Genomic DNA, 53,102 nt, shown 5'->3' with positions numbered 1-53,102 from the left:
CTCCCTGAGGGAGGGGGTAGGGGGGGGGGTTTACGGTGTCGGCCGCGTAAACCCTCTCCCTCCCACCGCTGCGCGGCGGGTCCCTCCCTCTCCCTCAGGGAGAGGGTTAGGAGCCAGGCCGCCTTCATCGATCGTCCGCCACCCCGAAAAAACACCCACCCACGGCCCACCGCCGGGCGCCCGAAGTCTCCCCCCAGGCTCACCCACGGGCCACCCGATGCCCACCGGCGGGCCACCGACGTTCCCCAACAAGCCGTTGATTTCCTTCAGAAGCCGCCGCCACGGGCGGCTTTCTCGCATTTTGCGCCCATCGCACGCGGCTCAACCCGTCCTTAAGCCCGCCACTATAGCTTGCGCTCTCGGAGGGGACCTGATGACCGACGCAGAAGACTGTCGGCGCGACGCCGCCTATCGCGCCATCGCCGCAATCCGGGGCAAGGACCTGATTCCCCGGGTGGCCTTTGGCGCCTTTATTGGGCTGATCGGCTGGATGCTGGCGCCGGGGTTCACCGCCCCGGCCTGGTTCGCCGCCGTCATGCTGTTCCAGGGGCTGGACCACCTGATCTCCGCGCCCTGGCGCCAGTCGGACCGCCGGCTCAGCCGCGTCCGCCGCTGGGCCTACCTGATCAGCATGACCTTCAACGCCTTCCTCTATTCGGCCCTGGCGGTGATCCTCTGGTTCCAGGGCACGGCGGTGGGCATGGCGTTCGCCCTGCTGGCCCTGTGCGGCTCGATCATCAACAATGCCCTGCAGATGGCCCAGACGCCGCGCGCCCTGCCCGCCGTGCTCGGCCCGCCGGCCCTCTACATCGTCAGCCTGCCGCTGATCACCGGCGTGATCAGCCCCGAGCCCGACATGCTGAAGATGGCCCTGATCAGCTGCGGCGGGGCGGTCTATGTCCTGCACGCCCTGATGGCGGTGAAGCGGATCTGGACCACCAACCGCCAGATGGAGGCGGCCGTCGCCGACGCCCAGCGGGCTAACGCCGCCAAGAGCGACTTCCTGGCCACCATCAGCCACGAGATCCGCACCCCGATGAACGCCGTGGTCGCCGCCGGCGGCCTGCTGCGCCGCACAGAGCTGACCGCCGAGCAGGCGGGCCATGTCGACATGCTGGGCAACGCCTCGGAGGTGCTGCTGGGCCTGCTCAACGACGTGCTCGACCTCTCCCGCATCGAGAGCGGCAAGCTGGAGGTCGACAGCGCCCCCTTCGAACTGGTCGAGAAGCTGTCGGCGGCCGCCCGGCTGTGGAGCGCCAAGGCGGCGGACGGGGTGGTGCTGCGGTTTGAGCCGGTCGGCCTGCCCGGCCTGATCGTCACCGATCCCCTGCGCTTCCAGCAGGTGATCTCCAACCTGCTGTCCAACGCTACCAAGTTCACCCGCCAGGGCCAGATCGTGCTGCGCGGCGGGCGGGCGTCCGGCCCGGACGGCGAGCGGCTGTGGATCGAGGTCGCCGACACCGGCTGCGGCATGGACCCGGCCACGGCCGAGCGGGTGTTCGGCAGCTTCGAACAGGCCAGCAGCGGCGTCACCCGCCTGCACGGCGGCACGGGCCTGGGCCTGGCGATCAGCCGGCGGCTGGCGCGGCTGATGGGCGGCGACCTGACGGTGGTCAGCCGGCCGGGCCAGGGCTCGGTGTTCAGCTTCGTCATCCCCCTGCGCATGGCCCAGGCCGCGCCAGGGCTGGACCACCAGGCCGAGGCCGCCGACTGGGACGGCGCGGTGCGGGTGCTGCTGGCCGAGGACCATCCGGTCAACCAGCAGATCGTCCGCCTGATGCTGGAGCCGCTCGGCGCCGAGGTCACCGTGGCCAAGGACGGCGCCGAGGCGGTGGCCCTGGCCGGGGAACGGGCCTTCGACGTCATCCTGATGGACATGCAGATGCCGGTGATGGGCGGGGTCGAGGCCACCGCCTACATCCGCGCCGGCGCCGGCCCCAACGCCGACACCCCCATCCTGGCCCTGACCGCCAACGCCCTGTCCGAGCACCGCGCCCAATGGGCCGCCGTCGGGGTCGACACCTTCATCACCAAGCCCGTGGAGGTCCACGTCCTGCTGGCCCACATCGCCGCGGCTGTGGCGCCCGCGCCGCAGGCCGAGCGGATCAGCGCCTGATGGTCAGCGCAGCAGCCGTTCCACCCGCGCCGTCAGGTCGCGGATCGCGAACGGCTTGGTCAGCACCTCCATGCCCCGCTCGATATGGCCGTGGTTCAGCACCGCGTTCTCGGCGTATCCGGTGATGAACAGCGTCTTCAGCTCCGGCCGCAGGGCCCGCGCAGCGTCCGCCACCTGGCGGCCGTTCAGGCCCCCCGGCAGGCCGACGTCGGTGATCAACAGGTCGATCCGCCCCTGGGCCTGCAGCACCGCCAGGGCGCTCGGCCCGTCGGAGGCCTCGGCGCAGGCGTATCCCAGCTCGCTGAGCGCATCGACGATCAGCATCCGCACGGTCGGCTCGTCGTCGACCACCAGCACCACCTCGCCGGCCGACTGGCTCTCGTCGATCGGCGCCGCCGTTTCCTCCAGCCCGACTTCTTCCTCGCCCAGGTGCCGGGGCAGGTAGAGGCAGACCATCGTTCCCTGCCCCACCTCGCTGTAGATCCGCACATGGCCGTGGCTCTGCCGCGCGAAGCCGTAGACCATGGACAGACCCAGGCCGGTGCCCTGCCCGATCGGCTTGGTGGTGAAGAAGGGGTCGAAGACGCGGTCCAGGATGGCCTTGTCGATCCCCGTCCCGGTGTCGCTGACACAGACGGTCACATACTGCCCCGGCTCCAGCCCGTGCTCCTTGGCGGTGCGCCGGTCCAGCCACTTGTTGCCGGTCTCGATGGTGATCCGCCCGCCGTCCGGCATGGCGTCGCGGGCGTTGATGCAAAGGTTGAGGATGGCGTTCTCGAGCTGGTTGTCGTCCACCAGGGTCGGCCATAGCCCGCTGGCGGCGATGGTCTCGACCTCGATGGACGGCCCCACCGTCCGCCGGATCAGCTCCGACAGCTCGCCCATCAGCCGGTTGATCACCAGCGGCTTGGGCGTCAGCGTCTGGCGCCGCGAGAAGGCCAGCAGCCGGTGGGTCAGGGCCGCGGCCCGGCGGGCGGCGCCCTGTCCGGCCTGGAGGTACCGCTCGACGTCGCTGGTCCGCCCCTGGCTGAGCCGGGAGCCGATCATCTCGAACGCCCCGCTGATCCCGGCCAGCAGGTTGTTGAAGTCGTGGGCCAGGCCGCCGGTCAGCTGGCCGACCGCCTCCATCTTCTGGGCCTGGCGCAGCGCCTCCTCGGCGGCGGCCAGCCGGGCCTGTTCCTCCAGCCGCTCGGTGACGTCGAACACGAACTGGTAGGCGGCCGCTACCTTGCCGTCCGCGTCCCGCAGGACGTTGAACCGCATCTCGTAGCTGCGCCGCTCGCGGTCGGGATCGCCGAACGTGTCGACCTCGATGAAGGCCTCGCCGGCCAGGGCGCGGTCCCAGACCGCCTTTACCACCGCCTGGCTCTCCGGCTGGTCGGCCAGGACCTCGAGCATGCTGTCGCCCACCTTGGGCCGCACGCCGAACAGGCGCTCGAACTCGTCGGCCGCGGCGCTGTTGATGGCCAGCCAGCGGTAGTCCTGGTCGGCCACCTGCACGAAGGCGGTGGCCCCCTCGACGATCTCGGCGAACAGCCGCCGCTCGGCCAGGGCCTCGGCGACCCGCCGTTCCAGGGTGGCGTTCAGCTCCTGCAGCGCCTTTTCCGCCCGCCGCCGCTCGGTGATGTCCTGGAACAGCACCGCCACATGCTTCTTTTCCGGCGGCTCCAGCCGGAAGCTGGACAGCGACAGGTAGCGGCCGGTGGCGACCAACTCCTGCTCGAAACGGATCGGCTCGCCGGTGCGCAGCACATGCCCATAGCGGGCGGCCCAGGCATCGGCCTCGTCCCCAACCATCTCGCGCAGCTTTTGGCCGACCACGTTGGGAATACCGGCGTGCCGCTCGTAGGCGGCATTGGCCGAGATATGGACATAGTCGCTGTCGGGACCGTGCGGCCCGTCGAAGAACTCGATGACGCAGAAGCCCTCGTCCATGGTGTCGAACAGGGCGCGATAGCGTTCCTCGTCCTGCTTGTGACGAGCCAGCGAGCGGCGCAGCTCCAGCTGGTTCATCACCTGCCGCGACAGCACCTTCAGGGACTGTTCCTGCAAGGGGGTCAGGGTGCGGGGCTTGGTGTCGAGGACGCAGAGGGTGCCGATCGGCGAGCCGTCCTCGGTCTTCAGTAGCGCCCCAGCGTAGAACCGCAGGCCCGTTTCACCGTGGACCAGCGGGTTGCCGTCGAACCGGGGGTCCCGGCTGGCGTCGCCGATCTGCAGGAAGTCGTCCTCCAGGATGGCGTGGGCGCAGAAGCTGGTCTCCAGCGGCGTCTCCCGCACGCCAAGGCCGACCTCCGCCTTGAAGAACTGCCGCCCATCGCCGACCAGGTTGACCACCGCGATCGGCGTCTCGCAGATCGCCGAGGCCAATTGCGCCACCTCGTCGAACTCCGGCTCCGCGGGGGTGTCGAGCACCTCGAAGCTGTAGAGCGCCGCCAGTCTGCGCTGCTCGCGTTCGGTGCTCTCACTCATGCCTGGACCGCCCGCCTCAAAACCACTTCCACCGGTCATAGCCTTGGTGGGAAGGCTTGGCTAACGGCCAATGTCGGAAAGGGTTCATATGGCGGCCCGGGCAAAGCTGTGGCTAGTCTGTCCTTCATGCGCAAAGCCCATTCACGCCCCTTCGCCGCCCTGCTGGCCCCGTTGTTGGCCGCCGCCCTGTTCTCCGGCCACGCCCTGGCCCAGACCGCGCCCGCCGTGCGCGAGCAGGGCGCCCTGGTCTTCGATGGCGTCCCAGAGACCCCAGCCGCCCTGCGCGAGGCGGTCGCCCCCTACTACAACGCCCGCTCGGCGACCTTTCAGGACTGGCTGCCCGACGGCTCAATGCTGATCACCACCCGGTTCGGCGACACCTACCAGGTGCACCGCGTCGCCGCCCCCGGCGCCGACCGCACCCAGCTGACCTTCTTCAGCGAGCCGGTGAACAGCGCGCAGGGCATCCCCGACGGCCGCTTCCTCTATCCCCGCGACGTCGGCGGAGCGGAGTACTACCAGGCCTTTCTGCGCCGCCTGACCGGCGAGGAAACCCAGCTGACCGCGCCTGGCACCCGCAACCAGAGCTTCGTGGTCAGCAAGGACGGCAAACTGGTCGCCTGGGCTCAAGTCACGCCGGGCAAGGCAGACTACGACATCATGCTGGCCGACCCCGCCCGGCCGGAAGGTCGGAGGCTGGTCTACAAGGGGACCGGCGCGATAGCGCCCATCGACATCAGCCCGGATGGCGGCCGGATCCTGCTGGCGAAATACATCAGCATCGCCGAAAGCCGGCTCTACGTCCTCGACATGGCCAGTGGCCGAGTGGACCCGATCGGTGTGCATGACCGCCCGGTGTCCTACGGCGGCGGCAAGTTCACGGCGGACGGCGCGGGCGTTGTGGTGATCTCGGACGACGGAGATGATCTGGCAGCGCTCGTCGTGATTGATCTGACGACCGGCAAGGAGCGCCCGCTGTCCTATCGGTTCGTCGTCGCGGACTGGGAACGGTCGGGGCAGTATCAGGAAAACGCGTGCCAAGGCGCCATTCTGAAAGACCCTCGGGCCCGCTTCGGACCCGAGTGCGCGCCACGCCCGCCCTATCAGTGGGGGGTTGAGTCCTTCACCCTCAGCCCGGACCGCAAGCAGGCTGCTTTCGTGACCAACACGGAAGGCTGGTCGAAGGTCGCTTTACAGGTGGTTGATCCGGCCGGTCTCAACGGTCCGCCCATGCCCGTTGAAATTGCCCTTCCCAAGGGTGTGGTCACCGCCATGGGTTTCTCGCCCGACGGTGGGCGGTTGGCGATTAGCTTCTCAACCTACGCCGGCGCGGGAGACGTCTGGGACTACGACATCGCCTCCAAGCGGCTGACCCGCTGGACCACCAGCGAGCTGGGCGGCCTCAACCCGGCCGGTCTGGTCGAGCCGGAACTGGTCCGATATCGCAGCTTCGATGAGCGGGCGATCCCAGCCTTCGTCTACCGTCCAGCACGCAAGGCCAAAGGCAAACTGCCGGTCATCATCCAGATCCACGGCGGCCCAGAGGCCCAGGAACTGCCCAGCTTCAGCGCCCGCCGTCAAAGCTGGGTCAAGGAGCTGAACGCCGTGGTGATCGTGCCGAACGTCCGCGGCTCCAGCGGCTACGGCAAGTCATACCTATCGCTCGACAACGGGGCCAAGCGCGAGGACAGCGTCAAGGACATCGGCGCCCTGCTCGACTGGATCGCCGCCCAGCCGGACCTCGACGCCGACCGCGTGGCCGTCGTCGGCCAGTCCTACGGCGGCTACATGGCCTTGGCTGTGGCCGGCCGCTACAACGACCGCATTGCCGGGGCCATCGACCTCTACGGTATCTCCAACTGGGTGACCTTCCTGGAAAATACGGAAGGGTATCGCCGCGACCTGCGCCGGGCCGAGTACGGCGACGAGCGTGACCCGGCCATGCGCAAGGTCTTCGACCAGATCAGCCCCACGTCTTACGTCTCGGCGATGAAGAAGCCGATGATGATCTACCAGGGCGCCAACGACCCCCGTGTCCCTCGCAGTGAAAGCGAGGCCATCGTGGCCCGCCTGCGCGCCCAGGGCACGCCCGTCTGGTACGTCCTGGCCAAGGACGAGGGCCACGGCATCGCCCGCAAGGGCAACCAGGAGGCGGTGCGGGCGACCGAGATCCTGTTCCTGAAACAGGTGCTGGGAGTGGAATGACGGGCTTGGCGATCTGTGCGGGCGGGCGCATAGCCATGGGCGCTCCACATTTCGTCGGCGCGCGCGAAAAGGAGCCCGGCCATGGCCAAGGGCCAGAAGAAATCCAACAAGGAAGTCCGGAAACCCAAGCAGGCCAAGGCCCCGCCGCCCGCCGGCCCGTCGCCCTTCCTGACCCCGCCCGGCAAGAAATAGAGTGGCCTCCGAGACCGTCCACCTGGTCCAGGCCTACGTCGCCGGCAAGGGTCGCTCGAAGTTCCGCGCCGAACAGGCCGTCGGCTGCAAGACCGCCGAGGAGGCCCGCCGCAAGGCCGAACGCCTCGGCCCCCTGCGCCTGGGCGTGGTCGCCTACAGCATCACCGCCGACACCGAGATGGGGGACTATGACGAAAACCCCGTCCTGCTGTTCAAGTCCGGAGAACTGCCGCCGCCCTTCGACGAGCTCTGAGATTCTTCCTTCGGGCTGTCGGAACCGGCGGGCGTTGTTCGTCCTATGATCGCAACATCCATGAAGGAGACAGCCATGGCCTATGTCGACGGATTCGTGCTCGCGGTGCCCAAGGACAAGATGGACGAGTACCGCAAGATCACCGAGCTGGCCGGCTCGGTATGGATGGAACACGGCGCCCTGACCTATGTCGAGGCGGTGGCCGATGACGTCCCCTACGGCGAGCTGACCAGCTTCCCCCGCGCCGTCCAGGCCAAGGACGACGAGGTCGTCATCTTCTCCTGGATCACCTACGAGAGCCGCGAGAAGCGCGACGAGGTCAACGCCAAGGTCATGGCCGACCCGCGCATGGCCCAACCGGACTGTCCCTTCGATCCCAAACGGATGATCGTCGGCGGCTTTAAGCCCTTCACCCAGTTGCCCTAGTAGTCCCGTCGCCAGCGGACGGAGAGCTTGCTCTCGCCGCCCCCGGCGATCCGCGAGACGATGGAGAGGTTGCGGCGCACCCGCCACTCCACCTGCACTGCTCCGCCCTCACGGCCGCCGCCGATGAGCTCGAGGTAGACGTCGTTGGTCAGGTACTTGCCGCCCGCCACGGTGACGCCGGTCAGTTCGGTGCCGCCGATGGTCAGGCGGTCGAGGCCCGCCAGCTGGCGAATGTTGCCGATGACGTCGAAGCCCCCGCCGCCGGCCAGGGCCGCCAGGGCTGAGGCCAACTGCGCCGCCTCGAACGGCGACAGCTGGGCGGCGGAGGAACCGAACAGAACCCGGCTCAACACCTCGTCCTGAGGCAGTTGGGGGGTGGAGGTCAGGGTGATTTCCGGCTTGGCCGCCGTGCCCTGGACCCGGACAACAGCGGTCAGGCTGGGATCCTCGCGGGTGGCGGTCAGGTTGAGGCGGATGCGGCTGGGGTCGGTGGAGAGGATGATCTCGCCCCGCTCGTCAAACTCGAACCGCTTGCCGGCGAAGTCGTAGTCGCCCCGCACCACCCGCGCCGTGCCGGCCAGCACCGGCCGATTGGTGGTTCCGGTGACCCGGGCGTCCAGGCTGAGCTCAACGTTCAGGCCCCGGCCCTCGACGAAGATCGCGCGCGGCGCCTTCAGGTCGATGGCCAGGTCGACGGTCAGCCCCTTGGCCTGGGCGGCTTCTGCCGCCTCGGCCCGGCGGACGGCGGCGGTGCGGGGCTTGTTGATCTCGATGACGTCCATCGGGGTCACGCCGCTGGGGCTGAGGGGTTCTGCCGCGATCTCGGCGCGGTCGATCCGCAGGGATCCCTCCACGCGCGGATTGCCGGCGGAGGTGCGGTTGATGGTGACCTGGCCCGAGGCTGTGGCGGTGGCCAAGTCGTTGTCGATCACCTGGAAGCGGGTGAGGTCGAGCCGGAAACTGCTGGTCCCGTCCCGCAACAGGCTGATCCGGCCCGAGCCGGAGGCGCGGCCGCCGTTGGGGTCGCTGGCGCTGGCCTGGGTGACGTCGATGGCGTTGTCGGCGAACGCGGCCGACAGGGCGAGATTGCGGAGGCGAAGGCCGGTCGGCCCGTCCTCGTAAGCGCCGCCGGACAGCTGTGCCTCGCCAAGCAGCCGGGGGTCGGCCAGGGTCCCGCCCAGGCTGCCGGCCAGGCGGACCTGGCCGCTCAGCGAGCGGTCGCCGCCCATCAACAGGTCCCAAAGGGGCTTGATCTCGCCGTTGGCGGTGAACTTGCCCTGGACCTGACGCCGCCGGTCGATGGCCAGCCGCAGCGGGGCGGCCGAGGCCTCGGCGGGGAGGACGAAGTTGGCATCGGCGTAGAGGCCCTGGGCGCTGTTGGCCTTGCCGGTGATGGTGATCCAGCGGTCGGCCAGCTTGGCCTCGACCGTCCCGTCCAGGGTGAAGGCGCGGCCGGAGCCACGGGCGCGGACGTTCTTGACCTCGGCGTTCAGCTGGCCCTCCAACCGCTCGCCCTGGCCCCGCAGGTTCAGGCGGGCGTCGAGCCGGCCGGCGAGGTCCTCATTGGCGATGGCCAGCGGCATGCCGGCCAGGGTGGCCTGGATGTCGGCGGAGCCCTTGGCGATGCGGGCGTCGATCACGGCCGTCCCGGCGGCGGCGCCCTCCTGGCGTCCGACCGTCACCAGCTTCAGATGGGCCTCGGTCGTCGGACCGCCGAACACCAGCCGGGCGGTCTCCGTAGTGCGCAGCTGGGCCCGGCCCGACTTGCCGGTCCCATCGAAGGTCAGCTGCCAGGCGTTCGCCTCGCCCTGACGCACCTCGGTGAGCAGGCCGGCGACATCGACGCCATAGGCGCCGTTGGGGGCCGCGCCGCTGGCCTGGATCCGCACCGGCAGGCGGTCCAGCGGGCCGTCGGCCGTGATGGTGGCGGCGTCGAGGCTCAGGCCGGCGGCGTCGCGCAGCACCGCGTCCTTGGCGGTGAGGTTCAGGGTTGCCCGTGCTCCGCCAACGGTGTCGACGATCCGAGCCTGGCCCTCGATAGCGCCTTCCGTCAGCAGGATGCCGGGGCCGATGGCCAGGGTCAGGTCGGCGGAGGATGGCCGGCCGCGACGCAGGGCCACCGCGCCCTGGGCTTTGATCCCACCGGCATCGGCGTCGAGGCCGGAGAGGTCCACCCCGCCGTTGGCGAAGCCGAAGTCGGTGCGCAGGCGGGCCGGGCCGTAGGGACTCTCGGCGGTCAAGGCGAAGGCGCCGTCCCCGCCGCCCGCACGCTGCATGAAGGTCAGGGTCAGGTTGGCGTTGCGCAGCGGCAGGCGCGGAAGGTCGATCTGGTCCACCTGGGCGGTCAGGTCGGCGCGCGGGGCGGACAGGCTGCCGGCGATCTTGCCGTCGCCCTTGGCCTTGCCGGCGATTTCCACCGGACCGGCGCGGAACGGCCCCTCGGCGTTCCAGTCGAGGTTGAAGGCCAGATCGCCCTTGGCGCCGATACGGCCTTGGCCCTTGGCGGCAGCCCTTTCACCGTCGAGGCGCAGCTCGGCGACGTCCACCGCGCCGTTCAGCAGGCTGGCCTTGCCGCGCAGCCGGGGCGCGGGGCCAAGCAGGCGGTCGAGTTCGCTCATGCCGAGCGCGAAGCCCGTGCCCCGGGCATCGACGGTGAAAACCCAGGGCTTGTTCTCGCCCGACTGGTCGGCCGACCAGCTGCCGGCGAGCCGCCCCTTGCCGCCCAGCTTGGCGGCGCCGAAGTTCCACAGTTCCGCCTTGCCCTTGAAGGAGAGACCGCCCAGCAGGCCGCGAGAGCCTTCCGCCTCGGCCTTGAGGCCCGCGCCGGTCGCCCGGACGCGGCGCATCAGCAGGCGGCCGTCCTTGAGGATAGCCATATCCACGTCGGCGACCGGCGAGGGACCCAGCAGGGCCGGCAGGTAGCCCTGCCCTCGCCCGCCCCGGCCGGTCAGGGCGGAAATCAGAACCAATTCGCCCTTGGCGCGGCCCAACGTGGTCCGGCCGCCGACCGACGCCAGCGTATAGCCGGCCGTGCTGACGCCAGAGCCGCGCAGGTCGCCGCTGAGGGTGAAGTTCTCGGCGTCGCCCTTGAACAGGCCCTGAAAGGTCGCGGCCCCGGTAACCGCGTTCCAGGTCAGCCGGCCGAGCGAACCGGTAGAGGCGGTGACCGCAAGGCCCGAGGGGGCGGCGGTGCGCTTGCCGAGGTCGGCCAAGCCGGCGGCGGTGGCGGTGAGCCCCTCGGAGTCGAGGCGGGCGCGGACGTCGTAGAAGGCGCCGACCTTGCGGCCGGTGACGTCGAACTTCACCTGCGGGCCGAACATCTTTGCGTAGAGGCCGGTCAGGTCGGAGGCGTCCAGGCGGACGTAGCCGTTGGCCGAGCCGCCAGCGGCGTTCCAGCTGCCCTCGGCCTTGGCCGGCTGGGTCTCGCCGGACTCGACCAGGAGGTTGAAACGGCCCTCCTTGATCGTGCCCCGCGCTTGGGCGTCGAGGGAGAAGTGGCGGGTGGCGTCGAGGCCCAGCGCCCCGGCCAGGGCGCCGCCCTGTGCTTCCGAAGCCTTGGCGTTGACCAGCAGGGCGTCGGAGCGGCCGAGGTCGAATCCGATGTCGGCGAAGTCGCCCTGGTGCATCAGGCTCTTGGCCACGAGCCGGCCGCTGGTCCCGCCCCGGCGCTGCAACGCCAGGCGGCCTTCCAGGTCGAAGCGGCCCTCGACCTGGCTGAAGGCCGGGCGGCTGTCGACCCGGGTCTTCAGGCTGTCGATCAGGATGGTGACCGGCAGGGCGCCGGACTTCTCCTTCGGCGTCAGGGTCGGGCGGCGGCTGAGCGTGATCTGCTCGGCAACAATGGCGTCGGCATGGAAGCGGCGCACGAACAGCTCGTGGTAGCGCCACTGCATGTTGAGGTTCCGGCCCTCGAGCCAGATCCCCTTCTCGTCGTAGATGATCAGCCTGCGAATCGAGACGTTGCGCCAGATGTCGCCGCTGACCCCCTCGATCTTCAGCCGACCGTAGCGCCCTATCTTCAGGCCATTGGCGCGGGCCTCGATGAAAGCCAGGCCCGGCACGGTGTTGACCCCGTAGCGCACCCCGACCGCCGCGGCGGCGACCAGCATCACGACGACCACGGAGATCAGGATCAGCCAGCCGGGCGCGCTGCTGGGCAACCAGCGCCGGCGGTGGTCCCGAGGCCGCACCGACGGCGTCTCTGTCGCGGGCTCGTCGGTGGCGCTCAAAAGGCCTGGCCTATGCTGATGTAGATCTGGAAGGCCGCGTCGCCGTCGCGCGGGTCGAGCGGGAAGGCGATGTCGGCGCGGATCGGACCGAAGCCCAGATTATACCGCACGCCGAAGCCGACACCGGCGCTGAAATCCTTGCCTTCGGGGAAGCTGTTCTCGCCTACCGCCCCGCCGTCGATGAAGGCCACCACGCCCCACTGGCGGGTAAGCTCGTAGCGGGCCTCGATCGAGGCCTCGGCCAGGCTGATGCCACCCAGGGGCGTCGAGCTGATCCGGGGACCGATGGCCTGGTAGCCGTAGCCGCGCACCGAACCCCCGCCGCCGGAATAGAATCGGCGGGCGGCTGGCACGTCGAAGGTCTCGGCCCCGTTGATCATGCCGGCTTTCAGACGGCCGGCCAGCACGAGCTTCCGCTCCTCGCCAAAGGGCAGGTAGAGGCTGCCTTGGGCGGTGGTCTTCAGATAGGTCAGCTGCGCATCGCCGAAGGTGACGATGGGTTCGGCCCGGATCTCGGCCCGCCAGCCGCTCTTGGGGTTGAGCGGGTCGTCGGAATTGTCGACCGCGAAGGCGCCCAGCAGGGAGACGTTGAACAGATCCCGGTCGACGCCCCGGATCACCACACTGCCGACGGTGAGAATCTCGGCCACCCGACCGCCGTCGATCGAGGCGCCGTAGGTGGTGTAGGCGTTGATCCCGGTGCGCCGGGTGACGTCGGCGGTCAGGGAGGCGCCGGTCTGGTCGTAGGCGTCGGTCACCTCGTTATAGACGCTGGCGGTGATGGCCAGGGTCTGGCGCGGCTCGCGCCAGTGAGGCAACGACACCCGGTAGTCGAGCCGCTGCTGCAGTTCGGCCAGGCGCAGGGCGATGATCCGGGTGTCGGCGCGGCGCCAGCCGTTGTAGCGGGTGGTGGTGATGTCGAGGCCGGCGCCCTCGCTGGTCGAATAGCCGGCGCCGACCTCCAGCGACCGGCGGGGCCGGTCCTTCAGGGTCAGGATCACCGGGCGGTAGCCCTCCGCCGTCACCTGGTCGGCCGGGGCCAGGCTGACCGAGACGGTTTCGTAGGCGCCGGTCTCGCGCAGGCGTCGCTCCAACTCGCCCAGGCGGTCGGGGGCATAGACCACCCCGGGCTTCCATGGGGTGAGGTCGGTGATCCAGTCGCGCCGGGTGCGGCCCCCGTATTCGAGGATCAGACCATCGAGCTTTACCAGCGGTCCGGCGTCGATGCGGAAGGTGGGGCGGACGGTGTTGTCGGCATGGTCGACGATCACCTCGCGCGGGTCGGCCTGAGCGTCGGCATGACCCTGCTGGACGATGGCCGACAGGATGCGGCCCTCGGCGGCCAGCACATCCTGAGCCCGCCCGGGCTGGCCCCGCCGCAGGGCCATGGCCAGGGTCCCGGCGCTCTGCACCTCCGGCGAGGGCGCCGTCTCCTGCCATTCGATGGTCGGGCGGGCGATGCGGAACTGCGGGCCTGTAGTGACGGTGATCACCGCGCGGGGAACGGCCTCACCGTCCTCATCGTCGCGGTCCCCCAGGTCGGAGGCGGCCTCGCCGGCATAGTAGCCCTCTGATCGAAGCACGGCGATGGCCGACTCGGCGGCCTCCTGCCCCCGTCGGCGGGCCTCGAAGCGGGAAGCAGGGGCGGTGTCGGCCGTGCCGACGGCCTGGCGAATCTGGTTGCCGAGATCCTCGTCCGCGACCCCACGGACCGCCGCCTTGGGTTCCTCGGCGCGCGCGGCGAGCGCCGGGGCCAGGAGGCCCACGCTCAGAACGGCCGTGAAAAACAGGCGCTGGGTCGCCAATCCGTACATCCCTGCCGAAGCGCCCCCTCCGAAGCTCTAGAGCGCGTTGGGCGGGATGTCACCAGACCTTGGCCGGAAAGGGGCTAAGGGCGCCTCGGGCCGGGAAGGCGAGCGACCGGCGCCTGGCAAAATCCACGGCCGACCCTTGCCCCCTCCCCCCTGGGCGGCCAAAGTCCCGCCATGGCCGGCAGCATCCTTCCGCAGCAGACCCGCGAGTTTACGCGCGAGGTGCGCGACATCGGCGACGTCAAGCTGTGGACCTTCGGCAAGTCGCATCTGACGGTCGGGGGCGTGGTCAGCGGCGTGTTGATCATCGTGCTGTTCTGGCTGGCCTCGCGGATGCTTCAGCGATTGCTTCGCCGGGCCCGCGAGAGCCGGCCGATGGCTGCCCCGCCCATCTATATCGTCGAGAAGGTGGCCACCTATGGCCTCACCGCTGTCGGCGTTTTCATGGGCTTCTCGGCCTTCGGGCTGGACCTTTCCAGCCTCTCCCTGTTCGCCGGAGCCCTGGGCGTCGGTCTGGGCTTCGGGATGCAGGGGGTGGTCAAGGAGTTCATCTCCGGCCTGGTGCTGATCTTCGACCGGCTCATCCGCATCGGCGATTATCTGGAGCTGCAGACCGGCGAGCGGGGGGTGGTGGCCGAGATCGGGGCGCGGGCCACGCGGTTGCGCAACAATGACGACATGGACGTGCTGGTCCCCAACAGCCGGCTGATCGAGGCGCCGATCACCAACTGGACCCACCAGAACAGCGCCCGGCGGATGCATGTGCCGTTCAGAGTCGCCTACGGGACCAGCAAGGAAGCCGTGCGTGACGCGGTGCTGAAGGCCGCCCATGAGGTGCCGTTTACCCTGGAGGATACGGCGCGCCGCAAGACTCAAGTCTGGCTGGTCGGGTTCGGGGATGTGGGGCTGATGTTCGAGCTGGTGGTCTGGCCGACGCTGGAGGCGGTGAAGCGGCCCAACGCGGCCCACGCCGCCTACACCTGGGCGATCGAGGACGCGTTGCGCAAGGGTGGGTTCGAGATCCCCCTGCCGCAGCAGGAAGTGCGCGTGCGGGGTCTGTTTGGCCAGGAGGGCGACGCGGCGCGGGATGCCCTGCGCCTCAAGCCACCGTCCCGAAAGGCGGCCAAGGCCGAGGAGGACGCGGGCGGCGCCACCCACAACGACGCGGCCGAGGATCTGGTCCGCGGAGCCGAGGAAGATGCGCTGAACCCGGTGCCGGGCAGCGACCCGGCCGCGCCGACTAAGGCGACCTAAAGCACCCAGCCGCCGCTGTCGGCCCTGACGTCGCCGTTGATCTTCATCAGGTAATCGGCGAGTCCGTCCCCGTCGGTGTCGAGCCGGAGGGTGGTGGTTCCGCTGGCGAAGCTCAAGGTCATCTGGCCGGCATTGCCGTTGAAGGCCCCGACCAGGAGGAAGGCGTCGTCTCCGCCGGTCGAGGCGATCGCGTCGATGGCCGAGAAATCGATGAAATCGCCCTGCGCCGTGGAGAAGTCGCTGATCGTATCGATCTCGAGCACCCGGCCGCCCGGGACCCGGCTGAAGTAGACGGACTCCTGGCGGACCGCAAAGCTGTCGGCGCCGGCGCCGCCCACCAGGATATCATTGCCCGTCCCGCCGATCAGGGTGTCGATCCCGTCCCCGCCCTTAAGGAGATCACTGCCTCCCAAGCCGTCGAGGACATTGGCGCCGCTGTTGCCGTTGAGCGTGTTGGCCAGGCCGTTGCCGGTCCCGTTGAGGTTGCCCGCGCCCTCGAGGATCAGGGTCTCGATGTTGTCGCCCAGGGTTACGCTGATGCTTGCGCGGACCTGATCGACACCCTGGGCGGCCAATTCCACGGTGGTGTCCCCGGCGTCGTCGACAAGAAAGACGTCGTCCCCGACTCCGCCGGTCATGGCGTCGGCGCCCAGGCCCCCATTCAGAGTGTCGTTTCCGTCCCCCCCGTTCAGGGTGTCCGTTCCGGCGCCGCCGAGCAGCTGGTCAGCGCCAAGTCCGCCCGTGAGCGTATCGTTGTCCGCCCCGCCGTCGAGGATGTCCACGCCGGCGCCGCCCAGGATGGTGTCGTTGCCGTCCCCGCCCTCCAGCCGGTCATTGTCGTCCGCGCCGTCGAGGTCGTCCGCGCCGATACCGCCCAGAAGCTGGTCAATGCCGGTCCCGCCGTTGAGGACATCGTCACCCGCACCGCCCTTGATCAGGTCGTTGCCGCCCCCGCCGTTCAAGCTGTTGGCGCCGCTGTTGCCGTCGAGGACATTGTTCAGTCCATTGCCGGTCCCGCCGATGTCGCCGGCGCCTTGCAGGGTCAGGTTCTCGATTTCCGCTCCCAGCGTGATGGTCACGCTGGCCCGCACCCGGTCGGAACCTTCGCCGCCCAGTTCTGTCGTCACGTCAAGGGCGTCGTCGACGATGTAGGTGTCGTCACCCGTCCCGCCGGCCATGGAATCCGCCCCGGTTCCGCCGTCCAGAAGGTCGCCGCCCAGCCCGCCGATCAAGTCGTCCGCCCCCGACCCGCCATACAGAGCATCGGCTCCATCACCGCCATCCAGGAGGTCGGAGCCGATCAGGCCGTACAGCACATCCTTGCCGCCAAGGCCCGAGAGGCTGTCGTCGCCCCCGCCGCCCTCGAGGCTGTCGGCGCCGCCGGCGCCGGACTGGGTCTCGGCGTCATCGCGCTGGCCGAAGATGACGAAGGCGGCGCCGGCGAAGTCGGCGCCGTACTGGGCCCCAAGGATCATGTCCTCGACCCCATCTCCGTTCACGTCGCCGCCCGATGACACGGACAGCCCGAATATCTTGTTGGTGACCCCGGCGATCAGGAAGCCGTCGCCGGCCGAAAGGTCGGCGTAGCGCAGGTCGTCGCCTAGCGGCAGCTTCGAGCCGAACACCACATAGACGCCGCCAGTGTAGACGTTCTCGGAGTCAGGCGAGGGCATGGTGGCGATGAGGTCGTCCAGCCCGTCGCCGTTGAGGTCGCCCGCGGCCAGCAGCTGGCCGACCTTGCTGCGCTCGCCGACCCCGCCGATCCGGAAGCCCACCTGGCCCTGGATTTCGGAGACGTCCAGGCTGGCCGCGAAGCCGCCGGCCCGACCGAACACCAGATAGACCGCACCGCTGTCCTCGGCGTCCTCGTCGTCGCTGATGTCGGAGATGATCAGGTCGTCGAAACCGTCGCCGTTGAAGTCACCGGCCGAGCCGACCTCGCCGCCGAAGGCGTTGTCCTGGTTGCTGCTGGTGAGGACGAAGCCGTTGGTCCCGTCCAGGTCGGCCAGCGAAACCTCGGCGGCGAAACCGGTGTCGCTGCCGAAAATGACATAGGCCTTGTCCATCGTGGTCGGGGCATAGCCGCCGTAGCCGCCGTCGAAGGCGCCGCCGTAGACGTCGACGCTGACCACGATGTCGGCGAAGCCGTCGCCATTGATGTCCCCGGCCGACGAGACGTTGTAGCCGAGGCCCTGATACTCCGACCCGTAGATCGTGAAGCCGTTCGATCCGTCCAGCGCGCTGAGGTCGAGGTCGGCGTCAAACCCCTGGTCCGTGCCGAACACCACATGCAGGGCGCCGGCGCCATAGCCCCCCGTGTCGTTTTGGGGCTCGCCGATCAGCAGGTCATCGATGCCGTCCCCGTTGACGTCGCCGGCCGAGGCGAACCGCACGTCGGCGTCGTAGACCTGGCTCGCCGGGCGGACCGTGAAGCCGTTCGAGCCGTCCAGGGTCGAGACGTCGAGGGTCGCGCCGAAGTCGCTGCGGCCGAAGACGACATAGCCGACGTAGTCACCGCCGCCCAGTTGATGCTGGCTGGCCGTGACGATGAAGTCAGCCAGGCCGTCGCCGTTGAGGTCGCCCGCCGCGGCGACCCGTCCGCCCAGGCGATCGTCCTGGCCGATACCGTCGATCCTGAAGCCCTGCTGCGCCGTCAGGTCGGCCAGATCGGTGAACCGCGCATGCCCGTCGCGGGTCCCGTAGACCAAATAGGCGGCGCCGGCGTAGGGCTGGTTGACCCCCACCCCGGTGGCGCCGACCAGGAAGTCGGCGATGCCGTCCCCATTGACGTCGCCGATGATGGCCACCGCTTCGACGTTGTCGCCGCCTCCCGTGCCGAGGAGCACGTAGCCGTTTGTGCCGTCCACGTCGGAGGGGGACGAAAGAAAGGGCATTGGCATGACGGCTCACCAGAATGGGGCCACGCGAAATGAGTAGCCACTGTTCGCCGTCCCATGGTTACCGGCGACCGGCAACGCAAACGGCTGAAAACTGGAGCGGCCATTTTTCTCGGCGCCGGTCCGGGCTGTGGGGTTGGCCCATCGGCGCCGCTTCCCCCCGGCCCGAGAAACCTGCACAAATGTCGAGCAGCCGTTGTTCGCGGTCGCCGACTCGTTCGATCCACGCGCGGCTTGGCGACCAACCGGCTAGAAAAACGTTGAAGGACGCGCCGTGGGCGGCCGGTTTGGGGAACTGAAGTTCAAGTGACGGACACACGGACAACCGACCCGAACCATAGCCTGCCCATGGCCCAGCCCTTCTATACGCCGGGGGCCGCCTTTGATGAGATGTATGGCCACGACGGGGGCGTGCGCGACCATTACGGGGTGATGCACGAGCGGCTGACCAGCCTGTCGGGCGAGGACCTGAGCGCGCGGCAGACCACGCTGGAGCGATCCTTCCTGCTGCAGGGGATCACCTTCACCGTCTATGGCGCGGAGGCGGCGACCGAGCGGATCATTCCGACCGACCTGATCCCGCGCATCATTCCGTCGGCGGAGTGGGATCGGATCGAGGCCGGGCTGACCCAGCGGCTGCGGGCGCTGAACATGTTCCTGGCCGACATCTATGGCGAGCAGCAGATCCTGATGGACGGAATCCTGCCGAGGGAACTGGTGCTGGGCGCCCCGTCCTACCGGCGCGAGATGCAGCACCTGTATGTGCCGCACAAGGCCTATGCGAACGTCTGCGGCAGCGACCTGATCCGGGGGCAGGACGGCGACTTCTATGTGCTGGAGGACAACCTGCGGGTTCCCAGCGGCGTCTCCTACATGCTGGCCAACCGCGATGCGGCGCGGCGCACCTTCCCCGGCGCCTTCCGGGCTGCCAGCGTGCGGCCGGTGGAGCGGTATCCCGACCTGCTGCTGGCCACGCTGAAGAGCATGGCCCAGGAGTGGAAGGCCGATCCACAGGTCGTGGTGCTGACCCCCGGGGTCTACAACAGCGCCTATTACGAACATGCCTACCTGGCCCGGCTGATGGGCGTGCCGCTGGTCGAGGGCCGCGACCTCGTGATCCACGAGAACATGGTCTACATGCGCACCACCACCGGCCTGCAGCGGGTGGACGTGATCTATCGCCGGGTGGACGATGATTACATCGACCCCCTCACCTTCCGTCGGGACTCCAGCCTTGGCGTCGGCGGCCTGTTCAACGCCTACCGGGCCGGCAATGTGATGATCTGCAACGCGCCGGGCACCGGCGTGGCGGACGACAAGGCGGTCTATGCCTATGTGCCCGAGATCATCCGCTACTACCTCGGCGAGGACGCCATCCTGCCCAACATCGAGACCTTCCTCTGCCGTGAGCCGGCGCAGCTGAGCCATGTGCTGGCCAATCTCGACAAGCTGGTGGTCAAGGCGGTGGGCGCCTCAGGCGGCTACGGCATGCTCGTCGGGCCGCACGCCAGCCAGGCGGAGCGCGACGAGTTCGCCGCCGCCCTGAAGGCCGATCCGGACAACTACATCGCCCAGCCAACCATCCAGCTGTCGACCGCGCCCTGCCTGATCGACGGGCGGGTGGATAATCGGCATGTGGACCTGCGCCCCTTTATCCTGTCGGGCGAGAAGATCGTGGTCACCCCCGGCGCCCTGACGCGGGTGGCCCTGCGCAAGGGCAGCCTGGTGGTCAATTCCAGCCAGGGGGGCGGGTCCAAGGACACCTGGGTGCTGGGCCCCAATGTCCAGGCCAAGGGAGACATCGCGCCATGATGCTCGCCCGCGTCGCCGACAGCCTCTACTGGGTGGGCCGCTATGTGGAGCGGGCCGAGCACGTCTGCCGCCTGGCGGATGTCACCCTCAACGCCACCCTCGACCGTTCCATGGCCGCGAATGAAACCGCGCGCATCGCCCTCTCGGCCCTGGGCGACGACCTCACGGCCGCCGACAGCAACCTGTTCGAGACCGCCAAGGAACTGACCCTGGGCAATGACGATGCGAACTCGGTCCGCATGTCGCTGGCCCGCGCCCGGGAGAACGCCCGGCAGGTGCGTGACCAGATCACCACCGAGATGTGGGAGCGGCTGAACCTGCTGTACCTGCGGGTCAACGAGAAGGGCGCCGAACGCATCTTCGAGCGCGAGCACACCAGCTTCCTGCACGACGTGATCGCCGACCTGCACCTGTTCAAGGGCGCCGCGGACGCCACCATGAGCCACGGCGAAGGCTGGCGGTTCCTGATGCTGGGCGTCCATATCGAGCGGGCCCAGTTGATCGCCAGGCTGCTGCGGGCGGCGTTCGGGGATGGGGCGGTGCCGACCGGCGACCACGTCACCCTGATGAACGTGCTGCGGATGGGCTGCGCACTGGAACCCTATCTGCGCACCTACACCGCCGAGATCGAGCCCAAGCACATCCTCGACTTTTTGCTGTTCGACGAGGACTTCCCCCGCTCGATCCGCTTCGCCACCGCGCGGATCGAGGAAAGCATGGCCGATATCGCCAGCCATGCCGCCTTCGGCGGGCGGGGGCGGCCCGAGCGCCTGGCCGGACGCCTTCGGTCCCGGCTCGAGTTCACCGACCTTGAGGAGCTGGAGGCTAACGGGGCGGCGACCCTGCTGGCCAGCGTGGTGGCCGATTGCAGCCGCATCCACGAGGCCCTCTACCAGACCTTCGTCGCCTATCCCCTCGAGATGAGGTTGCCGGCCTGATGCTGCTCGATATCCGTCACGTCACCCGGTACCACTATGAGCACCCCGTGCGCGAAAGCGTCATGGAGCTGCGGATGCAGCCGCAGAAGTCGGTCCGCCAGAGGCTGATCAGCTTCGACCTGGACCTGGAGCCCCGCGCCCAGCTGTTCAGCTACATCGACCCGTTCGGCAACGCCGTGCACCATTTCGACGTGCCCCAGCCGCATGACGAACTGACCATCGTCGCCCGCGCCACGGTGGAGACACAGGAGCCGCCGGAGCTGCCGGCCGGCCTGGACCTCGGCGAATGGGACCGGCTGAACAGCAGCTTCACCCAGGCCGAATGCTTCGACTTCCTCCAGCCGCATGGGTTCGCGGTGAAGACCGACGCCCTGACGCAGTTCATGGCCGCCAAGGGGCTGGACCGGCCGCGCCTGCGGGACCCGCTGACCGGCCTGCGCCAGCTCAACGAGACCATCTACTCGGCCTTCGACTACGAGCCGGGCGTGACCCGCGCCGATAGCCCGATCGATCATGCGCTGGAGAGCGGCGCCGGGGTCTGCCAGGATTTCGCCCACATCATGATTGCCATCTGCCGCGACTGGGGGCTGCCGGCCCGCTATGTCTCCGGCTATCTGTTCACCGATCGCAAGAAGGGCGACCGTTCGGACCCCGACGCCACCCACGCCTGGGTGGAAGTCTTCCTGCCCAGCCACCGCTGGGTCGGGTTCGATCCGACCAACAACATTCTGACGGGCGAGCGCCATGTGGCCGTGGCCATGGGCCGCGACTACAGCGACGTGCCGCCCTCGCGCGGGGTCTACAAGGGCGACAGCGACAGCCAGCTGGCCGTCGATGTGGCGGTGTCGAAGGCCAAGTCGGCCCTGGCGGAGCCGGAGTTCTTCAACCTGCCAAGACCCACCTTCCGGGGCGGCCGCCGACGGGGCGTCGACGCCTTCCGTGAGGAACAGCAGCAGCAACAGCAGCAGTGAGCGGCTTGCTCACGGGCTGAGCGCGAGTCACTCTCCCGGGCAACCTCGGGGGAGGACGCCATCATGTTCGTCGGTCACTATGCCGCCGCCCTTGCCGCCAAGGCCATCGAGCCCAAGGCGCCGCTGTGGACCTTGGTCGCCGGCGCTCAGTTGATTGACATCGGCTGGGCCGGGCTGGTGATGGCCGGGGTCGAGAAGGTGCGGTTCGACCCGGACCTGCCGGGCAGCCCCCTGGACCTCTATCACATGCCCTGGACCCACAGCCTGCCTGCGGTGGTGGTCTGGTCGCTGGCGGCGCTTCTGGCTTGCCGTTTCCTGCTCAAGCTGAACTGGGGCGCGGCGATTGCCGTGGCCCTGGTGGTCTTCTCCCACTGGGTGCTCGACTGGCTGGTGCACAGGCCTGACCTCGAATTGTGGATCGGCGGTCCGAAGGTGGGGCTGGGTTGGTGGGACTATCCCGACGCCGAGAAGACCCTGGAGATGGGGCTGATCGCCCTGGCCGGCGGCGCTTGGCTGTGGAGCCGCGGCGCCTGGCAGCGCTCGCCCTGGCCGGCCCTGCTGTTCATCGCCTTCCTGGTGGCGTTGCAGATCGTCGCCGGCCTGACCGTGCCGGACGGCTCCAGCTTCGCCTATGGCCGCACGGCCCTGATCACCTTCCTCGCCGTGGTCGGCATCGCGGCTCTGGCGGATCGCAAGCCGAAGGCACAGCCGGGTTAGCCCGCCACCATGGCCAGCCACTCGTCCTCGGTCATCACCTGGATGCCGAGTTCGGTCGCCGTCTTCAGCTTCGAGCCCGCGCCCGGGCCGGCGACCACCAGGTCGGTCTTCTTGGAAACCGAGGAGGCCACCTTGGCGCCCAGGCCCTCGGCCTGGGCCTTGGCTTCATCGCGGGTCATGCGTTCCAGGGCGCCGGTAAACACCACCGTCTTGCCGGCCACGGCGGTGTCGGTCTTGGGCTTCTCGGCGTCGAGGACGGTGAGCTGGTCAGACAGGCGCTGGACCATGCCGCGGTTGTGGTCCTCGGCGAAGAAGGCGGCGGCGGCCTGGATGACCGCGTCGCCGATCTGATCCATGGCGTCGAGCTCGGCCACCGCCTCCTCGTCGCCGGCCGCGACCTTGTCCATGGCGGCCAGGAACTCGGCCGCCGTCCCGTAGCCACGGGCCATGACCAGGGCCGTCTGCTCGCCGATGTGGCGGATGCCCAGGCCGTAGATAAAGCGGTCGAGAGGGATGGTCCGCCGAGTCTCGATGGCGGCGAACAGGTTGGCGACGCTCGTCTCCCCGGCCCGCTCGCGATCCTTGAGCTTCTTGAGGGAGACTTTGTCGCGTTCGGCGAGGGTGAAGATGTCGGCGGGCTCGCGGATCAGGCCCTCGTCGTAGAAGCCCTGCAGCTGCTTCTCGCCGAGGCCCTCGATGTCGAAGGCGCGGCGGGAGACGAAATGCTTGAGGTGTTCGATCCGCTGGAACGGGCAGGCCAGTTCGCCGGTGCAGCGGCGCACCACCGTCTCGGCTCCGCCGGCCGTGGTCTCGCGGGCCAGGGGTGTCTGGAGCGGACAGGGGCAGTGGGTGGGAAACTCGTAAGGCGCCGCGCCGGCGGGGCGAAGCTCGGGGATCGCTTCGACCACCTGGGGGATGACGTCGCCCGCCCGCTGGACGACGACCGTGTCGCCGATGTGCAGGTCCTTGCGGGCAATCTCGTCGGCGTTGTGCAGGGTTGCGTTGGTGACGGTCACGCCGCCGACCGTCACCGGCTTGAGGCGGGCCACGGGGGTGACGGCGCCGGTGCGGCCGACCTGGAGGTCGATGGCCTCAAGGACCGTGCGGGCCTGTTCCGCCGGGAACTTGCGGGCGATGCCCCAGCGGGGCGCGCGGGAGACGAAGCCCAGGCGTTGCTGCCAATCGAGGCGGTCGACCTTGTAGACCACGCCGTCGATGTCATAGCCGAGGTTCGGCCGCTCGCGCTCCAGGACAGCGTAGGCGGCGAGCAGGCCGTCGGCGCCCTGGACGCAGGTCGACTGCGGGGTGGTCTGGAAGCCCCAGGCCTTCAGCTTGGCGAGCGCCTCCCACTGGGTCTCGGCGAACTTTTCGCTGACCAGGCCCCAGGCATAGGCGAAGAAGCGCAGAGGGCGCTTGGCGGTGATCGTGCTGTCGATCTGGCGCAGGGAACCGGCGGCGGCGTTTCGCGGGTTGGCGTAGGTGCGATCGCCGGCTTCCATGGCCGCGGCGTTCAGGGCGGCGAACTCGGCATGGCCCAGATAGACCTCGCCGCGCACCTCGATCACGTCGGGCCAGCCGGAGCCCGACAGGCGGTGGGGGATGTCCTTGAGGGTGCGCAGGTTGGCGGTGACGTCCTCCCCTACCCGACCGTCGCCGCGCGTGGCGCCCTGGACCAGAATTCCCTTCTCGTAGCGCAGGGATGCCGAAAGGCCGTCGATCTTCGGCTCGGCGGTATAGGCGATGGGGGTTTCGTCAAGGCGGAGGAAACGGCGGATCCTGGCGTCGAACTCCAGCGCATCCTCGTCAGAGAAGGCGTTGTCGAGGCTCAGCATCGGCACGCCATGCTCGACGGCCGAGAACTGTTCGGCGCGCGGCGCGCCGACCCGCATCGACGGGGAGTTTTCGCGGATCAGGTGCGGGAATCGCTCCTCGATGGCCAGGTTGCGGCGCTTGAGGGCGTCGTAGTCCGCGTCACTGATCTCCGGCGCGTCGTTCTGGTGATAGGCCAGGTCGTGGTGAGTGATCTGGTCGGCGAGCTTGGTCAGCTCTTCGGCGGCTTGCGCTTCGGTGAGGTCGGCGACGTCGATCATGCGACCGTTCTAGCGAGCCTGATTGAACCCGGCGAGGGTCAAGCGTCGATCAGCGCCCGCGCAGCCGCGCGCGCCTCCGGCGTCACCGCCGCACCCGACAGCATGCGGGCGATCTCTTCCTCCCGAGCGTCCGGAGACAGGGTCTCGACCGAGGTGCGGGTCTTTTCGCTGTCGCCGGCCTTGGCGATGCGCCAATGGGCGTCGCCGCGCGCGGCCACCTGCGGGCTGTGGGTGACGACCAGGACCTGGGCGCCGGTGGCCAGGCGCCTGAGGCGCAGGCCGACCGCGTCGGCCACGGCGCCGCCGACCCCCTGGTCCACCTCGTCGAAGATCATCAACGGCTGGGCGCCCTCGTCGCGGCCGGCCAGGGCCGCCTTCAGCGCCAGGGCGAAGCGGGCCAGTTCGCCGCCCGAGGCGATGGCCTCCAGCGGGCCGAAGGGGGCGCCGGGGTTGGTGCTGATCTCGAAGGCGATGCGGTCGAGGCCAAGCGGCCCGGCGCGCTCGACGGGCAGGTCCTCGACCGCCACCTGGAAGCGGGCCTTCTCCAGCTTCAGGGGTGCGAGCTCGGCCATCACCCCGGCGGCCAGGCGGTCGCCGGCGGCGCGGCGTTCGGCCGACAGGCGCCGAGCGGCCGCGAAGTAGGTCTCGCGCGCCCAGTCCTCGGCCACTTCCGCCGCCTTGAGCGCCTCCTCGGTGTTCTCGAAGGCGGCCAGCTCCTGGGCGTAGCGGACGCGCCGGTCGGGCAGGTCCTCCACCGTGCAGGACAGCTTGCGGGCCATGGCGCGCAAGGCGAACAGCCGCTCCTCGGCCTGTTCAAGCCGCTGGGGATCCAGCTCGAAACTGTCGGCGGCGGCGTCGATGGCGGAGGCGGCCTCCTCGGCCTCGTTGACGGCGCGGTCGATGATCTCCTGGGCGGCGGCGAGGCGGGTCAGGGCGGCGCTGCCCTCCCCGGCGCCGGCCTGCACGGCGCGCTCGCGAGCCCGCTCCAGGGCGCGGAAGGCGCTTGCCAGACGGCTGCCGATCTGGCCGCCCTCGACCGCCTCGCGGGCAGCCGAAATGTCGGCCAGGGCCTTCTCGGCGGCGCCCAGCAGGGCGCGCTCCTCGGCCAGCTCGGCATCTTCGCCCAGGCGCGGGCTCAGCTGGTCGAGTTCGGCCAGGCGAAGGGTGATCTCCTCGATCTCGGCGGCGGCGCGGGCGGCCTTGTCGCGCAGGCCCTGCAGGGTTTCGCGGGCAGCTCGCCAGGCGCTCCAGGCCGCGGCGGTGGCCTCCGACGAAACCTGGCCATAGGCGTCCAGCAGCCGGCCGTGAGTGCGGGGATCGAGCAGGCCGACAGTTTCATGCTGGCCGTGGACCTCCAGCAGCCGGCCGCCGATTTCCTTCAGGGTCGCCACGCTGGTCGCCTGGTCGTTAACGAAGGCGCGCGAGCGGCCGTCGGCGCTGAGCTGGCGGCGCAGGACCAGGTCCTCGTGCGGGGAATAGTCGAGGCCCTTCTCGTCGAGCAGGGCCCAGACCGCATGGTCGGCCGGAAGGGCGAACATCGCCGTGGCCGCCGCCTGGGAGGCGCCCCGTCGGACCAGCCCGGCGTCGGCGCGGGCGCCGGTGGCAAGACCCAGGGCGTCGAGGATGATCGACTTGCCCGCGCCCGTCTCGCCGGTGAGCGCGGTCAGGCCGGGGCCGAAGCTGAGGTCGAGCTGTTCGATCAGCACGACGTCGCGAATAGTGAGGCCGATCAGCATGGGGTCAGGATCGTCTCGAATCAGGTGTGTTCAAAGCCTCGTTCGGACGAAGCCGAGACTCTCTGTATCACGAGAACAAGAGGAGAACAATTCTTCCCGACAATCCAGCTCATCCCGCCATTCGGGTCGCGGGGATAAGCGGCAGATTGGGATCCTATTGCGTCGGCGGGGTCGGGGTTTCCGCGATAGGGTCGGCGGTCGGCGGCGGCGGTTCGGTGCCCGGGGGGGTCACCGGCGGCTGCGGCTCCGGCGTCTGAACCGGGGCGCCGGGGGCGCTCGGCGAAGGGGCCGGGGCGTTGGTCTCGGCCGGCGGCGGCAGGGCGGAACCCCTCTTGCCCGTGCCGGTGACGCGCTGCAGGAAGCTGCGCTTGGCGCCAGGGGTCAGCGGGGCGACGGCGGGCTGCAGGCCCCTGTCGTTCAGCAGGCGGTAGGCGTCGCGGTACCAGACGTCGTCCGGGAAGTTGTAGCCCAACATGGCGCCGGTGCGCTCAGCCTCGCCCAGCAGGCCGACGGTCAGATAGGCCTCGACCAGGCGGTAGAGGGCTTCCGGCGCATGGCTGGTGGTCTGGTACTTGTCGACCACGGTGCGGAAACGGTTGATCGCCGCGATGGTCTGGCCTTCGCGCAGGTAGTAGCGGCCGACAGCCATCTCCTTGCCCGCCAGTTGGTCCAAGACCATGTCGATCTTGTACTGGGCGTCGATGGCGTATTCGCTCTCGGGATAGCGCCCCTGCACGTCCCGCAGGGCGACCAGCGCCTGTTCGGTGGCGGCCTGATCGCGGCCGACATCGACGATCTGTTCGAAGTAGCAGATGGCCTTGAGATAGTAGGCGTAGGGTGTCGAGGGATTGCCCGGGTACAGGTTGATGAACCGGTCGGCGTTCTCGATCGCCTCGGCGTAGTTGTTGGCCTGGTAGTTGGCGTAGGCGGTCATCAGAATCGCCCGGCGGGACCATTCCGAATAGGGGTGCTGGCGCTCCACTTCCTCAAAGTAGGCGATGGCCTCGGTCCAGCGCCGGGCGTCCAGCCGGTTGGCGCCGGTGGCGTAGAGCAGCTCGACCGGACGCTCGATATAGGCCAGGCGCGGCTTGGGTTTCTCGCGGGCGCAGCCGGTCGCGACCAGGGCCGCCGCGATGGCGGCGGCAAAGACGGCCTTACGGCTCCAGGAAGACAGCACGTACCCTCACTTCAATCGTCGCAACGCGGGCGCCCCCGCGCCGTGGAAGAGGTATCTACACCACGCAAGGGCGGGCGCAAATGTGGCGATTGTGGCGAATGAGCCCCTGTCGAAACGAATGCGTCGCGCGCGACGGCGCGTACCGATTAGTGTGAGGTTCATTTTAGCCGCAACCTACGGGGATGACATGCTGCTGTTGGGCTTGGTGGTCTTCCTGATGATCTTCTCCGGGGCGACCGCCGGAGAATGGTGGGAGGTGGCGGCCGCAGCCCTCTGCGTGTCGGTATTGACGCTTCTCCTGTCCCTTATCACCGGGCAGGGAATGGAGCGGGCCATAGGATCGTTCACGGTCACCTTCATCCTGGCGCTAGGCGTCGGACTGGTGACCTATCTCATCAACAAGGTCGCGGGGCGCAGCAGCGCCAAGCGGGGCGGCCGAAAGGATTTCTTCGGCCGGAAGCGCGATTCAAAGGCAGACGTCTTCGACTAGCTGTCCCTAGACCGCTTGCGCCAGTTCCGGGGCCCAGGTGCGGACGCGCCAGGCTTGCGGGTTGGCCATCAGTTCGCGGACGACCAGGTTGTTCAGGCCGTGGCCGGCGTAGAGGCCGTCGAAGCGGCCGATGATCGGCATGCCCAGGACGTAGAGGTCGCCGACCGCGTCCAGCGCCTTGTGGCGCACGAACTCGTCCGGGCGGCGCAGGCCTTCCGGGTTGAGGATGCGGTCGCCGTCGAGGACCACGGCGTTGTCGGTCGAACCGCCGCGGGCCAGGCCGACGGCGCGCAGGGCCTCGACATCGCGGGCGAAGCCGAAGGTGCGGCAGTCAGCCAGGTCTTCGCGGAAGGATTGCTCATCGACGACCAGATCGACGCGCTGGCGGCCGATCGGGGCGGCGTCGAAGGCGATCTCGAAGGCGACTTCGAACTGATCGGCCGGCGACAGGCTGGCGCGCTTCTCGCCCTCGACCACCTCGACGGCGTCGAGCATCTCGATGTAGCGGCGGGCGGCTTCCTGGCGACGGCGGCCGACCCGGTCGAGGATCTCGATGAAGGGCTGCGAGGAGCCGTCCAGGATCGGCAGTTCCGGGCCGTCCAGTTCGACGATGGCGTTGTCGATGCTGAGGGCGGCCAGGGCAGCCATGAGGTGCTCGATGGTGGAGACGGTCACATCGGCGGCGTTGCCGATCACCGTGCCCAGCTGGGTCTTGACCACGGATTCCGGCGAGACGCGCACGGCGTTGTCGCGGTCACGCACATCGGTGCGGATGAAGACGATACCGGCGTCGATGGCCGCGGGGCGCACCGCGACGCGGACGTGTTCGCCCGTGTGCAGGCCGATGCCGGCGAAGATGGCCGGGCCGCCGACGGTGTGCTGATGGTATGCCGAAACGGACAAGACCGACCTTTGAACTGTTGCTCGCGACCGAACCGGCCGCATCACGCCCCGTCGTCCTTGTAGGCGTCTCTTCGCAATGCAGCAAAGCAAGAGGTGTTTCGGATTGTTACCTTCGGAAGCATCTGAATTCGTTAGGGTTTCACTCGGCGGGCGAAGACCCCGTAACAGGCGTTTTCAGGGCGTTCCGGACGGCCTCAGCGGCGGCGCTGAGCGGCGTCGGCAGGGCATTCAACGGATACCAGCCCAGGTCAGCGTGCTTTTCCGGCTCCATCAGCACCGCCTCCCCCTCCGCCTCGACGGCGAGATAGGTGGGCGAAACCCAATGGAACCCGCCCGCCGGATCGATGAGGTCGACGACGCAGAGCAGGCTCAGGGCGCCGATGGTCAGGCCGGTCTCTTCCAGCACCTCGCGGCGCAGGCCCGCCTCGGTCGCCTCGCCGAGGTCGATCTTGCCGCCGGGGATGCTGAACTTTCCCGCCTCCGGCTCGCGCAGCCGGCGGAACAGCAGAAGCCTGCCATCACGGACAATGGCGGCGCCCACGCCTAGGCGGGGTTCGGGCGGAGGAGTCGTCATGGCGCTCCTGATAGACGACACTGGCGCATGGCCGACAGACTGCACGCCGACGAAATCGACATCGACGCAGAGATGGTGCGGCGACTCGTCGGCGGCCAGTTCCCCGAGTGGGCGGATCTAACGGTGCGGCCGGCCGCGGTGACGGGAACGGACCACCGGATGTTTCGGCTGGGCGAGGCGCTGGCGGTCCGGTTGCCGAGGCACGCGCGGGCGGCGGGGCAGGTGGCCAAGGAGGCGCGCTGGCTGCAACGCCTGGGACCAGCCCTCCCCTGCCCCGTGCCGATCCCGCTGGCGGTCGGCGCGCCGGGCGAGGGTTTCCCGCTGGCCTGGTCCGTCTGTCTATGGTTGGGGGGCGAGCCGCCGCCCTCTGCCGGCGGCGTGGACCTCGGCCGCAACCTCGCCGCCTTCGTCGCGGCGCTGAGACGCCAACCGACCGATGATGCCCCGCCGCCGGGGCCGGACAACAGCTGGCGTGGCGTTCCCCTGGCGAGGCGCGAGCGGGTGACCCAGGCGGCGCTCGGCCAGCTAGAGGGTGAGATCGATGTCGAGGCGGCGCGGGCGGCCTGGGCTCGGGATCGGGACGCCCCGGCCTGGACGGGCGCGCCGGTCTGGATCCACGGCGACCTTCAGGCCGGCAATCTGCTGACGCGGGACGGTCGGTTGGCGGCGGTGCTGGACTTCGGCTGCCTGGCCGTGGGCGATCCGGCCTGCGACCTGCAACCCGCCTGGTTCGTGCTGGGGCCCGAAGGCCGGGCCGCGTTTCGCGACGCCTTGCAGGCGGACGACGCCGACTGGGCGCGGGGGCGAGGCTGGGCGCTGTCCGTGGCGCTGCTGCAGCTGCCCTATTACCGCGACAGCCACCCGGCGCTGGCGAACGGCGCGCGGGTGGCAATCAATGCGGTGCTGGTCGACCTCTGAAAAGCGAAAAGGCCCCGGCGTTTGCCGAGGCCTCTCCAATTTGGTTGCGAGCCTGGAGCCTAGTTGGCCAGACGACGCAGGAACGAGGGGATTTCCAGGTCGTCGGTCTCTTCTTCCTGGGCCACATCCTCGACCGGCTGGCGAGCCGGGGCGGCGCTGCCGCCGCCAAAGGCGGCGCGGGCCGGGGCCGGGGCGCTCTGGTAGCCGGTGTTCTGGCGGCGACCGCCGAACAGGCTCATCCAGCCGTTCTTGCGCTCTTCCTGAGGCTCGTCGTGCGGATTGACGTAGAGGCCTTCGTCGATCGGGCTCTCATCGACCAGGGGGTCGACGATCAGGGTGCGCTGGGTCGCGGCGGTGCGGATTTCCGGCTGGCGCGGCGCGGGCTGGGCATCGAACAGGCCGAAGTCGGACCTCGGCTCAGCGACCGGCTCGGGCGCGATTTCCGCCGGGCCGGCGATGGTCACCGGCTCGGGACGGACCGGGTCGCTGTCGCGAGCCTCGGCGGCCATGGTCCATGACTGGTCGCGGATCGGCTCGGGAATGGCCGCGACGATCGGCTCCGGCCGGGCGACGGGCGCCGGTTCGGGAGCGATGCGCATGTCGCCGGCGATCAGCGGCTTGGCGGCGGTGTTCCGGGCCCGGGTCGGTTCGATAGCGGCCATCGAGGCGCCGTCCATGCCGGTGGCGACCACCGAGACGCGGATGGTCCCTTCCAGCGACGGGTCGAACGCGGCGCCGAAGATCACGTTGGCGTCGGCGTCCACCTGTTCGGTGATGGCGTTGGCGGCCTCGTCGACCTCCAGCAGGGTCATGTCCAGGCCGCCGGTCACATTGACCAGCACCGCCTTGGCGCCCTTCAGCGAGACTTCATCGAGCAGCGGGTTGGCGATGGCGTTCTGGGCGGCCATCAAGGCGCGGTCCTCGCCGGTCGCTTCGCCAGTGCCCATCATCGCCTTGCCCATCTCGGTCATCACCGTGCGGACGTCAGCGAAGTCGAGGTTGATCAGGCCGGGCAGGACCATCAGGTCGGTGATCGAGCGGACGCCAGAGTGCAGAACCTGGTCGGCCATGCCGAAGGCTTCGGCGAAGGTGGTCTTCTCGTTGGCGATCCGGAACAGGTTCTGGTTCGGGATGACGATCAGAGTGTCGACGTAGCGCTGCAGCTCCGCAATGCCGGCGTCGGCCAGGCGCATCCGATGGCGGCCTTCGAAGTGGAAGGGCTTGGTCACCACGCCGACCGTCAGAATGCCCCGCTCGCGGGCGCATTTGGCGATGATCGGGGCCGCGCCGGTGCCGGTGCCGCCGCCCATGCCGGCGGTGATGAAGACCATGTGGGCGCCATCGAGGTGTTCGCCGATCTCGACGGTGCTTTCCTCGGCCGCGCTCATGCCGACTTCGGGATGGGCGCCGGCGCCGAGGCCCTGCGTCACCTGCACGCCGAGCTGGATGCGCAGCGGCGTCTTGCTGAAGGCCAGCTGTTGAGCGTCCGTGTTCGCCACCACGAACTCAACGCCCTCGAGGCCGGCCTCGATCATGTTGTTGACGGCATTGCCGCCGGCGCCGCCGACCCCGAAGACCACGATGCGCGGCTTCAGTTCGGTGGTTTGAGGAGCGTAAAGCTTCATAATATGGACCCCGCGTCCGTTGAAGTCGTCGCCCTGACCAGTTCCGCGCCCACCCGCGAACATGGCTTACGACCCGTTAACTAGACATCTGACTGCGTTAATTGGCGGTTAAGACGCTTAACCTGAGTCGTTGTCTCGGCGAGCCGTGAGCTGAGGATTTTTGTTGCGACATAAGGGCTTGCGCGAATCGCGACGGCTGGCCGCAGCGATCCACAACTGTGGATGACGCTGCGTTTTCGGGGATCGTTGAGTCGGAAGTGAGTCCGTCCGCCGGCGAACGACTCAGTTCCACCAGCCAAGGATAGAGGCGCGATTCCGTCCCTGGGGCGCGATAAGGCTGATCATCGGTGCGGCAGAGGCCGGAAACAGGGTCAGGGCGCCGGGAACGGGGCGGTAGCCCTGCACCCGCCCTTCCGCCCCCTGAAACAGCAACAGGCCGCCCCACTCCGAGCGCCACCCGGACGGGCCGAGGTCGAGCAGGAAGCCGCCACGCGCAGTCTTGGGTAGCAGCCTGGCAAGAGCCTGGCCGGGTCGGAGCAGCAGGGCCTGGGTCGAGTGGCCGTGGACCGGGCCATAATGTTCGCCGGCCAGTGTGAGGACCGACGCCGGGTCGAACCCACCTGGGTCATTCAGGAGCGCCGACACCGCCTCGGAACCGAGAAAGCCCTCGCGCCGCACCGGCCCGGTCTGGTCCAAGCTCAGAGCCCCCGCTCAAACATTACTGGGATGTAACATCAGCTGTCGCGCGCGGTCTAGCTCGGCGCCTGCGACCGAATCCAGCCGGTGATGGACAGCCGGGGCTCACCCGCATAGGGGGCGACCATCGACACGGCGTGGCGCTGGGGGACACGGAAGATGTTCAGGGCGTTGAACGAGGGGGTGTAGCCCTCGGCCACATGGTCCTCCTCATCGAGGAACATCAGGATGCCGCCCCAATCGGCCCGCCAGCGGGCGGTGAGGTTGAGCACGTAGGCATAGAGGCGATGCTTGCCCGGCGCGGCGTCATCATGGGCGGTGAGGAAGTGGCCGGGCAGGTAGCGTGTGGCCATGGCGTCGCAATAGACGATGCGGTCATCGCCGGTCAGGGTGCGCAGGAAATCGAGGAAGGGCGCGTCGTTGACGAAGGCCTGCCAGGCGGCCAGGGCCGGCTCCACAGGGCGGCCGGCGTCCAGGTCCTGGCCGATGCGGACGGTGTCGAACATGTAGCGGAAGGCGTCACGAGCGGTTTGGTGCGCCCGGCGCTCGAGGGCGTCGCGCTCGGCCGCATCGAGGGCCGTGTATTCGTCGATGGGAATGTCGAGGTCCGTGCCGTCGTCGCTCTGGCGGATGCTGCGTCGCCAGGCCGTCGAGCCGGCCACGGCGCCGGCCAGGGCGGCGGCGTCCGCGGGAACGAGTATGCCCGGGATGTGCAGCCGCTCGTATTGCTTGAACACCGGCGCGTAGTTCGCCGGACGCAGACCAGAATCCAGCCTTAGCCTGGAAGCCTCCCCAGCCATCCCACCCTCTGCCTTATTCGCCCCCGCGAATGCTCAACGGATGAGCGAGGGGCGCGGGGGTGGCAAGTTAAGGATCGGACAGGTTCAGAGGTTGTCGCGCAGCCAGATCAGGGTCTTCACGAAGCCATTGGCATTCGGATCGACCGGGGCGCGAGGCGTCTTGATGGTGGCCAGCAGCTTCTCGGAAACCGCCTCGCGAGGGCCGAAGGCGGCGCGGTGGAGGATGCCGGCGGCGGCGCAGAAGGCCGGGCCGGTGACGGCGTCGGCCAGGTGCGGCACCCGGCGGGGCCGGCCCAGGCGCACGGGGCGGTCGAAGACCCGGACAGCGACCTCGCGCACGCCGGCCAGCTGGCTGGCGCCGCCGGTCAGGATGACGCTGGCGCCGGGGTCGATCATCACCCCGGCGTTCTTAAGCCGGTCGCGGAGCAGTTCCAGGGTCTCCTCGACGCGGGGCGCGATGATGCCCTTCAGCAGGCTGCGGGGCGCCACGACCGGTCCGGCGCCGGGATCGTCGCCGCGCGGCGGGGCCTCGATCATTTCGCGGTCCTCGTTGGCCGAGGCGATGGCGGAGCCGTGCAGGGTCTTGATACGCTCGGCGCCGGCGCGGCTGGTGGACAGGCCGCGAGCGATGTCCTGGGTCACATGCTCGCCGCCGACCGGCAGGCTGTCGACATGGATCAGGCTGCCGCCGGCGAACACCGCGGCGCTGGTCGAGCCGCCGCCCATGTCGATGCAGATGCAGCCCAACTCCATCTCGTCCTCTTCGAGCGCGGCCAGGGCCGAGACGAAGGGGGCGGCGACCACGCCTTCGAACTCCAGGTGGGCGCGCTCGACGCAGTGGCTGAGGGTCTGGAAGGTGTTCTCGGCGATGGAGACCACGAGCAACTCGAGGCCCAGGCTCTTGCCGAACATGGCGCGCGGGTCGCGCACCCCCTTCTGGCCGTCGACCGACCAGGCGATGGGCAGCAGGTGGATCGGCTTGCGGCCCGGCAGGCGGATTTCGGCCAGGGCGGCGGCCAGGGCGCGGGAGCAATCGCCGTCGCTGATCGGCCGGGCGCCCAGGGAGACGCGGGCCGAGACCCGGCAGGAGGCGAGCTGGCCCCCGGCGGTGGCCACGGTGACGCCCTGAACGGCGGCCAGAGCGACGCCCTCGGCCCGCTCGACGGCCAGGGCGATGACCTCGGCGGCGTCGTCCATGCTGGCGATCGCGGCGCCCTTGACGCCCCGCGACTGGACATAACCCACGCCGGCGGCCGTCAGGGTGCGGTCGGCCTTGCGGACGCCGTCGGGCTTCATGACGAAGCAGGCGACCTTGGAGGCGCCCAAATCCACGGCCGCGATCAGCGGCTGGCGCGACAGCGCCGCCTTGAGGGTGTCCCTGGCCTGGCGGCTCTTGGTGTCAGGACGCGACATCGACTTCAGCACGGACCGCGAACTCCCATCAGACACCACCTCCGAATTGCGCGGTCGAGGCCACTTCCCGGCGGCGGAAGGCCGGGGCGCCAGGCTCGCGCAGGTCGATCCGCTCCAGGCCCGACTCCAGGATACGGTCGCGCCGGTCGAGCAAATCGAGTTCGATCAGGGCGCTTTCCTCATCGACGGCCGGCAGCAGGATGATCAGGCCGTCCTTCAAATGGATATCCCAGCGGCGCTCATCGACCCGCACGATCGCCTCGACGCGGGATTTCAGGCGCGGCCGGCTGGCCACGGATTTCAGGATGTCGGCGGCGACCGTCTCCGCCCCCTGCCCCACCACCAGCGGCAGCTGGGGGAAGGCGGCCGGGTCGGCCTCGGGGATGATCCGGCCGGCGCCGTCGATGACCCGCAGGCGCCCGCCCTTCTGCCAGACGGCCAGCGCGCCGCGCTCCTTGACCTCGATCATCAGGGTGTCGGGCAGCAGGCGAACGACCCGCGCTTCCTGCACCCAGCCGACGTTGTTGACGCTCTCCTGAACCGTCGCCAGGTCCAGCCCCAGGATGGCCTCGCCCTTGGCCGGAGCCAGGACGGCGCGGATGGCTTCCTCGCCGGCCGGGGTGGCGCCCGCGACATGGATTTCCTTCACCGTGAAGCCCCAGCCGGTCGTTCGGTCGGCCAGCGCCTGGGTGGTGGCGTCGGCCAGGTGCTGGGCGCGGTTGCCGGTGGCCAGGGCGACGAGCACCCCAAGGGCCAGCACGGCGCCGGCCGTGGCCAGGGCGACTTTCGGGGGCAAACCCACGCCGCGCGCCGCGCGCAACTTCACGGCCGCCCCACCCCTCACGGGCGTGGCGGCTCGGGACTTCGGACTAGGGCTTTTGCCCTGAGGACCGGCTTTCCGCCCGCCCCCCCGCACCGCCGCGGGCATACGCGTCCTCCACGATCCAGAACACCAAGTCATCGAACGACACACCCTGGTGAGCCGCCTGCTCCGGAGCGAGGGAGGTCGGCGTCATGCCCGGCTGTGTGTTGACCTCCAAGAGAACCAAATCACGCTTAACAGGGTCATAACGAAGATCGCTTCTGGTAACGCCGCGACAACCTAAAGCGCGGTGCGCGAGCTCGGCGAGGCGCAGGGCCTCGTCATAATCGGCCTTGGGCATGCGGGCGGGGATGATGTGCTCGCTGCCGCCTTCCCCATACTTGGCCTCGAAATCGTAGAATCCAGCGGTGGGCACGATCTCGGTCACGGCCTGGGCGACGCCGTCCATCACCGCCACGGCCAGCTCCAGTCCATCGATGAACGGCTCGACCATCACATCTTCGCCATGGGTCCAGGTCGGGGCGACGACTTCCTGCGGCGGGCGGTTAGCGCCTTCCTTGACGATGAAGACCCCGACCGAGCTGCCCTCGGCGTTGGGCTTGACCACATAGGGCGGCGGCAGGACGTGGTCGCGGGCGACATCATGGCGGTTGAACAGGCCGCCGCCGGGTACGGTGACGCCGGCCGCCGCCAGCACGGCTTTCGCCTTGGCCTTGTCCATGGCCAAGGCCGAGGCGAGGACGCCGCAGTGGGTGTAGGGGATGGCCAAGGTCTCCAGGATACCCTGGACACAGCCGTCCTCGCCCCATTCGCCGTGCAGGGCGTTGAAGCAGACGTCGGGCTTCAGGCTGGCCAGGACCTGGGCCAGGTCGCGGCCCGCATCGATGCGGGTGACCGTGGCGCCCAGCCGCTCGAGGGCATCGGCGCAGGCGGCCCCGGAGACCAGGCTGACCGGCCGCTCGGAGGACAGACCGCCCATCAGGACGGCGACATGGTGACCGGCGAGACGGCTCATTTCGCCAGCGCCCGGAAGTCGATGTCGCTGTCGGCGATCACCCAGAGCACGACCACCCAGGCGGCGACGTTCTGCTTCAGCTGGATCGGGTCGACCTTGTCCAGGGTGTCGTCCGGCGAATGGTGCAAGTCGAAGTAGCGCAGGGCGCTCTGGCGCAGGTTGAACACCGGCACGCCGGCCGCCTGGATTTCGGAGGTGTCGGCGCCGCCGAACAGGGCCGGGTCGCGGGAGACCATGATCTTCAGCGGGGCCATCAGCGCCGGCAGGTCGGCGAACTGCGGCGCGCGGACTGAGCCCTTCGGCAGCATCAAGGCGTAGATGCTGTCGGCGCCGAGGTCGCTTTCGGAGGCGACCACGAAGTTGGCGAGGTTGTCGCGGTGCATCCGCTCGAAGGCGTCGCCCGAGCCGCCCCGCTCCTCGCTGCCCCACATCACCACGCGGATCGTGCGGGCCGGATGGCGCGGCAAGTCGCCGATCAGCTTGGCCGCGGCGGTGGTGATCCCGATGCCAGAGGCGTCGTCGATGGCGCCGGTGCCGACGTCCCAGCTGTCGAGGTGGCCCCCGATGATGATCACCTCCTCCGGCCTGGAGGAGCCGACGATGTCGCCGGAAATATTCCAGGCCACGGCCTTCTCGTTCACGGTCGAGGCCATGTTGAGCTTGATCTTCACCGGACCCTTGGCGGCCAGCTTCTCGATCAGCTCGGCGTCCGGCACCCCGATGGCGGCGGCCGGAATCTTGGGGACTCCCTCGGCATAGCTGGTGCCGCCGGTGTGGGGGCTGCGCAGGTCCGAGGTTGAGATGGAGCGGACCAAATAGGCGACCGCGCCGCGCTTGGCCGCTTCCGATGGGCCCGAGCGGCGAGCGATGCCGGCGGCGCTGTACCCGGCGCCATCCAGGGTGCGGGTCATCGGGGCGGTGACCACGGCGATCTTGCCCTTCAGCGAGCCTTCCGGCGCGGCCAGCAGGTCGGCGTAGGCCGGGAAGACGACGATCTCCGCCTCGATGCCCTTGGCCGGGGTGGGTACGCTGCCGCCCAGGCCGATCATGGCGAGCGACCATTCATAGGGGGCGACGATCGAGGCCGACTCCGCGCCGCGCGTCCAGCTGGGCTTGGGGAACTCCTCGACCTTGATGTTGGTGAAGCCCAGGTCCTCGAAGGTCTTCACCGCCCAGTCTTTTGCCCGGGCCATCCCCGGCGAGCCGACCAGCCGGTGGCCGATGTCGGTGGTCAGGGACTCGGTCAGCTTCCAGGCGGTGTCGTCCTGCAGGGCCTTGTCACGCAGGGCCGCGGCCGTCTCGTAGGTCGGCTGGCGCGGGGTCTGGGCAAGGGCCGGCCCCTGGGCGGCGGCCGGCAGGCTGTTGGCGAGAAGGGCGAAACCGGCCGCGAGGGCGAGGAGCTGTCTGCGCATAGGGGCCGGGTGCGATACGGGGGCGACAGTGTCAAGTGAAGGGTGTGTGCACACACCCGGCCGGATAGATCAGGGCCGTCCGATCCGCTTGATTTCCCACTCCAGCTGCACACCGGTCTTGGCCAGCACATCCGTTCGCACGGCCTCGCCCAGGCCCTCGAGGTCGGCCGCAGTCGCCTCGCCGGTGTTGATCATGAAATTGCTGTGCAGCTCGGAGAACTTGGCGCCGCCGTGGAGCTTGCCTCGCCAGCCGGCTTCATCGACCAGCTTCCAGGAGGAGTGGCCTTCCGGGTTCTTGAAGGTTGAGCCGCCGGTCTTCTCGCGGATCGGCTGGGTGGTTTCGCGGCGGGCGGTGATCTCTGCCATCCGGCCCTTGACCGCCTCGGCGTCGTCGGGGCGGCCGCGGTAGGTGGCCTCGACCCAGATGATGTCTTCCGGCGCCTGGCTGTGGCGATAGGTGTAGCCGAAGTCGGCGAGCTGGAACGTCCGCTTCTCGCCGTTGCGGTCGTAGCCCCAGGCGCTGACCAGAACGTCCTTGGTCTCGGCGCCGTAGCAGCCGGCGTTCATGGTCAGGGCGCCGCCGATGGTCCCCGGAATCCCGGCGTAGAACTCCAGGCCGGCCAGTCCGGCATTGGCGGCGGCGCGGGCGACGGCCGCGTCCAGCGCGCCGGCGCCGGCCGTGATCAGCTCGCCCTCCACAGAGACGCCGGCAAAGGCCTTGCCGGCCAGGCGGATGACGATCCCGGGCACCCCGCCGTCGCGGATGATCACGTTGGACCCGACGCCCAGCGGCAGCACGGTAGCCTCAGCGGGCAGGTTACGCAGGAAGTGGGCGAGGTCGTCGCTGTCGGCCGGGATGAACAGCGCCTCGGCCGGGCCGCCGACGCGGAACCAGGTGAACGGGGCCAGGGCTTCGTCACGCAACAGTTTGCCGCGCACGGTCGGGAGATCGGTCATGTCTTGGCCTTACGGGCGGCGGTGTCGGCGTGCCAGAGGATCAGGCGTTCCGCCTCGGCGGGGTCATAGGTCTCAAACACCGGGGTGCGGCCGGCGCGATCCCAGTGGAACATCTCGAACCGCAGGGTTGGGGTCTCGATGACGTCCAACCAATAGCCGGGCTCGAAGCCGCGACCCTTGTTGAGTTGCGGCAGATGCTTGGTTGGAATGCGCCGGCGGCGGCACTCGGCCTCGATGTCGCGGAGGAAGGCGGTGGGGGTCAACCCCGCGCCTCCAACTGCCCCGGCAGCGCATAGGCCCAGGCGGTGATGTCGCCCGCCCCCAGAAAGACCACCAGATCACCCGGCCGCGTCTCGGCGGCGATCAGTTCCGGCAGGTCGGCGGAGCTGTGCAACGGCAGGGCGCGGCGGTGGCCGAAGCGTTTCATGCCCTCGATCAGGTGGTCGCGATCAACGCCCTCGATGGGCTGCTCGCCGGCGGTGTAGACATCGGCCACGATCACCGTGTCCGCGTCGTCGAAACAGGCGGAGAACTCGTCCATCAGGTCGCGCAGGCGGGTGTAGCGGTGGGGCTGGACCACGGCGATAACTCGGCCGTCCGGGGTGACCGCACGGGCGGCCTTGAGGACCGAGGCGATCTCTACCGGGTGGTGGCCATAGTCATCGACAATGCGCACGCCGCCCACCACGCCGGTGGTGGTGAACCGGCGCTTGACCCCGCCGAAGCCGGCCAGGCCCTTCTTGATGTCCGTGTCGGCCACGCCCAGCTCGCGGGCCACGGCAATGGCGGCCAGGGCGTTGGCGACGTTGTGGTCGCCGGCCATGGGCAGGGCCAGGCCTTCAAGCACCCGGCGCTCGCCGTCGGGAGGGGTGAACTGGACGTCGAACTTCGCCCCTTCTGGCCCCATGGTGACGTTGAGGGCGCGGACCTCGGCCTGCGGATTGACGCCGTAGGTGACCAGCCGGCGGTTCTCCACCTTGGCGGCCAGGGCCTGGACTTCGGGGTGGTCGAGGCAGACGGCGGCGAAGCCGTAGAAGGGGATGTTCTCGACGAAGTCGCGGAAGGCGCGGCGGGCGGTGTCGAAATCGCCGTAGTGGTCCAGGTGCTCGGGGTCGATGTTCGTGACAATGGCGCAGGTCGACTTGAGCTTCAGGAAGGTGCCGTCGCTCTCGTCCGCCTCGACGACGATCCAGTCGCCCTCCCCGACCTTGGCGTTGGTGCCGTAGGCGTTGATGATCCCGCCGTTGACGACCGTAGGGTCGAGGCCGCCGGCGTCGAGCAGGGCAGCGACCATCGAGGTCGTCGTGGTCTTGCCGTGGGTGCCGGCCACCCCGACGGAGAACTGCAGCCGCATCAGCTCGGCCAGCATTTCGGCCCGGCGGACCAGCGGCAGGCGTCGTTCGCGGCCGGCGACCATCTCGGGATTGTCGGCCTTGACGGCCGTGGAATAGACGACGGCCGAGGCGCCCTCGACATGCTCTGGCGCATGGCCGATGAAGATGCGCGCGCCGAGTTGTTCCAGGCGCTCGGTGTTGGCGCTGGGCTTCATGTCGGAGCCCTGCACGATGTAGCCGATGCGGATCATGATCTCGGCAATGCCGCTCATGCCGATCCCGCCGATGCCGATGAAGTGGACGGGACCAAGGTCGAACGGAACGGGGCGGCGGCGGGCGATCATGCGACGCGGATTAGAGGATTTGGCGACCTTGGGGAATGGGGCGGTGCTGGCCGCGTTGTTGTTGGCCGGAACGGCCGCCGCCGCCGAGGGGCCGACCCTGCGCCCGACCCAGCTGGGCGCCTTCGCCATGTTCACCGATCTGGACAGCGTGACGCGCGAGGGGACGGTGGCGCGGTTCAGGGTGCTGCAGGTGACCGAGGAAGGATTCACGGCCGGCGGTGTCGCCTATGTCGGCGGCTGGCGGTGGTTCGAGTTGGACTGCGCGGCACGGACGGCGCGGGGCCTGGGGTTCGCCAGCGTCCGGGCCGATGGCGTCGAGGGGCCAGTGACAGGGGAGCCAGGTGCGATGGCGCCGATTCCGGCCGGCGGTCTCGAGGACGATGCGGCGAAGGTGGTCTGTAATGGGGCGTCGCCGTTGGAGGCGCCCGACGTCGAGGGCGTCGATGCCGCGGTGGCGGCTGGCCGGCGGTGGATTCCGACCGGCGAGACCGACTAGGCTGGCCGTCATGAAGCGCTTCATCATCCCCCTGCTCGCCGCCGCCCTCGCGACCGGCGCGCCCGCCGCCCAACCGACGCCCGAGACCGCGCCCAACAGCGTGCTGTTCTGGGCGCCCGCTGGTCGGGAGCGGGCCTTCCGGGCCATGGAGACGGTGATGCCGCACGCCCCGGTGTCTCGCCGCGGCGCGGCCGTCCGTGACCTGCCCAAGGGGGCGCCGCTGGCGCTCGACCCGAGCGCCTATATGGCGGCCCAGCGGATCGCGGGCGTGCTGGTCATCCAGGACGGCAAGGTTCGACTGGAGCGCTACGGCCTGGGGATCGGTCCGGATACCCGCTGGGTCTCCTTTTCCATGACCAAGAGCCTGACCTCGACCCTGGTCGGCACAGCCCTCAAGAGCGGCGCTATCAAGTCGCTGGAGGACCCGGTCACCCGCTATCTGCCGGGCCTCTCGGGCGGCGGTTACGACGGGGTGACCATCCGCCAGCTGCTGACCATGACCTCCGGGGTCGCCTGGAACGAGGACTATGCCGACCCGAAGTCGGACGTCGCCCGCTTCCTGCAGGAGCCGATCGTCGCGGGACAGGATCCGGTCGTCACCTACATGGCCCGCCTGCCCCGCGCACATCCGCCGGGTACGCGCTGGAACTACTCCACCGGCGAGACCAACCTTGTCGGCGCTTTGGTCGCCGCCGCCGAGAAGCGCCCATTGGCGGAACTGCTCAGCGACCGGATCTGGTCGCGCGCCGGGATGGAGGCGGACGCGGTCTGGGCGCTGGACCAGGGCGGGCGCGAGATCGGCGGTTGCTGCGTCTCCGCTACCCTGCGCGACTGGGGCCGCATCGGCCTGATGGCGCAGGACGGCGGCCTGCTGCGTGGTGGGTCCATCGTGCCGGACGGCTGGTTCGCCGAAGCCACCGCCAAGCACGCGGAGACCGGCACGCCCGGACGCGGCTATGGGTTTCAGTGGTGGACCGAGGATGACGGGGTGTTCTCGGCGAACGGCATCTTCGGGCAAAGCATCCGGGTCGATCCCAAGCGGCGGCTGGTGATCGTCATCCTGTCCGCCTGGCCCCAGGCGGTCGGCCTGGACCACAGCAATGCGCGGCGCGCCTTCGTGAACGATGTGCTGAAGGCGGTGGATACTGAGCCGGCTCGGCTGGGACCGTAAGACGTCTGTCAGCCGCAACCGGAGGAGGGAATTTAATTCAAATCCGCCGAAGGCTTGTAGCACCGATGCGGATGTGGCGCTGAACACCCACCCAATCGCAGGTTATGTCGTGAATGTGGGTTGCACCATCGAGGTATCCCGACACGCAAACACGCTTCTGTTCCAGGCGGCTGAGAACCGCAAAGTCTGCAGATAGGCCTTCACGGGGCTCAATGAGCAGGATGCTGGTTGAAGGATCTCCAACTCGCTCCGCCTTTGGGTAGTGTAGAAGCCGAATGCCTTCGGAAAGGTCCAAGATGCCTGTGACGGTGACCGGCTGACCACAAAGCACAGAGCGTCGACTGAGCACCTCATTGACGGACAGACTGTCCATCAGACGAAGGCCGTTCGCTCGACCAGCGTTGCCAGCTCCTCGGCCGCGTCGGGCTTGGCGACCGAGCGGGCGCCGGTGGCCATGCGGGCCAGCCAGGCGGGGTCCTTGAGCAGGGCCTTGAGGGCGCCGGCCAGGCTGTCGACGGTCAGTTCGTCTTCCAGGCAGACGGCGGCGGCTCCCGCGTCCTCCAGCAGCTTGGCGTTGAAGCGCTGGTGGTCGTCGGCGGCGATCTTCAGGGGGATGAGGATCGACGGCTTGCCGGCCACGGCCAGCTCACACACCGTGCTGGCGCCGGCCCGGCCGATGACCAGGTGGGCGGCGGCCAGGCGGCCGGCCATGTCGCGGAAGAAGGGGGCGACCTCGGACCTGACCATGGCGTTGGCATAGGTGGCGCGGGCGATGTCCATCGACTCCTTGCGGGTCTGCTGCTGGACTTCCAGCCGCAGGCGCAGGTCTTCGGGCAGCCGCAGGATGGCCTCGGGAGTCAGCTCGCTGAGCAGGCGGGCGCCCTGGCTGCCGCCGGTGATCAGGATGCGTAGCGGGCCGGTGTCGCCGGGGGCCTCGTAGGGGACTTCGAACAGGGCGCGGATGTCCGGGCGGACCGGGTTGCCGACCACGTGCGCGCGGGCCTTCACCTTCGCAGAGGCCTTTTCCAGAGTCGGGAAGGCGCAGGCGACCTGAGTGACACGGGAGGCGAAGAAGCGGTTCACCCGGCCGAAGACGGCGTTCTGCTCGTGGATCACCGTCGGCCGGCCCTGGATCAGGGCGGCCAGGAGGCCGGGCAGGCTGGGGTAGCCGCCGAACCCGATGACCACGGCCGGGCCCATGCGGCGGAACGCGGCCATGGCTTGCAGGGTGCCGACAAGAACGGCCCACAAGGCCTTGAGCAGGCCGATCGGATCACCCGGCCGGGCGGTGGCGGCGGACAGCGTCAGGCGCTCATCGGCCGGGAACTTGTCGGCATAGAGGGCTCCGCGGTCGTCGGTGGCCAGCACCACCCGCCAACCCCGCGCGGTCAGCACCTCGGCCAGCGCCTGGGCCGGGAACATGTGGCCGCCGGTGCCCCCGGCGGCAATGACGGCCAGACGCGACGCCATACTGTCAGCTTCCTCTTGAGGGGGACCCGCGATGGGCGGGCTTTTGGCATGAAGCGGTGCGGATCGCCATGGGCGCCGGATGGAGCTTTGGCGCTCAGGCGGCGTAGACCCCGCCCATTGGCGAGGGCTGATCGGCCTCGAAGGCGCCCGGCCGCTTTCGGGTGAGGCCGAGCGCCATGCCCATGGTCAGACCCATAGCCAGCATGGAGGAGCCGCCGTAGCTGATGAAGGGCAGGGTCATACCCTTGGTCGGGGCGAGGTTGAGGTTGACGGCCATGTTGATGATCGCCTGCTGGCCGACCAGCACGAACAGGGCGGCCGCCGCGATCTGTTCGAAGCTGTCCTGCAGCCGCATGGCCTTGTGCAGGCCGCGCACCATCAGGAAGGCGAAGACGCCGATCAGGGCCAGCGAAAATACCAGGCCGTATTCTTCGGCAGCGACCGAATAGATGAAGTCGGTCTGCAGGTCGGGGACGCCCTGTTTCATCACCCCTTCGCCGGGACCCCGGCCGAACAGGCCGCCGTTGGCGATGGCCTGCGCCGCCTTGTCCACCTGGTGGGTGTCGGCGCCCTCGGGCGACAGGAAGCGGTCCACGCGGCTGCGGGCGTGGGGCAGCAGAACGTAGATGAGGCCCAGCCCCCCCGCGGCCGCGCCGCCCATAATCGGGATCCAGCTCATCGGCACCCCGGCCATCCAGAAGGCGGCCCCGAAGGCTATGGTGATCAGGATGGTCTGGCCGACGTCCGGCTGGATGATCAGCAGCGCCACGGCCAGGAAATAGAGGCCGAAGGCGATGGAGACGCCGGGCACCCCTTGCCCCTTCTGGCCCTCGGAGAACATCCAGGCGACCAGGACGATGAGGGCGGGCTTGAGGAACTCCGACGGCTGCAGGGTGAAGCCGGCGAAGGTGATCCAGCGGGTGGCGCCCTTCGCCTCGTGGCCCAGGAACGGCAAGGCGGCCATGGTGGCGATCGCCGCGATGTAGATGAAGAAGGCGGCCCGCTTGATGCCCTTCGGCGAGAGCACCGAGATGCCGACCACCAGGGCGCAGGCGCCGACCGCGAAAAAGGTCTGGCGCAGGGCGAAGTGCAACGGGTCATCCAGGCGGAGCCGGACGGCCGCCGCCGGGCTGGAGGTGAAGCTGAGCAGCACGCCCAGCGCGATCAGGATGCCGGTGGCGGCCAGCAGCGGTTTGTCCACCGTCCACCACCAATTGGCCAGGACGCCGCGGTTGGCGCGGGAGATCAGATGCTGATGGGCGCTCATGCGCGGGCCTCGCGGGCGGCGGGCTGGTGGGCGTCGAGCGCCAGGACGGCGGCGCGGAACGCCTCGCCCCGGGCCTCGAAGTCGGCGAACTGGTCGAAAGAGGCGGTGCCGGGCGACAGCAGCACGATGGCTTCCTCGTCGCCCGCGGCGGCGTCGGCATAGGCAGCGGCCACGGCGGCGGCCATCTGGCCACAGCGCTGAACCGGGGCGCGGCCTTCCAGGGTCTGGGCGAACTGTTCTTCGGCCTCGCCGATCAGATAGGCCTTGGCGATGCGCGGGAAGAGGTCGAGCAACGGCTCGATGCCGCCGTCCTTGGCCCGGCCGCCGGCGATCCAGTAGACCTTGGGATAGGCCGACAGCGCCTGGCGGACGGCGTCGGCGTTGGTCGCCTTGCTGTCGTTGACGAAGCGGACCTTGCCGAGCTTGGCCACGGTCTCCATCCGGTGGGCCAGACCCGGGAAGGTCATCAGCCCGGTAGCGGCGTCCTCCGGCGAGACGCCCAGGCCGACGGCGGCGGCATAGGCGGCGGCCGCGTTCTGCCAGTTGTGCTTGCCCGGCAGGGAGCGGGCCATGGTCAGGTCGGCGACCTCGATGGCCCGGTCGCCGGTGGCGTCATAGAGCACGCCCGACAGGACATAGACGCCCCGGCCCATGGCCTTGCCGGCGCTGATCGGACGGATGGTGCGGCGGTTGGCGGCGGTGATCTCGGTGCAGATGCGCTGGCACCAGGGATCGTCGACGCCGATCACGGCGGTGTCACCCTTGCCCTGGTTGAGCAGGATCCGCTTCTTGGCGGTGACGTAGCCCTCCATGTCGCCGTGACGGTCCAGGTGGTCGGGCGACAGGTTCAGCAGGATGGAGGCGTCGGCCTTCAGCGAGCTGGTCAGGTCAAGTTGGAAGCTGGAGAGTTCGAGCACATAGACGGCGCCGCCGTGCATGTCCGGCAGGCCCAGCACGCCAAAACCGATGTTGCCGCCCATGCGCGCGTCGCGGCCGGCGCTGCGGAGGATGTGGGTCAGCAGGGCGGTGGTGGTCGACTTGCCGTTTGTGCCCGTGATGGCGGCCACCTTGGGCCGCTTGTGAGCCGGGGCGGCGTTCACGGCGCGGGCGAACAGTTCGACATCGCCGAGGATTTCCACGCCCTCGGCGGTGGCGCGGGTGACGGTCCAGTGCGGGACCGGGTGGCTCAGGGGCACGCCCGGCGACAGCATCAGCGCGGCGAACTGCGACCAGTCGGCGGTCTTCAGGTCGACCAGCGGCAGACCCTCGGCCTCGGCGGCGGCGCGGCCCTTCTCGTTCTCGTCCCAGAGGGCGACCTTGGCCCCGCCGGCCATCAGGGCGCGCGCGGCCGTCAGCCCGGTCCGGCCGAGGCCGAACACGGCGACAGTGCGCCCTTCAAAACCGACGGCGGGGATCATTGGTCTGCGCCCTCCCCTATCTCAGCTTCAGGGTGGCCAGGCCGATGAAGGCCAGGATGATCGCGACGATCCAGAAGCGGATGACGACCGTGCTTTCGGCCCAGCCCAGCTTCTCGAAGTGGTGGTGGATCGGCGCCATCAGGAAGATGCGCTTCCCGGTCCGCTTGAAGTAGGCGACCTGGATCATCACCGACAGGGCCTCGACCACGAACAGCCCGCCGATGATGCCCAGCACGATCTCATGCTTGGCGGCCACCGCGATGGCGCTGATCGAGCCGCCGAGAGCCAGGGAGCCGGTATCGCCCATGAATATCTTGGCGGGCGGGGCGTTGTACCAGAGGAAGCCCATGCCCCCGCCGATGATGCTCATGCAGAACACCGCCAGCTCGCCCGAGCCCGGCACGAACGGCACGGCCAGATAGTTGGCGAACATGGCGTTGCCCACCAGGTAGGCGATGATCCCGAAGGCGGCGGCGGCGATCATCACCGGCACGATGGCCAGACCGTCCAGCCCATCGGTCAGGTTCACCGCGTTGGAGGCGCCCACGATGATGAACGCCCCGAACGCCAGGTAGAACCAACCCAGGTCGATGATCAGGTTCTTGAACACCGGGAAGGCCACCGAGGTGGTCAGGTGCGGCGCCTCGTTAGGGGTCTGCCCCCAGAGGATCAGGGCCAGCACGGCCAGGACTGCGACCAGGGTCTGGATGAACAGCTTCATCTTGCCGGAGACGCCGGCCGTGGTCTGTTTGGTGACCTTGGCGTAGTCGTCCATGAAGCCCAGCAGGCCGTAGGAGGCGGTGACGAAGATCACCACCCAGACCTTCACGCTGGTCAGGTCTGCCCACAGCAGGGTGCCGACCATCATCCCGGCCAGGATCATGAACCCGCCCATGGTCGGGGTGCCGGCCTTTTCGATGACGTGGCGGGCGATGCCGTCCTCGCGGATGGGCTGGCCCTTGCCCTGTTTGGTCCGCATCCAGCGGATGAAGCGGCTGCCCATCGCCACGGCGACGAGGAAGGCGGTGGCCCAGGCCATGCCGGCGCGGAAGGTCTGGTACTGCAGGAGGTTCTGCAGCGGCAGGGAATAGTCGTTGGCTTCCAGCCACTGATAGAGCAGGTACAGCATCAGAAGCCTCCCCCGGGGCCATCGAGCGCCGCCAGCGCCTGGGCGATCAGCCCCGCGCGCGACCCGTTCGAGCCTTTGACCATCACCACGTCGCCCGGCTCGATGGCCGTCGCGACCAGCGGCGCGAGGGCCGCTGCTGTTTCGGCGTAGCCGCCCCGGCGAGTCGTCGGAAGGGCTTCCCAGAGCGATTTCATCAGCGGCCCGGCGACGAAGACCAGATCGATTTCCGCGTCCTCGATAGGCCCTGCAAGGGCCGCGTGCATGGCCGGGCCGTCGGGGCCCAACTCCAGCATGTCGGTCAGCGCGACGATGCGCCGCCCCTCGACCTTGCGGGCGCCCAGGGTGCGGAAGCCGGCGATCATCGAGATGGGATTGGCGTTGTAAGACTCGTCGATCAGGGTGAAGGGAACACCCGGTTTGTGGACCAGTTTTTCCGCGCCGCGACCGGCCAGGGGCTCGAACCGCGAGAGGGCTTCCAGGGCCGTGGCCCGGTCGACCTCCATGGCCTCCAGCATCAGCAGGGCGCAGAGGCTGTTGAGGCCCCAATGGTGGCCGGTCTGCAGCAGGTCGTAGGACAGGGGCTGGCCATGAACCACGGCCGAGACTGTGGCGCGGCCGCCATCGACCTCGAAGCCGGTCAGGCGGGCCGCGCAGGCCTCGCCCGATCCGAAGGACAGCACCTTGGCGCCGGCGGCACGGGCGCGGTCGGCGAGGAAATCGAACCAGCGGTTGTCGGCATTCAGGACGGCGACACCGCCAGGCTCGAGACCATCGAAGATCTCGGCCTTGGCGCGGGCCACGCCGGTCTCGCCGTCCGGGAAGTTCTCGATGTGGACCGGGCCGACCGTGGTGATGGCCACCGCATGGGGGCGGACCATGCGCGACAGCGGGGTGATTTCGTCGGCGTGGTTCATGCCGATTTCGAAGACGGCGCGCTGGGTCGCCTTGGGCATCCGGGCCAAGGTCAGGGGGACGCCGATGTGGTTGTTGTAGCTCTTCACCGACGTGTGGCTGGCGCCGGCTAGGGCCAGGCCCGCGGCGATGGCCTGGGTGACGCTGGTCTTTCCGACCGAGCCGGTCACGGCGCAGCGGCGGGCCGACGAGCGGTCGCGGGCGGCGATGCCGAGGGCTTCGAGCGCTTGAAGGGTTTCGGCGACCTGGACGCTGGGGCCATCCACGCGCTTGGAGGCCAGTAAACCGGCCGCGCCGTCAGCGATGGCCTGGGCGGCGAACTCATGGCCGTCGCGGACGCCGGCGAGGGCGACGAAAAGGTCGCCGCGCTCGACCGAACGGCTGTCGATGGAGACGCCATCGACAGTGAAGTCGGCGGTGGCGGTCCCGCCCGTGGTGGCGGCGATCTCGGCGGCGGTCCAGAGACTCATCGGGCCTCCTTCAGGGCGGCGGCCGTCTCGGCGACATCGTCGAAGGGATGGTTGACCCCGGCGACCAGCTGGCCCTGTTCGTGGCCCTTGCCGGCGATGGCCAGGACATCGCCGTCTTCCAAGAGGGCGGCGCCGGCGCGGATGGCCTCGCGGCGGTCGCCGATCTCGCGGGCGCCGGGGGCGGCGGCCAGGATGGCGGCGCGGATGGCGGCGGGGTCTTCGGACCGGGGATTGTCGTCGGTCACGATTGCGACGTCGGCCAGGCGGGCGGCGATCTCGCCCATGATCGGGCGCTTGCCGGCGTCACGATCCCCGCCGGCCCCGAAAACGGCGATCAGCTTGCCCCGCACATGGGGCCGCAGGGCGGTGAGCAGGGTCTCGAGGCCGTCGGGGGTGTGGGCGTAGTCGACATAGGCCTCGCCGCCGCGCGGACCCGTCCCGACCCGCTGCATCCGGCCCGGGGCTCCCTGGAGCTGTTCGAGGGCGACGAAGACGGCGGCGGGTTGCTCGCCGGCGGCGATGCACAGGCCCGCGGCGACCAGCGCGTTGTCGGCCTGGAAGCCCCCGGCCAGGGGCAGGCGCACGGTGTAGGCGGCGCCCTGGTGGCTGATCGACAGGGTCTGGCCTTCGGGGGTCAGCTCGCGGGCGGTGAGCCGGATGCCCTCCCCGGCTCCGCCGGTGGAGACGATGCTGTGGCCGTGGGCCACGGCGGCGGCGGCGAAGGCCTCGTACTGGTCGCTGTCGGCGTTGAGCACGGCGGTGGAGCCGGTGGGCAGCAGGGTCTCGAACAGGCGCAGCTTGGCGGCCCGGTAGGCGCCCATGGTGCCGTGATAGTCGAGGTGATCCTGGGTGAAGTTGGTGAAGCCGGCGGCGGTCAGTTTCACCCCGTCGAGACGGCGCTGGTCGATGCCGTGCGAAGAGGCCTCCAGGGCCACATGGGTCACACCCATGTCGGCCATCTTCGCCATCAGCTCGGCGACGTCGGCGGCGTCCGGCGTAGTCAGGCCGGGCGCGGTGAGGATCTCGTCGGGCTTGCCAGCCTCGGAGACCACCACGCCAAGCGTGCCCATGCTGCCGGCTTTGCGGCCAAGGGTCGCGAACAGCTGGCGGCAGAAGGTGGCGATGGAGGTCTTGCCGTTGGTGCCGGTGATGGCCACGCAGGTCGCCGGCTGGCGGCCCCAGAAGCGGGCGGCGGCCAGGGCGTAGGCGCGGCGCAGGTCGCCGGCGTGAACCACCGGCACGGTGAGGCCGGAGACATCGTCCGGGGCCAGGACGGCGGCGGCGCCGGCTTCCAAGGCGGTGGGGATGAATTTGCGGCCGTCGGCCTTCGAGCCCGGCAGGGCGGCGAACAGGAAGCCGGGCTGGACCTTGCGGCTGTCGGCGGTGACCCCGGTGATGTCGGGGTTGGCCGACGCCTCACGGCCGATGATTTCGCTCAGGACCTTCACAGGCGCGGCCTCGGATGCAGGGCGGCGATGTCGAAGTCCGGGCGCTGCATCTGGCGGGGCACACCCAGGAACCGGGCGCTGCGGTCGATCAGCCGGCCGGCCGCGGGAGCCGCGACCAGGCCGCCGGTGCGGGCCCCTCCAGTCGGTTCGTCGAGCAGGATCAGGACGAAATAGCGCTTGCCGTCCAGCGGCCCGTCGGTCGGGAAGACGGCGGCAAAGGAAGCCACCTGGCGGGTGCGGCTGTAGGCGCGGATGGCCGGATCGTACTTCTCGCCGGTGCCGGTCTTGCCGCCGACGGACAGGCCGAGCGCGTCAGCCCGGCGGCCGGTGCCCTCCACGACATTGCCGCGCATGATCTTCAGCATCGCGCGGCTGGTGTCCTCGGAGAACACCCGCGGGCCTTCATAGCGCCAGTTGGCGGGCCGCTTGACGATGGTCAGGGGCACAAAGGTCCCCCCGTTGAGCAGGGAGCCCATCGCCTGGGCCAGGGCCAGGGGCGTCACGTTGATGCCGTGGCCGAAGGACACGCTAGCCAGGGCGTCGTCGTTCCAGACCTTCGGGGTCAGCGGGGTGGCGGTCTCGAACAGCTCCAGCTTCGGCCGGCGGGTCAGGCCCATGCCGTCGTAGTAATGCTTCAGCCGGTCGGTCCCGATGCCCAGCGCCAGCTTGGCGGTGCCGATGTTGGAGCTGTGGTTGAAAACCTCGCCCAGGGTCAGGATACGGTTGGTGCCGTGGAAGTCCTTGATGGTGCGGTAGCCCATCCTCAAGGGCGTGCGGGCGTCGAAGGTGGAGTCCATCTGGGCCACGCCGGTGTCGAGGCCGATGGCGACCGTGAAGGCCTTGAAGGTCGAGCCCATCTCATAGAGTTGGGCCGAGGCGCGGTTCTTGCGCTCGTCCTCGCTGAACTTGCCGTAGCGGCCGGGATCGAACTCCGGCAGCGAAGCCATGGCGATGATCTCGCCGGTGTGGACGTCGGTGACCAGGCCGACTGCGTTCTTCGGATGAAACTCCTGGACGGCGGCGTAGAGCTCTTCTTCCAGGGCCGCCTGAACGCGCACGTCGATGGACAGCATCACCGGCTGGCCGCCGGCATAGCCGGCGCGCAACTGCTCCTCCAGGCCCCGCTCGGCGCCCTGCAGCCCCTTGCCGCCGTTGTCGGCGAAGCCCACCAGGTGGGCGGCCAGCGGTCCCATGGGATAGACCCGCCGCGGGGTCTCCTCGAACTCGACGCCCGGCAGGCCCAGGTCATGGATAGCGCTGCGGACCCCGGGGGTCAGCCCCTCGACCAGGACACGGCGTTTGCCCTTGTCCATGATCTCGTTGAATTTGGCGGCCTTGAAGCCCTCGATGTTCCGGGCCAGCACCTGGCGGGTCTCGCGCCGGCTCCAGACGTCGGCCGGCTCGATGAACAGGCTGTAGTGGGTCAGGTTGGCCGCCAGCAGCTGGCCGTTGCGATCCAGCAGGTCGGCCTTGGCCAGCGGCGACAGGGCGGCGGCGCGGCCCTTCTTGCCGGCGTCGGAAAAGGCGGCGGCGAACACCGCACCGCCGGCGACCAGGCCGAACAACACCGCGAAGAAGATCAGCACGATCAGGATGCGGACCCGGGCGTCGTCTTCCGGCCGTCCTGAAGCCTTGGCCCGCTCGAAGGCGTGCTCGATCTTCCACAGCCAGTCGATGGCCCAGCGGACCGGGCGGGGGTAGCGGTGCGGGGTCAGGTCGTGCAGGCTCATTGACCGGTCTCCGCGGGATCGGTGGTGACCGTGGCGACGATCGGCGCCTCCAGCGGTGCGGCGGCCACGCCGATGTCTTCCTGCGCCGGGGTCTCGGGCGCGGCGGGCGTGGCGACCGGGGGCGCGGGGGTCTGGCCGGCGACCAGGGCGTCGAGGCTGGAGATGTCGCCCTCGCGGGCGGCGGCCAGCGGCCCCATGCCCAGCAGGTCCTTGGCCAGGCGCTGCAGGCGCTCGGGCTGCTCCAGGTGGGCGACCTCGGCCTTCAACAGGCGGATGCGCTTGTTCTGCTCGGCGATGGCGCGCTCGGTGCGGGCGATCTCGCGCACCTCGCGGCCCGCGTAGGCCTTGGCCAGCAGCACCAGGATGGCGGTCACCATCAACAGGCCGCAGAAGACGATGTTTATGGTGCGGAAGCCGCGGGTGCGATGCTCGAGGACACTCATGCGGCTGCGCTCCAGACCGGGGCGTCGGTGCGGACGGCGGCGCGCAGCTTGGCCGAGCGGGAGCGGGGGTTGACGGCGGCTTCGCCCTCGCTGGCCTCGAGGGCGCCCTTGTGGATCAGCTTGAAGGAGGCGGGGGCCCCGGCTTCGCGCGGCGGGGCGTGGCGCGATCCGGCCGGGGTGCGGCCCGAACGCTCGGCCAGGAAAGCTTTGACGATGCGGTCCTCCAGCGAGTGGAAGGTGACCACGGCAAGGCGGCCACCCACCTTCAGCGCCCGCTCGGCGGCCAGCAGACCGGCCTCGAGCTCGCTGAGCTCCTCGTTGACCGCGATGCGCAGCGCCTGGAAGGACTTGGTGGCCGGATGGGTCTTGGCGCCGCGCCGTCCGCCAAGCGCCCGCTCGACAACCTCGGCCAGGTCCAACGTGCGGCTGAAAGGCCGCTCCTCGCGACGACGCAGGATGAAGCTGGCGACCCGGCGGCTCTCGCGTTCCTCGCCGTAGACGAACAGGATACGGGCCAAGTCTTCCTTTTCCAGGGTGTTGACCAGGTCAGC

At 69.4% G+C, this 53,102-nt stretch carries 42 protein-coding genes and 1 pseudogene (1 of these 43 cut by a window edge); 14 read left to right on the top strand and 29 right to left on the bottom strand.

All coding sequences use genetic code 11. From position 1 onward, the window contains the following. Positions 1–373 precede the first annotated feature (373 nt). Positions 374–2,116 carry an ATP-binding protein gene (locus GVN21_RS09135; RefSeq protein ID WP_166574421.1) on the top strand — a complete coding sequence of 581 codons (1,743 nt, stop codon included), beginning with the start codon at positions 374–376 and terminating at the stop codon, positions 2,114–2,116. A gap of 3 nt (positions 2,117–2,119) precedes the next feature. Here GVN21_RS09135 and GVN21_RS09130 read toward each other — a convergent pair whose 3' ends face one another. Together GVN21_RS09130 and GVN21_RS20550 are read right to left on the bottom strand one after the other, a co-directional pair. Further along, entirely contained in the window at positions 2,120–4,051 is a 1,932-nt protein-coding gene (locus GVN21_RS09130; RefSeq protein WP_240902840.1) for a PAS domain-containing protein, read from the bottom strand. Between the two features lie 78 nt (positions 4,052–4,129). Next, positions 4,130–4,585: pseudogene (locus GVN21_RS20550) on the bottom strand (GAF domain-containing protein); the annotation flags it as partial. Between the two features lie 126 nt (positions 4,586–4,711). On the opposite strand from GVN21_RS20550, the gene GVN21_RS20840 reads away from it, so the two are divergent. The 4 genes from GVN21_RS20840 to GVN21_RS09115 all read left to right on the top strand — a co-directional run bounded on the left by GVN21_RS20840 (position 4,712) and on the right by GVN21_RS09115 (position 7,661). Beyond that, positions 4,712–6,790 (top strand): alpha/beta fold hydrolase, encoded by a 2,079-nt coding sequence (locus GVN21_RS20840; protein ID WP_240902830.1) that lies wholly within the window; start codon positions 4,712–4,714, stop codon positions 6,788–6,790. 81 nt (positions 6,791–6,871) lie between these two features. Further along, the gene (locus GVN21_RS20835) at positions 6,872–6,982 is read left to right on the top strand and encodes a hypothetical protein (protein ID WP_240902829.1); all 111 of its coding nucleotides are present in this window, start codon (positions 6,872–6,874) and stop codon (positions 6,980–6,982) included. A 1-nt stretch (position 6,983) separates the two neighbouring features. Next, on the top strand, positions 6,984–7,235 hold the full coding sequence (locus GVN21_RS09120; RefSeq protein WP_166574419.1) for a hypothetical protein: 252 nt from the start codon (positions 6,984–6,986) through the stop codon (positions 7,233–7,235). 75 nt (positions 7,236–7,310) lie between these two features. Further along, on the top strand, positions 7,311–7,661 hold the full coding sequence (locus GVN21_RS09115; RefSeq protein ID WP_166574418.1) for a DUF1428 family protein: 351 nt from the start codon (positions 7,311–7,313) through the stop codon (positions 7,659–7,661). Here the strand turns inward: GVN21_RS09115 and GVN21_RS09110 are convergent. Both GVN21_RS09110 and GVN21_RS09105 read right to left on the bottom strand, forming a co-directional pair. After that, positions 7,658–11,851: a translocation/assembly module TamB domain-containing protein gene (locus GVN21_RS09110; RefSeq protein WP_346764237.1), complete on the bottom strand. Its 4,194-nt coding sequence runs from the start codon at positions 11,849–11,851 to the stop codon at positions 7,658–7,660. The genes GVN21_RS09115 and GVN21_RS09110 overlap by 4 nt on opposite strands. 35 nt (positions 11,852–11,886) lie before the next feature. Continuing rightward, positions 11,887–13,695 (bottom strand): autotransporter assembly complex family protein, encoded by a 1,809-nt coding sequence (locus GVN21_RS09105; protein WP_240902828.1) that lies wholly within the window; start codon positions 13,693–13,695, stop codon positions 11,887–11,889. 180 nt (positions 13,696–13,875) lie between these two features. Here GVN21_RS09105 and GVN21_RS09100 point away from each other — a divergent pair, with 180 nt between their 5' ends. After that, positions 13,876–14,955, top strand: coding sequence for a mechanosensitive ion channel domain-containing protein (locus GVN21_RS09100; RefSeq protein WP_166574416.1), 1,080 nt, complete (start codon positions 13,876–13,878; stop codon positions 14,953–14,955). On the opposite strand, the gene GVN21_RS09095 is transcribed toward GVN21_RS09100, so the two are convergent. Further along, entirely contained in the window at positions 14,952–17,849 is a 2,898-nt protein-coding gene (locus GVN21_RS09095) for an FG-GAP repeat protein (protein ID WP_166574415.1), read from the bottom strand. The two genes, GVN21_RS09100 and GVN21_RS09095, sit on opposite strands and share 4 nt — an antisense overlap. Positions 17,850–18,200: 351 nt before the next feature. Here GVN21_RS09095 and GVN21_RS09090 point away from each other — a divergent pair, with 351 nt between their 5' ends. The 4 genes from GVN21_RS09090 to GVN21_RS09075 all read left to right on the top strand — a co-directional run bounded on the left by GVN21_RS09090 (position 18,201) and on the right by GVN21_RS09075 (position 22,290). Further along, positions 18,201–19,664 carry a circularly permuted type 2 ATP-grasp protein gene (locus GVN21_RS09090; RefSeq protein WP_166574414.1) on the top strand — a complete coding sequence of 488 codons (1,464 nt, stop codon included), beginning with the start codon at positions 18,201–18,203 and terminating at the stop codon, positions 19,662–19,664. Then, complete coding sequence (locus tag GVN21_RS09085; protein WP_166574413.1) at positions 19,661–20,602, top strand: alpha-E domain-containing protein; 942 nt, start codon at positions 19,661–19,663, stop codon at positions 20,600–20,602. The genes GVN21_RS09090 and GVN21_RS09085 overlap by 4 nt, the downstream gene beginning before the upstream one ends. After that, the gene (locus tag GVN21_RS09080) at positions 20,602–21,573 is read left to right on the top strand and encodes a transglutaminase family protein (RefSeq protein WP_166574412.1); all 972 of its coding nucleotides are present in this window, start codon (positions 20,602–20,604) and stop codon (positions 21,571–21,573) included. The genes GVN21_RS09085 and GVN21_RS09080 overlap by 1 nt, the downstream gene beginning before the upstream one ends. Positions 21,574–21,636: 63 nt before the next feature. Next, a complete protein-coding gene (locus GVN21_RS09075; protein ID WP_166574411.1) occupies positions 21,637–22,290 on the top strand; it encodes a hypothetical protein in 654 nt (217 codons plus the stop codon). Here the strand turns inward: GVN21_RS09075 and ligA are convergent. From ligA to GVN21_RS09060, 3 genes are all read right to left on the bottom strand, one after another. After that, positions 22,287–24,380 (bottom strand): NAD-dependent DNA ligase LigA, encoded by a 2,094-nt coding sequence (ligA, locus tag GVN21_RS09070; RefSeq protein ID WP_166574410.1) that lies wholly within the window; start codon positions 24,378–24,380, stop codon positions 22,287–22,289. The genes GVN21_RS09075 and ligA overlap by 4 nt on opposite strands. 38 nt (positions 24,381–24,418) lie before the next feature. Further along, positions 24,419–26,116, bottom strand: coding sequence for a DNA repair protein RecN (recN, locus tag GVN21_RS09065; RefSeq protein ID WP_166574409.1), 1,698 nt, complete (start codon positions 26,114–26,116; stop codon positions 24,419–24,421). 154 nt (positions 26,117–26,270) lie between these two features. Next, the gene (locus tag GVN21_RS09060; protein WP_205690005.1) at positions 26,271–27,290 is read right to left on the bottom strand and encodes an outer membrane protein assembly factor BamD; all 1,020 of its coding nucleotides are present in this window, start codon (positions 27,288–27,290) and stop codon (positions 26,271–26,273) included. A 190-nt stretch (positions 27,291–27,480) separates the two neighbouring features. On the opposite strand from GVN21_RS09060, the gene GVN21_RS09055 reads away from it, so the two are divergent. Further along, positions 27,481–27,783 carry a hypothetical protein gene (locus tag GVN21_RS09055; RefSeq protein WP_166574408.1) on the top strand — a complete coding sequence of 101 codons (303 nt, stop codon included), beginning with the start codon at positions 27,481–27,483 and terminating at the stop codon, positions 27,781–27,783. A 6-nt stretch (positions 27,784–27,789) separates the two neighbouring features. Here GVN21_RS09055 and lpxC read toward each other — a convergent pair whose 3' ends face one another. Next, entirely contained in the window at positions 27,790–28,686 is an 897-nt protein-coding gene (gene lpxC / locus GVN21_RS09050; RefSeq protein WP_166574407.1) for a UDP-3-O-acyl-N-acetylglucosamine deacetylase, read from the bottom strand. Positions 28,687–28,825: 139 nt separating this feature from the next. Beyond that, on the bottom strand, positions 28,826–29,260 hold the full coding sequence (locus tag GVN21_RS09045; protein ID WP_166574406.1) for an NUDIX domain-containing protein: 435 nt from the start codon (positions 29,258–29,260) through the stop codon (positions 28,826–28,828). 27 nt (positions 29,261–29,287) lie between these two features. Between GVN21_RS09045 and GVN21_RS09040 the strand changes: the two genes are divergently transcribed. Next, positions 29,288–30,178, top strand: a complete 891-nt coding sequence (locus tag GVN21_RS09040) for an aminoglycoside phosphotransferase family protein (protein WP_205690002.1) — start codon at positions 29,288–29,290, stop codon at positions 30,176–30,178. Positions 30,179–30,237: 59 nt separating this feature from the next. Here the strand turns inward: GVN21_RS09040 and ftsZ are convergent, their stop codons facing one another. The 10 genes from ftsZ to murC all read right to left on the bottom strand — a co-directional run bounded on the left by ftsZ (position 30,238) and on the right by murC (position 40,597). Continuing rightward, positions 30,238–31,803, bottom strand: a complete 1,566-nt coding sequence (ftsZ, locus tag GVN21_RS09035) for a cell division protein FtsZ (protein WP_166574405.1) — start codon at positions 31,801–31,803, stop codon at positions 30,238–30,240. A 282-nt stretch (positions 31,804–32,085) separates the two neighbouring features. After that, positions 32,086–32,499 (bottom strand): hypothetical protein, encoded by a 414-nt coding sequence (locus GVN21_RS09030; protein ID WP_166574404.1) that lies wholly within the window; start codon positions 32,497–32,499, stop codon positions 32,086–32,088. Positions 32,500–32,555: 56 nt separating this feature from the next. Then, positions 32,556–33,236: a 2OG-Fe(II) oxygenase family protein gene (locus tag GVN21_RS21355; RefSeq protein WP_166574403.1), complete on the bottom strand. Its 681-nt coding sequence runs from the start codon at positions 33,234–33,236 to the stop codon at positions 32,556–32,558. Between the two features lie 147 nt (positions 33,237–33,383). Continuing rightward, positions 33,384–34,712 carry a cell division protein FtsA gene (ftsA, locus tag GVN21_RS09020; protein WP_166574402.1) on the bottom strand — a complete coding sequence of 443 codons (1,329 nt, stop codon included), beginning with the start codon at positions 34,710–34,712 and terminating at the stop codon, positions 33,384–33,386. Between the two features lie 28 nt (positions 34,713–34,740). Next, the gene (locus GVN21_RS09015; protein WP_346764236.1) at positions 34,741–35,514 is read right to left on the bottom strand and encodes a cell division protein FtsQ/DivIB; all 774 of its coding nucleotides are present in this window, start codon (positions 35,512–35,514) and stop codon (positions 34,741–34,743) included. A 67-nt stretch (positions 35,515–35,581) separates the two neighbouring features. Continuing rightward, positions 35,582–36,550, bottom strand: a complete 969-nt coding sequence (locus tag GVN21_RS09010) for a D-alanine--D-alanine ligase (RefSeq protein ID WP_166574400.1) — start codon at positions 36,548–36,550, stop codon at positions 35,582–35,584. Continuing rightward, a complete protein-coding gene (locus GVN21_RS09005) occupies positions 36,547–37,962 on the bottom strand; it encodes a M28 family peptidase (RefSeq protein ID WP_166574399.1) in 1,416 nt (471 codons plus the stop codon). Before GVN21_RS09005 ends, GVN21_RS09010 begins: the two co-directional genes overlap by 4 nt. 69 nt (positions 37,963–38,031) lie before the next feature. Next, entirely contained in the window at positions 38,032–38,919 is an 888-nt protein-coding gene (gene murB / locus GVN21_RS09000; protein ID WP_166574398.1) for a UDP-N-acetylmuramate dehydrogenase, read from the bottom strand. Further along, complete coding sequence (locus GVN21_RS08995; RefSeq protein ID WP_166574397.1) at positions 38,916–39,182, bottom strand: hypothetical protein; 267 nt, start codon at positions 39,180–39,182, stop codon at positions 38,916–38,918. The genes murB and GVN21_RS08995 overlap by 4 nt, the downstream gene beginning before the upstream one ends. Then, the gene (murC, locus tag GVN21_RS08990) at positions 39,179–40,597 is read right to left on the bottom strand and encodes a UDP-N-acetylmuramate--L-alanine ligase (RefSeq protein ID WP_166574396.1); all 1,419 of its coding nucleotides are present in this window, start codon (positions 40,595–40,597) and stop codon (positions 39,179–39,181) included. The genes GVN21_RS08995 and murC overlap by 4 nt, the downstream gene beginning before the upstream one ends. Between murC and GVN21_RS08985 the strand changes: the two genes are divergently transcribed. Continuing rightward, a complete protein-coding gene (locus GVN21_RS08985; protein ID WP_166574395.1) occupies positions 40,596–41,093 on the top strand; it encodes a hypothetical protein in 498 nt (165 codons plus the stop codon). The two genes, murC and GVN21_RS08985, sit on opposite strands and share 2 nt — an antisense overlap. Positions 41,094–41,103: 10 nt before the next feature. Further along, positions 41,104–42,264 (top strand): serine hydrolase domain-containing protein, encoded by a 1,161-nt coding sequence (locus GVN21_RS08980; protein WP_166574394.1) that lies wholly within the window; start codon positions 41,104–41,106, stop codon positions 42,262–42,264. A gap of 372 nt (positions 42,265–42,636) precedes the next feature. Here the strand turns inward: GVN21_RS08980 and murG are convergent, their stop codons facing one another. The 9 genes from murG to rsmH all read right to left on the bottom strand — a co-directional run. After that, positions 42,637–43,734, bottom strand: coding sequence for an undecaprenyldiphospho-muramoylpentapeptide beta-N-acetylglucosaminyltransferase (gene murG, locus GVN21_RS08975; protein WP_166574393.1), 1,098 nt, complete (start codon positions 43,732–43,734; stop codon positions 42,637–42,639). A gap of 94 nt (positions 43,735–43,828) precedes the next feature. Then, positions 43,829–45,001 (bottom strand): putative peptidoglycan glycosyltransferase FtsW, encoded by a 1,173-nt coding sequence (locus GVN21_RS08970; RefSeq protein WP_166574392.1) that lies wholly within the window; start codon positions 44,999–45,001, stop codon positions 43,829–43,831. Next, positions 44,998–46,419, bottom strand: a complete 1,422-nt coding sequence (murD, locus tag GVN21_RS08965; protein WP_166574391.1) for a UDP-N-acetylmuramoyl-L-alanine--D-glutamate ligase — start codon at positions 46,417–46,419, stop codon at positions 44,998–45,000. The genes GVN21_RS08970 and murD overlap by 4 nt, the downstream gene beginning before the upstream one ends. Positions 46,420–46,435: 16 nt before the next feature. Beyond that, on the bottom strand, positions 46,436–47,548 hold the full coding sequence (gene mraY, locus GVN21_RS08960; RefSeq protein WP_166574390.1) for a phospho-N-acetylmuramoyl-pentapeptide-transferase: 1,113 nt from the start codon (positions 47,546–47,548) through the stop codon (positions 46,436–46,438). Next, positions 47,548–48,930 carry a UDP-N-acetylmuramoyl-tripeptide--D-alanyl-D-alanine ligase gene (gene murF / locus GVN21_RS08955; protein WP_166574389.1) on the bottom strand — a complete coding sequence of 461 codons (1,383 nt, stop codon included), beginning with the start codon at positions 48,928–48,930 and terminating at the stop codon, positions 47,548–47,550. The genes mraY and murF overlap by 1 nt, the downstream gene beginning before the upstream one ends. Then, positions 48,927–50,378 (bottom strand): UDP-N-acetylmuramoyl-L-alanyl-D-glutamate--2,6-diaminopimelate ligase, encoded by a 1,452-nt coding sequence (locus GVN21_RS08950; RefSeq protein WP_166574388.1) that lies wholly within the window; start codon positions 50,376–50,378, stop codon positions 48,927–48,929. The genes murF and GVN21_RS08950 overlap by 4 nt, the downstream gene beginning before the upstream one ends. Then, positions 50,375–52,108 (bottom strand): penicillin-binding protein 2, encoded by a 1,734-nt coding sequence (locus GVN21_RS08945; RefSeq protein ID WP_166574387.1) that lies wholly within the window; start codon positions 52,106–52,108, stop codon positions 50,375–50,377. Before GVN21_RS08945 ends, GVN21_RS08950 begins: the two co-directional genes overlap by 4 nt. Then, on the bottom strand, positions 52,105–52,551 hold the full coding sequence (locus tag GVN21_RS08940; protein WP_166574386.1) for a cell division protein: 447 nt from the start codon (positions 52,549–52,551) through the stop codon (positions 52,105–52,107). The genes GVN21_RS08945 and GVN21_RS08940 overlap by 4 nt, the downstream gene beginning before the upstream one ends. After that, positions 52,548–53,102 carry the 3' portion of a 16S rRNA (cytosine(1402)-N(4))-methyltransferase RsmH gene (rsmH, locus tag GVN21_RS08935; protein ID WP_166574385.1) on the bottom strand. Its footprint extends 390 nt past the window's final position, so the window shows 555 of its 945 coding nt (coding positions 391–945); its start codon lies beyond the right edge, outside the window — the gene reads right to left on this strand; its stop codon occupies positions 52,548–52,550. The genes GVN21_RS08940 and rsmH overlap by 4 nt, the downstream gene beginning before the upstream one ends.

The sequence above is a fragment of the Caulobacter sp. SLTY genome (genome assembly GCF_009905535.1).
Lineage (GTDB): Bacteria > Pseudomonadota > Alphaproteobacteria > Caulobacterales > Caulobacteraceae > Caulobacter.
Note: the sequence above shows the minus strand (reverse complement) of the source record. Positions and strands in the feature narration are given on the sequence as shown.

Coding starts and splice junctions, on each gene's coding strand:
- recN (WP_166574409.1), bottom strand. CDS start 26,116: ATGCTGATCGGCCTCACTATTCGCGACGTCGTGCTGATCGAACAGCTC.
- GVN21_RS09135 (WP_166574421.1), top strand. CDS start 374: ATGACCGACGCAGAAGACTGTCGGCGCGACGCCGCCTATCGCGCCATC.
- GVN21_RS08970 (WP_166574392.1), bottom strand. CDS start 45,001: ATGAGCGCCCATCAGCATCTGATCTCCCGCGCCAACCGCGGCGTCCTG.
- murF (WP_166574389.1), bottom strand. CDS start 48,930: ATGAGTCTCTGGACCGCCGCCGAGATCGCCGCCACCACGGGCGGGACC.
- GVN21_RS09080 (WP_166574412.1), top strand. CDS start 20,602: ATGCTGCTCGATATCCGTCACGTCACCCGGTACCACTATGAGCACCCC.
- ftsZ (WP_166574405.1), bottom strand. CDS start 31,803: ATGAAGCTTTACGCTCCTCAAACCACCGAACTGAAGCCGCGCATCGTG.
- mraY (WP_166574390.1), bottom strand. CDS start 47,548: ATGCTGTACCTGCTCTATCAGTGGCTGGAAGCCAACGACTATTCCCTG.
- GVN21_RS09095 (WP_166574415.1), bottom strand. CDS start 17,849: ATGCCCTTTCTTTCGTCCCCCTCCGACGTGGACGGCACAAACGGCTAC.
- GVN21_RS09005 (WP_166574399.1), bottom strand. CDS start 37,962: ATGCGCAGACAGCTCCTCGCCCTCGCGGCCGGTTTCGCCCTTCTCGCC.
- murD (WP_166574391.1), bottom strand. CDS start 46,419: ATGATCCCCGCCGTCGGTTTTGAAGGGCGCACTGTCGCCGTGTTCGGC.
- murG (WP_166574393.1), bottom strand. CDS start 43,734: ATGGCGTCGCGTCTGGCCGTCATTGCCGCCGGGGGCACCGGCGGCCAC.
- GVN21_RS09040 (WP_205690002.1), top strand. CDS start 29,288: ATGGCCGACAGACTGCACGCCGACGAAATCGACATCGACGCAGAGATG.
- murC (WP_166574396.1), bottom strand. CDS start 40,597: ATGATCGCCCGCCGCCGCCCCGTTCCGTTCGACCTTGGTCCCGTCCAC.
- GVN21_RS08940 (WP_166574386.1), bottom strand. CDS start 52,551: ATGAGTGTCCTCGAGCATCGCACCCGCGGCTTCCGCACCATAAACATC.
- murB (WP_166574398.1), bottom strand. CDS start 38,919: ATGACCGATCTCCCGACCGTGCGCGGCAAACTGTTGCGTGACGAAGCC.
- GVN21_RS09075 (WP_166574411.1), top strand. CDS start 21,637: ATGTTCGTCGGTCACTATGCCGCCGCCCTTGCCGCCAAGGCCATCGAG.
- GVN21_RS09010 (WP_166574400.1), bottom strand. CDS start 36,550: ATGAGCCGTCTCGCCGGTCACCATGTCGCCGTCCTGATGGGCGGTCTG.
- GVN21_RS09130 (WP_240902840.1), bottom strand. CDS start 4,051: ATGGACGAGGGCTTCTGCGTCATCGAGTTCTTCGACGGGCCGCACGGT.
- GVN21_RS08980 (WP_166574394.1), top strand. CDS start 41,104: ATGAAGCGCTTCATCATCCCCCTGCTCGCCGCCGCCCTCGCGACCGGC.
- GVN21_RS20835 (WP_240902829.1), top strand. CDS start 6,872: ATGGCCAAGGGCCAGAAGAAATCCAACAAGGAAGTCCGGAAACCCAAG.
- GVN21_RS08945 (WP_166574387.1), bottom strand. CDS start 52,108: ATGAGCCTGCACGACCTGACCCCGCACCGCTACCCCCGCCCGGTCCGC.
- GVN21_RS09115 (WP_166574418.1), top strand. CDS start 7,311: ATGGCCTATGTCGACGGATTCGTGCTCGCGGTGCCCAAGGACAAGATG.
- GVN21_RS08985 (WP_166574395.1), top strand. CDS start 40,596: ATGCGACGCGGATTAGAGGATTTGGCGACCTTGGGGAATGGGGCGGTG.
- GVN21_RS09045 (WP_166574406.1), bottom strand. CDS start 29,260: ATGACGACTCCTCCGCCCGAACCCCGCCTAGGCGTGGGCGCCGCCATT.
- ftsA (WP_166574402.1), bottom strand. CDS start 34,712: ATGTCGCGTCCTGACACCAAGAGCCGCCAGGCCAGGGACACCCTCAAG.
- GVN21_RS20840 (WP_240902830.1), top strand. CDS start 4,712: ATGCGCAAAGCCCATTCACGCCCCTTCGCCGCCCTGCTGGCCCCGTTG.
- GVN21_RS09085 (WP_166574413.1), top strand. CDS start 19,661: ATGATGCTCGCCCGCGTCGCCGACAGCCTCTACTGGGTGGGCCGCTAT.
- GVN21_RS09100 (WP_166574416.1), top strand. CDS start 13,876: ATGGCCGGCAGCATCCTTCCGCAGCAGACCCGCGAGTTTACGCGCGAG.
- ligA (WP_166574410.1), bottom strand. CDS start 24,380: ATGATCGACGTCGCCGACCTCACCGAAGCGCAAGCCGCCGAAGAGCTG.
- GVN21_RS09055 (WP_166574408.1), top strand. CDS start 27,481: ATGCTGCTGTTGGGCTTGGTGGTCTTCCTGATGATCTTCTCCGGGGCG.
- GVN21_RS09090 (WP_166574414.1), top strand. CDS start 18,201: ATGGCCCAGCCCTTCTATACGCCGGGGGCCGCCTTTGATGAGATGTAT.